Origin of the sequence: Pseudoalteromonas sp. Z9A4 (assembly GCF_011378845.1) — a bacterium.
Lineage (GTDB): Bacteria > Pseudomonadota > Gammaproteobacteria > Enterobacterales > Alteromonadaceae > Pseudoalteromonas > Pseudoalteromonas arctica.
In genome coordinates this window covers 1-57,671 of record NZ_WTLA01000022.1, presented here as the reverse complement: position 1 = coordinate 57,671, position 57,671 = coordinate 1, and the positions used below count along the sequence as shown (strand labels likewise).

Below are 57,671 nucleotides of genomic sequence, written 5' to 3'. Positions count from 1 at the left end.
AAATACACGTATAAGCGATCCAAAAGGAGGCTGTGTAATGTGGCTAGATTTAGGAGGCGAATACGATAGTCAAAAATTATTTTTACTTGCTCTTGAGGTTGGTATTAGTATTACCCCTGGGCTTATTTTTTCAGCCTCTAATAAGTATAAAAGCTGCGTAAGGTTAAGTTATGGTGTGCCGTGGAGCGAGCAGATAGAGCAAGCAATTATTACTCTGGGTAAGCTCACTTTATTAGCTAAAAAGTAAGTTTGGGAAACACAAAAAAGCAGCATTTAAGTAAACTTAAGTGCTGCCAAAGGGATGTTAAATAACGTTTGCTGTACTAATTGAGTTTAAAGCTAAATAATTGGTAACCTTTAAGCTCTGGCACTTGCATTACTAATTGCTCTTCTTGTTTTGCAATATCAGCAAAGTTTTCACATAAAGAGTTAGCTCTCTCTTCAAGTGCGCTTGCATGTAGCTCTACTTTTTCTTCTATTTGTGCACCCATATTTTCCATGCGTTGTTCAAAGGCATCCATATCGCCGCCTGAACCAAGTAACTCAGAACCTAAAGCCACTAAAATACTGCCCATTGATTGCATTACTGCTGATTCAACCGCTGTTTCTATCTGCTGCTCAAATTGTTGTTCAAAGTTTTCGCCAAATTGATTAAAACTTTGTTGGCCCATTACAAATGTACCTTGCTGGTAAAATGTATTTTCTACCTCAATTTTAATGTCGTCCATAAGCTCAGACATATTATCAAGACCGTCAATATTAAATGCATTGCCTACTTCTTCTAATGCTACACCGGCAATTTTAACACCCTCTAACGCTATATTAGCTACTTCAGGTAATTGAGTGCGTAAGCTGTCAGAGTACTTATTCAGTGCTTCGCGTTGTGAGCTATTAAGCGCTACAAGCTCGCCATTTACGGTTAAGTCACCATGGGCATTAAATTGCATAGTTTTATTATTGGCAGTAAAAATTTCTAATTCGTTTGGTTTAATACGTACATCGTTTTTAAATTCGACGTTACATTCATCGTTACTAAATGAAATTGCAGAATCGTTGTCGTTATGAGCCATAGCGGCTGGCGTACAAATTAATGCGCTAACTAATAGTAATTTTTTCATGTTTGTTCTCTACTTTTTGTTGATGACGATTAATTAATAACAAGTTTGATGCCAGTTTTATTTTTTCATAAAAAACAATTGATTAAGTGTTTTTCTTTATTTTTTAGCAAGTCAAAATAATTAATAAATAGCTATTTTTTAGTCAAATTGGCTAACTAATAAAAATTAATAAATTTTATTTATCGATACGATAAAAAACTCTCACTTTCCTCAATTCAAATTTAGCGCTATTTATTCACATTACTGACATGAAGACTATTTACAGTAGTCGCGTGGCTTTATTTTGATGTTAATTTGCAGAGCACTTTGGCATTAAACATTTTTAATTTTACCGGCTATTGCGATAATAAAATCCTTGGTTGGTCTCAAACACTTTATGGAGTGGGTTGTGGGTAAGACATTTAGTTACGATGCGCTAGATGACGATTTTGTTGAAGACGAGTACGAAATGCTCGGACGTAATCAACACGATAAGAACAAGCAAAAGGTTAAAAAGAAGTTGGAAGACTACCTTGAGCAAAAACGCTTGCGTAAAAATCTAGGCGAAGACGATTTAAGCGATTACACCGATTAAATTTCACTAGTATAAATAAAATACCAATTAATATTGAGAGTTTAAATGTGCAGTTATGCGTATGTTTAAGTTTCAATAGTATTGGCAATAAAGAGGCCTTGCGCCTCTTTATTACTTTTCAAAGCGTACTTTTAGCCTGTGCTAATGCTTTTTGAATTGTAAGTTCTAGCTTTTCGGGTTTAGTAAAAGGTGCATAACGTTTAATTTGTGTACCATCTGCGGCAATTAAAAATTTAGTAAAATTCCACTTTATTTTACGTGTTAAAAAACCAGGTAAAGCCGATTTTAAATAACGAAATACAGGATGTGCATGCTCACCGTTTACATCTACTTTGGCCGCCATTAAAAAGCTCACACCAAAATTAATTAAGCACCCTTGCTCTATTTGTGTTGCGTCTCCGGGTTCTTGTTGACCAAATTGATTGCACGGAAATCCCAGAATAACTAAACCTTGGCTGGCATACTTATTGTGCAAAGCTTGCAGCGACTCGTATTGGTAGGTAAATCCACATTTACTTGCGGTATTAACAATAAGCACAACCTTCCCTTCAAAATCATTAAAGTTGATCGGTTGACCCTGTAAGCTTGTTGCGCTTAATTGATGAAATTCGTGCATATTGGCGTCTTTTTTATTGTTGTTAGCCGCATTTTAACCTGAGTGCAGTATTTCATAAAGTATAAAGATCGCACTAATTTAAAATTAGAAATAGCCCCATACCGGCAAGCGTAGTGTAATAAATATTATGTGTTTTGTAGGCAACAATAATGGCGACTATTGCTGCGCTTAAATAAGGGTTTTGCCAGTTTAAGTTAATGCCATCTTCATTCAAAAACACGATAGGCACCCAAATTGCTGTAAGCACTGCCGGTGCACTAAAGCTTAAAAATTGCTGCATTTTAGGGCCTACTTTAAACGGCAAAGCACGGTGTAAAAATAAATAACGCGTAAAAAATGTAATGCATGCCATGAGTAAAATAGTCGTCATCATGGCGTTACTTCCTTTTTAGTGGTTAGTCTTGCTGTGCTGTAACCTGCGGCCATTGCCAGCAGCGCTGAGCAAACAAGCCATAACTCAAATCCTGTGCTTTTTAAAAGCGTTGCGCTAATGCCTGCTACAATTACCGTAACGAGTGAGGCCAAATTTTTAATGCCCGGAATAACCAAAGCTATAAACGTGGCAGCAATGGCAAAGTCGAGCCCTAAATTAGTTAAGTCGGGCAGCATTGTGCCTGCTACAATGCCAATTAACGTCCAAATATTCCATGCAATATAAAAGCTAAAACCAGCGCTCAATGCGTATATTAAACGTGTTTTTGTTCTGTATGCTTTTCTATGGTGAGAAAACGCAAACAGCTCGTCGGTTAAAACAAAGCTCACCGGTAAGCGCCAACGCATAGGTTGATCAATGACCTTATGACGCACAGCTAAACCGTATAAAAAGTGCCGAGAGCTAATAATAAATGTTGTGAATAAAATTGTGAGCAATGGTGTGTTGCCCGCCATAAGTTCAATCGCAACAAGCTGTGCAGAGCCTGCAAAGACTAATAACGACATTGCTTGGGTTTCTAGTGCACTAAAGCCATTTTGAATCGCTAAAGAACCACATAAAATACCCCAAGGAACAACGGCTAAACACAGAGGTAGCATATCTAAAAAGCCTTTTAAAATAGCTTTTTTAACTGGTTGCATGATATTTACTCGCACGGCTTGTAGAATGGCTCATAAGGATACCTTAATATTATGATGTTAAAGTAGTTAACGAATTAGATAATACTGTTTTTTTAAGGATAGGCGCAATGACGACGTTAAAAGTGTGGGATGGGTTTATTAGATGCTTTCATTGGTTTTTGGTTGTAAGTATTGCAGTGCTTTATTTTAGTATTGAAGAGGGCATGATTGAGCTTCATTTTGTTGCTGGCTTTTTTACTTTAGCACTTATAGTAACACGTTTAATTTGGGGTGTTATTGGTAGTAAAACCGCGAGATTAAGTGGGTTACTGCACTCTCCTAGAGCTATTTTAAAGGCGCTAAAAACACCAAGCGAATCGTTAGGCCATTCAGCACCCGGTAGCTGTATGGTGATAGTGTTTTTTATATTGATCATAACGCAACTTGTAAGTGGCTTAATGAGCAGTGATGGTATTTTAACTGACGGGCCGCTTGCTCAATATGTGTCTAGCGATACGATTGATTTTGCCAATTGGCTACATGAGCTGAATTTTGACATTTTACTTTATGCTATTGGCTTGCATGTATTAGCTATTATTGTTTATAGAATAAAAGGCAAACCGCTGGTTAAGGCGATGATCACAGGCTTAAAAGAGTTAAAAGCGGATGACTCTGAGGCTAAAGTAACAAAAGCGTCTTGGCCTGCGTGGTTAATATTTATATCTTTATTGGTGTTGCTGGTATTTACGTGGGCGAAAGAACCTTTAACTTATTTATTTAGTTAAAAACACATTAAACCAACCTTAAAGGGTTGGTTTTTGTTTTTGGTTACATTCTTTTGTTTGATTGTTATGCGAGGCCGAATTATAATCGCCGCATTGCTGGCAAACTAGCCGAAAGGTTAGGATGCAAAGTTTCCAAAAGCTATGGTAGCGGGACTACTGCATAACGTGTTGTTATGTATCACTTGCCCTCAGTGTATTTTTTGTGTATCCATAGTGTATGGATAAGATTTTGTAACTCTTAAGGTGTTGCCGTGTTTATGCATACGTCGTTGGCCTGTGGAAAGTGGTCAACAATAGGTTGCTTAAATCATCATACCCAATTGTTTATTGGCGATGTGGTGAGTGTAACCTTTTATGACATGCAAGGAGAGCTAGCTAGTTTATCATTTGATTACAAAATCACCTCGCTTGAACAAGGTGAACCTCACGCATGGCCACGTTTAGTTGCCGAGCATATTAACGTGCATGTACCCCTTGTTAGCGCAGGTAAAATGACCGAACAAGGTTTAATTGTTGCCTATAGAAACAATGAAGTTTTTGCTTTGCAAAGCAGTGGTATATGTAAAGCGCATGTCGATTTTCATTGTATTGCAAAATGCGATGAGCGTGTTGTTAATAACCTTGATACTTATGATTACGTGTACCCTGAAAATTGTGAAAACTATAATGCGGGTACAAAGGTATTGCAGCCAAAAACAGGGCATGTTTATCAATGTAGGCCTTGGCCATTTAATGAGTTTTGCCGCGCGAGTGACGATAAAAAGTTTATGTTCGAGCCCGGTGTAGGACAAAGTTGGGCTATGGCTTGGCAGCAAATATAAAGCTCAAGTGAATTATCTTCCCAAAGGTATAGCGGTTTTAGTAATGAAGCGTTTACCGTTTTAGCCCATCCAACTATTGGATGGGCTTTTTTATTTTTATGATAAACTGCAAATCACATTATTTTTTTAATTGGTTTTGTTGTGTCTCGTCCTGACTACTCTTTAAGTTTATTACCTAATTTCCCGATTGCTAAACTGCAAGCCCATACATTAAGTACCCACAATAAAATACGTACCGATAATTACTATTGGATGCGCGATGACGATCGCCAAGATGAGCAAGTACTTGCGCATTTACATGCTGAAAATGCGTACTGCGATGAACAGTTAGCTGCTATGAAGCCACTACAAAATACACTTTTTGAAGAGTTAAAAGCACGCATTGTAAAAGATGATAATTCGGTACCCGTTAAAGACGGGAAATACTGGTATCACTCAGAAGTTCGTGGTGATGATGAATACTCGCGTCATTATAGAAGTACAAGCATAAAGGCTGATAATAAAGAGCTTTTACTTGATGTGAATGTATTAGCTGAAGGATTTGAGTTTTTTGAGCTAGGAGAGGTCGCACTAAGCCCATGCGAGCAGCTTATGGCTTACTCTGAAGATACTGAAGGTCGTCGTATTTATAATGTTCGCTTTAAAAGCTTAACGACCGGTGAAATGCTACCTGATGTACTTGAAAATACAGAAGGGCAGGTTGTTTGGGCTAACGACAATAAAACTGTTTTTTATGTAAAAAAAGATTTAAAAACGCTACTAGGATACCAAGTATTTAGGCATGAGCTTGGCAGCGAGCAAAGCCAAGATGTAATGGTTTACGAAGAGCAAGACAGCAGCTTTTTTATGGGGCTTGGTAAAAGTCGCGACGAAGGCTTAATTATTATTGATTTAGCATCGACAGAGACCAACGATACATGGGTGCTTGATGCTAATAAGCCCACTGACGAATTTAAAGCATTAATGCCGCGTGAAGATGGCCACGAGTTTGACGTAGATAAGCTAGGTGACACATTTTATATTGTGACTAACTGGCAAGCTAAAAACTTTAGATTAATGACAGCAACAAACGAAACGATTGCTGATAAAACACAATGGTTTGAGCATACAGCTCACAGAGAAAATGTACTGCTTGAAGGTGTAGAGTTATTTAATGACTTTTTGGTATTGAGTGAACGCGAGCAAGGGCAAGCTCGATTCGTAGTTGTTAATAGGCAAGGGAATCGTATGGCACTTGAGTTTGCCGATCCTTGTTATTATGCTGCAATAGCAATGAACCCAGAGCCAGACACACGGACTGCGCGTATTTATTACTCAAGTTTAACAACACCAGGCTCTTTATATGATGTTGATTTAGCAACTGGCGAAAAAACACTGCTTAAACAGCAAAAAGTACTAGGTAGTTTTAATGCCGATGACTATCAGTCAGAGCGATTAATGGTAACTGCTCGCGACGGAGTTAAAGTACCTGTATCTGTTGTTTATCGAAAAGACAGCTTTAAAAAAGATAGCACAAATCCGTTATTTCAATACGGCTATGGCGCCTATGGTTATACGATTGATCCTAGCTTTTCTAGTTCGTCACTGAGCTTACTCGATCGTGGCTTTGTTTATGTTATTGCGCATGTTCGGGGCTCTGAAATGCTAGGCCGCGAATGGTATGAGCAAGGTAAAAAAGAGCATAAACAAAATAGCTTTAGTGACTTTATTGATGTGACAAAAGCGCTTGTTGATCAAGGTTATTGTGATAGCAATAAGGTGTTTGCCTCAGGCGGCAGTGCCGGTGGCCTATTAATGGGGGCGGTTGTAAACCAGGCACCAGAGTTATATTGCGGTGTTGGCTGTCATGTACCATTTTTAGACGTATTAACCACAATGCTTGATGAAAGTATTCCACTCACAACAAATGAATACGATGAATGGGGTAATCCAAATGAGCCTCAATTTTATGATGTGATAGAAGCTTACTCGCCTTATGACAATATTAGCGCACAAAACTACCCGAACATACTCGTTACTACTGGTCTTCATGACTCACAAGTGCAGTATTGGGAGCCTATGAAGTGGGTTGCAAAAATGCGTGAACTTAAAACAGACAGTAATATTTTAGTATTTAAAACCGATATGGATGCAGGTCATGGCGGTGCATCAGGTCGTTTTAAAAGCTTAGAAGAAAAAGCCCTCGAAATGGCCTTTTTTATTGCGCTGTTAAATTAACTGCAAAATCGGAAAATTGTATTACTCTATATATAGAAGTTGATATATATAAGGTAATTTATGTTTGGAGCACATGGCGAATTTCAGATTTGTTCACAACCCCCTCATATGTATTTAAAATTGAAGGGGAGCTTTAACAATGAAGGTATAACATCATTAACTAATGGTGTTATTCAAGAATTGAGCACTCACCCTGAAAATACAATTAAGTTTGTGATTGTTAACTTAAAAGAGTTTGAACTGTTAACTTTAGATAGTCTTGATTCGTTAGAGGCCTATTTTGCGGGTGTAAAAGAACTTGGCTATCAACGAGTTGACTATATAAACATTAATATCATAGCTAAAAACATGTTTGAAAAAGTATGGAAAAATAGCGATGTAGAAGTTAATTTTTATAAAGATACCGAAAGCTATTTATTAGTGCATCCAAGTGATAGTTATATAAAACAGAACTGGTAATTAATATGAGTATTATAAACCGCTACTGAAGAGGGCTTATAATACTCTCTAAACACCCTTTATAGCGCCTTGAAAGGTTTAAGCACATATCGTTTTTAAGTCTGACTTTATAATCGCCACTGTCAGTAGGCATCAGTTCGCAGATAGCTTGTTTTCTTACCAGCGTTGAGCGATGAATACGAATAAACCCTTCTGGCTCTAGCTGCTGTTCAATATTTTTCATGGTTTCGCGGTGTAATACCGGTGTACTACCTTGTGTAAAATGTAGCTCTACATAATTGCCAGCACCATTAATCCAAATAATATCTTTTATATCAATTAGCCTTACCTTACCTACATCTTTAACTACGATATGTGATGATGGTTTTTCGGTTTGTGTGCTTTGTTGATATTTACGCTCGGCCGCGCTTGCAATCGGGCAAAGGTGAATCAGTTTATCAAAGCATTTATCAATACGTGGTGCAGTTGAATCTACTATTAAAAAATCAACAGCGCCAACTTCAAAAGCAAAACTCGCAAAATGACCCGACTGGGCAATAATGACTAACTTAAGCTTTTTAGCGAGCTCCGTTAAATGCACTATTTGCATAGGGTCAGCCAGATTAGTTAGTTCGTAAAACAGTACGTTGTATTGATCTGTATCTATCTGATCTAACCTGTTTGCCTGAATAAAAGATTGAGATTCAAAGTGTCGGTGCTCTTGCACGCGCTTTGTTAAAAATGTTGCAAACTTAGTGTTACTAACAAAAGTTAATGCATGAAAAGAAGCGACCATTATTTTATATCTCTTGCTGTATATAATAATAAAGACCGTGCTTAGCGGAAAAACTGTTATGAAAAGTACAATATATTTATAAAATAATTGTGACGTACTAATTCATCCCATCAAACTAGCTATTCATACCAAAGATTACGCCTAATAAATAATGCCCGTAGAGGGTTTAAATAAATCCCCTTACTGTAATCCGCGAAGTAACTATTTAGTTACAAAAATAACAATTCAGGGGAATTATATGACATTAACTAACAAAGGTAGCGCGCGATTATTTAAAAAATCGTCGTTAACAGTTGCGCTAAGTAGCGCAATACTTGCAAGCTTTTCATTTCAAGGTGTGGCTGCAGAAGATGACGAAATTACTAAAATAGAACGTGTACAAGTTACAGGTTCTCGTATTCGTTCAGCTGAGGCAATGTCATCAGCGCCTATTCAAGTTGTAGATAGCACAGCAATCGACGCATCTGGTTCTTTAAATATTCAAGATTTACTACTAGATAATCCAGCATTTGGTTCACCGGCAATCAGTCGTACTAACTCAAACTTTAGTACCGCTAGTGCAGGTGTTGCGACTGTAGATTTACGTAATTTAGGTTCTAACCGTACATTGGTATTAGTTAACGGTCGTCGTTATGTATCGGGTGTACCTGGTAGCTCTGCTGTCGATTTAAATACTATTCCGAGTCAATTTATTGAACGTGTTGAAATTATGACAGGTGGTGCTTCATCTGTTTATGGCTCTGACGCTGTTGCTGGTGTAGTTAACTTTGTACTAAAAGATGACTTTGAAGGCGTTGAATTTGATGGTCAGTACGGTGAATCGAGTGAAGGTGATGATGAATCGCGTCAATTCAATTTTACCTCAGGCTTATCAAGCTCAGATGGTAAAGGGCACGCTATGTTTCACCTTGGTTACTCTGATCAAGGCGCTGTTTTCTCACGTGATCGTGACCGCTCGGCAGTAGATCAATTTTCAGGTATTTTCTTTGAAGATGATCCAGTAGCAAATCCAGGTTCTGTATTTGATGCAGTAAGCCCATTTTTATCTTCGTTTCCACCACAGGGTCGTTTTAACGCTGGGGATGAGACATTTACGTTTAATGATGCAAACAATCTACAAAACTCATTTAGTTCTAATGGCGGCGACGGCGTAGCAGCAAATGGTTTTAACCGAAGTGGTGTGCGTACTATCGCGATACCTACAGAGCGTTACTTATTTGCCTCAAACGGTAGCTATGAGCTAAGCGATAAGCACAGCTTTTTTTATGAAGGTACTTACGCTGCAACAACAACCGTTTCTGAATTAGAACCATTTCCTTTTGCCTCTGACGACATTTATGCCAATGGCCGTGTTCCAATTGAATTTAATGTAAACGGTGAGCTCTTACGTAACGCGTTTGTTCCTGACGGTATTTATAACGCAGCAACTGATACCGATGGTGATGGCGCACGAGATATCTTTTTTGCTAAGCGTTTAAGTGATGTAGGTAACCGTGGCGCACGTGCAGAGCGTGATACGTTCCGTTTAGCGCTTGGTTTTCAAGGTGAAATAGCCGATGGTTGGTTTTACGATACTTACTATGTTTATGGTAAAACAAAAGAACAGCAAGTTTCAGGTGGTTTAGTTAATGTACAAAGTTTCCGCCAAGGTTTAGAAGCAGTTGTTGATAGCCAAGATTTAGATGGCGATGGCATTACTAATGAAGCTATTTGTATAGATGCGACAGCTCGTGGCTTTAACTGTGCGCCAGTGGACATTTACGGTTTTAATTCGTTATCACAAGGCGCTATTGATTTTGTAAGTGCACCTAGCTCACTTGCTACATCAGTTGAGCAAAAAATTGTAGGTGGTAATATTTCAGGTGATATATTTGAATTGCCAGCGGGTATTGTTGGTATTGCGGCTGGTTTTGAATACCGCGAAGAGTTTTCACGCAGTGAGTTTGATGCCTTACAACAAGCTGGCTTAAACGCAGGTAACGCAATCCCAGCGACTGAAGGTGAATTTGATGTAACTGAGTTTTATGTTGAAGCAAATATTCCAGTGCTTGATTCTGTAACAATGAATGCAGCAGTTCGTTTATCTGATTATTCAACAGTAGGTAATACCGAAAGTTGGAATGTGGGTGTCGATTGGGAAATCATGGACAGTTTACGTTTACGTGCCACTCGTGCTCGCTCAACACGTGCTCCAAATATCGATGAATTGTTTTCTCCACCTTCGCAAACTTTCCCAAGTGGTTTAAACGATCCATGTTTAGGTGTTACTAATAGTGGCGGTGGTGCTGCTGGTGATGCTTGTCGTACAGATGGTGGTGTTACAACCAATATTGCTTCAAATGGTGAGTTCACGCTTAACCAGTCTGACTTACAAGGCATTAGTGGCTTTAACCGTGGTAACCAAGACTTAAAAGAAGAGGTTGGTGACTCTGTAACCGTAGGCTTGGTATTTACACCAGAAAACCTAATATCAGGACTAGACATTACGCTTGATTACTTTGATATCGAAATTACAGATGCAATCGTATCAACACCTCGCCAGTTTATTCTTGACCAATGTTATGGCGGCGGCGATACAAGTTTTTGTGACTTCGTAACTCGTCGTAGTGCGCCATCAGGCAATAACAGCGCTGGTTCACTAGAATTTATCGACAGCGGTGTATCTAATAGTGGTGGTTTAGGTACAGAAGGTGTTGATTTAACACTAACGTACTCAACTGACATTGGCCCTGGTGCGTTTAGAACTCGCCTTGCTTATACTTACCTAATCGATGGTTATAGCATTCCACTTCCAGGCGCTGATAAAGATGAGTTTGCTGGAGAAATTGGTGCCTCAGAGCATAAAGCTAACTGGAACTTTGGTTATAAACTTAACGACTTTGATTTTAACTGGAGCTTAACTTACATTGGATCTGCAGACTTTGATGACCAATTCTTAAGTGGCTTTGGTATTGCTCCAGGTGGAATAGGCATAGGTTCGGTAACGTATCATGATGTTCAAGCAAGTTACCATATAAGCGATTCAACAGAGCTTTATGCTGGTGCAAGTAACTTATTTGATAAAGAGCCACCGCGCATTTTATCGGGTGTAAGTGGTTCAAGCACGGGTACTGAAACAGATGCAGGTACGTACGACCCAATTGGTCAATCATTCTACATCGGTTTTAGAAGTAAGTTCTAACCAATAGTAGCGATATTAATATCGTTACTTAATTACTTACTCAATTAATTACGTTCACAAAGCCTCAGTATCGCTGGGGCTTTTTTATTGGAAAAATAATAAGAGCAGTAATACTTATACATTGTTTATCCCAATATATGAGCATTGTGCCCACTTAAACCAAAAACAACGCCACTGGTAACAGGGGCGTTGTTTAGTATTGGGAGGAGACTAATATAGTAACCGAATCGCTTGATTATTTAACGATTTATCCCTATTTGTGGCCCTCTTCATTGAGGGCTTTTTTTTGCTTAATTTTAGTCTAAGTAAGCTTTTAACATCCAAACAAGTTTTTCTTGCTCCGAGATGTAATCGCTCATTAGTGAAGCAGTACCTTCATCGTCTGCATCACCAGCTTGGCTTAATATCTCACGCTGCATTTCAATTAATGTACTGTAACCAGCAAGTAGGTTCTCTACGGCTGTAACGCCATCACTAATACCTTTAGCTTCTTTAATTTTACTTACTTCAAGGTAATCAGAAAATGCATGTAGTGGTGCGCCATCTAACGTTAAAATACGTTCTGCAACTTCATCTACTTTTAGAAGTAGTAAGTTATAAATTTCTTCAAACTTAACGTGTAGTTCAAAAAAGTTACGGCCTTTAATATTCCAGTGAAAGCCACGCGCGTTCATGTATTGAATCTGGTAGCTACTCAATAATGTATTGAGTGACTTTATAATGTCTTCGCTTTTTGCGCTGTTTAGACCAATTGCGTTTACATGTGACATAACTTGCTCCTGAATAACCGTTTGTTTGTGAACTTGTGATAAGTATTACTAATTTCGATAAATTAGTAAAATCGTTTAAATGTATCTAGTTAATAGTTTTAACCTATTAGCTGTTTTTGATACCTATATTCACTTTAGACTATTAATAGAAGTGGGTCTGATTAATAAAAATACTACCCCTCAAAAGTAAATAAACCTCAAAAGTATATAAATCATGATCTAAAACAAACTTTATTCAAGGTAATAACTTAGCTATTTTTTTATTGATGCAGGTCAAAAATCATCCAGCCTAACGGCGCATAATAATGTTGTCGAAATAATTAGGAGAGATAACATGCATGCAAAAACAGCGAAACAAAATAAAGCAGAGTTAATAGTGGTAGGAATTGCAGTCATCGCATTTGTACTTGGGTTAGTAGCGCACTTAGCGGGTGCAAGCTTTGCGAACTCAGATTTTTTTGGCTACATTGCGGCGCCGATTCCGCTTATATTGGCAGTGGTATTTTTAATTAGTTATAAAATAGCAGCCAATGCTGAGGATTAATCTTTCTCGTTTAAGCACTTTAAAATGTAATCGAGTACTTGGCGCGAGTAAATCATACTGGTATGGCTTAAATGAAACACTTTATGTTCGGCCATACCTTTAAGTTTGGTTTCATCTAGTAATACAGTGCCATCTGACTGGCTACCTTTAACTATTAAGGGCATAAGCCCAATAGGTAAATCGCCCGCAATACTGTAAAGCTTAGCTTTAAAAGGCCAATTACCATTTTTAGTGAGTAAAAATTCAACACTATTTTTTAAAAATGATTCAAACCCTTTTTGCTTCATCTTTTGCGCAATATGACTGCCTTTGTGTGGAGTACCCAGTGTAATTACCTTCGTAACATTCTGGCTAGCAGGAGAGTTTGCCTCTAGGTAAGCACGTGCAATAAGCCCTCCCATTGAGTGGCATACAAGCGCTGCAGGTTCGTTAGAAATACACTCATCAATTTGTGCAAATATGGTATCGCGGTGAGGGTCGAGCGTATTATAGGTAATGTTTAATACCGTCATCCCCGATTCTTCAAGTCGTGAACAAAGTGGGCGCATAACAAAGCCAGACATATACAAGCCATGTAAAACAATAACGTGTTTAACTTTCATATGCTCCCTAATACCAATTTTATTAAAAACATGATCATTCTAGCGTATTAAATAATCCGCTACCTGCGTTAAAAATTATTTATATAGAATAACTATATGTCATAATTTTCGCCTTGTTATCGACTTATTTCCTTGTCGCTATAATAGATAACTAATTTAATGCAATTGGTATAACCTATCTTAGTTACATCAATTGCTGTGGTTTTATCTCAATGTTTGTTGTATCGGTATTTACCCATACTTCACCATCTTGAATGGTAATGGCGAGCTTAATTCCACGATCAACCAAAGCAGCAAGTGCTTGTGTTGCTGCATAATCAAGGCTAAAAATACTTAGATTTTTAAATTCATACAATTTAGGTTGGTGTTTTTGCCACCAAATTGCTTGATTGTTTTCACCATAAGTATATAGCACCACTTTTTTAGATTTATTACAGGCTTTTTTAAGGCGTTTTTCATCTGGTAAGCCAAGTTCAATCCATAGTTCTATTTCTTCACTATAGCTTACATGCCAAAGTTCAGGTTCATCATCAGCGCTTAATCCTTTAGTAAATTCTAAACCATCACAGCTATTTAGCGCAAAAGCGAGTAAGCGAATCATCAACCGCTGATCTGTTTCTGAAGGGTGTTGAGCCAAGGTTAAATTAAAATCTTGATAAACGTGGCGGTCCATATCGCTAAGCGATAACTGCACTTTCATAATGGTGGATTTAAGAGCCATAACAACTAATCTGAAAAAATTTGCGTCAGTATAGCGCAATTAAATGAATTGCCAGTTAAAATAGCGGTTAATTATACGTTAGGAGTTAAAAATGGCTATCCAGTGGTTCCCTGGGCATATGAATAAAGCCCGCAATGAAATTAAAGAAATAATGCCACAAATGGATGTGATCATTGAAGTGCTTGATGCGCGCATTCCCTACAGTAGTGAAAACCCGATGGTGGCAACCTTGCGTGAAGGTAAGCCGGTCATCAAAATTTTGAACAAAGCTGATTTAGCTGATCCTAAAATGACTCAAATCTGGAAAGATTATTTTGAGCAAGAAAATGGTGTTAAAGCGATTTCTTTTGGACATGATAAAGCAGCTGAAGTAAGTCGTATAAATGAGCTTTGTAAAAAGTTAGTGCCGCATAAAGTGGGTGCCGATAAGCAGATTAAAGCCATGATAATGGGTATTCCTAACGTGGGTAAATCTACGTTAATTAATGTACTGGCTGGACGTATAGTTGCAAAAACAGGTAATGAACCTGCGGTAACCAAAGCACAACAACGCATTAAGCTTGAAGACGGTATTATGCTTTACGATACGCCAGGTATGCTTTGGCCAAAAGTAGAGAATGAAAACTCAGGTTATCGTTTAGGCGCTACCGGTGCCATTCGTGATACGGCGCTTGAGTATGAAGAAGTAGCAAGTTACACAGCTGAGTACTTATTGCGTGCATACCCTGAGCTTTTAAAAGCGCGTTATAAAATAGACGAATTACCAGAAAGTGATTGGGAATTTGTTGAAATGGCGGGTAAAAAACGCGGCTGTATTCGTGGTGGTAATCAAATAGACACATATAAAATGTCTGAAATACTAATCAACGAATTACGCGACGGTATTATTGGCCGTATTACTATGGAAACTCCGCAAATGCGTGAGGAAGAAGAAGTAATGGTTGCTGGTTTACGCGCCGCTGCAGAAGCTAAAAAAGCAGCTAAAGAAGAAGAAAAGCTTCAACGCCGAGCGCGAGCTCGTAAAAACCGTCGTTAATATTTAACCAGAATTCAGGTTATTTAATTAAAGAGATTTAGTTTTACTAAATTACAGACATAAAAAAAGCCCGTAAGGGCTTTTTTAGTTTCATATCTACCGTCACCGATATGAGCAATGTAGCAAGTAAAATAGTAGGGCGGTTACTCATCATCAACATCAAGGGGCGTTGCGGTTCATAACAAGTAACCATAGCTGTTTACGTGCGCCACACGTTGTTTCAGGGTCGAGAAACAAATCAATTCATTCCTTAACAAGTGGTATGCAATCCGTCTTGTTGATATTGATTATCAGTTAGATCTAACTATCTGTCAACACCTAAATGCAAATAGTTCTTATTATCCCCTTGTTTGTTTTGTAAGCTAATGTTAAATATAAAAAAAGAACAATAACTTAAACTATTTAATTAACCAGCAGAACTTTAATTTGCTCCACCTAAATTTCATTTATTAGAACTAATTGATTAATGCAGGAGAGGTTTTCGTTTGTATTTAAGCCTAGAGCTATGTTCTTGGGAAAGTTGAGCGAGCTTTAATTTGAATGCCCAATGATATTTGGACATAAAAACCCCGCAGTAATTGGTATGTCCAACTATTGTGGGTCACTTAAGTTAGGCTTTTAGTAAAGGCATTAATGTTATCTGGCCTTGGTGCGCGTCAGCAATGTTTTTCTGATGCAAATGAAGTAACGCAGTCAATGGTTGATACGTTATTTGGTTCAAAGCAGCAAACCAACACGTTTGTTCGCTTACCTAAAGGGGTCGATCAACTTACCCTAAAAAAAATATATGATGCTTTTGTAGAGCACGCAACTACCGCATTTACCGCTCAGAAAATGGGCGATTTGGTTGGTGTTAGTCGCTCTACAGCACGCCGTTACTTGGAGTATTTGCTTGAATCAGGTAAGTTAACAGCGGATCAAAGTTATGGCAGTATTGGCCGCCCTGAACGTTGCTATAAAATAGCGAAGTAACTTTGTGTACCTGATGCTAAAATATTAAATATCATTTATTTCAATGCCTTATGTTTTTTTATTATGTTTGATATTTATTAGATTCTGACAATAAAAAAAAATATGTTGAATTGATTGCATTTTAAGCGGCTTGCATGGTGATGTTCGCTTTAAGTGATGTTATACTCCTGCGGAATAATTTATCGACTTTATTAAGAGCAAAATTAATGGCAGATTTATCGAAGTACAGAAACATTGGTATTTTCGCGCACGTTGATGCGGGTAAGACCACGACTACTGAGCGTATCCTAAAGCTTACTGGTCAAATCCATAAAACTGGTGAGGTTCATGATGGTGAATCTACTACTGACTTCATGGAACAAGAAGCTGAGCGCGGTATTACTATTCAGTCTGCGGCTGTAAGCTGTTTCTGGAAAGATCACCGTTTTAACGTTATCGATACTCCTGGACACGTTGACTTCACAGTTGAAGTTTACCGTTCACTTAAAGTACTAGATGGCGGCATCGGTGTGTTCTGTGGTTCTGGTGGTGTTGAACCACAATCAGAAACTAACTGGCGTTATGCTAATGATTCAGAAGTTGCACGTATTATCTTCGTAAATAAATTAGACCGTATGGGTGCTGATTTTTACCGTGTAACTGAGCAAGTACGTAAAGTACTTGGCGCAACTCCACTAATCATGACTTTACCAATTGGTATTGAAGATGAGTTTGTTGGTGTTGTAGATGTTTTAACTAAAAAAGCATACGTTTGGGATGACACTGGTCTTCCTGAAAACTACGAAATCACAGACGTTCCTGCAGACATGGTAGATAAAACTGACGAGTATTATGAAATGCTTGTTGAAACTGCCCTTGAGCAAGACGATGCACTACTTGAAGCTTACATGGAAGGTGAAGCACCTTCTTTAGAAGACATCAAACGTTGTATCCGTAAAGGTACTCGTGACCTTGCTTTCTTCCCTACATACTGTGGTTCTGCGTTTAAGAACAAAGGTATGCAGCTTATTCTTGACGCTGTTGTTGATTACTTACCATGTCCTACAGACGTTGATCCTCAACCTCTTATGGATGAAGAAGGTAACGAAAATGGCGAGTTCGCAGTAGTATCTACTGACGAACCTTTCAAAGCGTTAGCATTCAAAATAATGGATGACCGTTTTGGTGCATTAACATTCGTACGTATTTACTCAGGTAAACTAAACAAGGGTGACACTATCCTTAACTCGTTTACTGGTAAAACTGAGCGTGTTGGCCGTATGGTTGAGATGCAAGCAGATGACCGTAACGAATTAACTAGCGCACAAGCTGGTGACATCATTGCTATCGTAGGCATGAAAAACGTGCAAACTGGTCACACATTATGTGATCCTAAGCACCCAGTAACACTTGAGCCAATGGTATTCCCAACTCCAGTAATCTCGATTGCTGTACAGCCTAAAGATAAAGGCGGTAATGAGAAAATGGGTGTTGCTATCGGTAAAATGGTTGCAGAAGATCCATCTTTCCAAGTTGAGACTGATGAAGATTCAGGCGAGACTATCCTTAAAGGTATGGGTGAGCTTCACTTAGATATCAAAGTAGATATCCTTAAGCGTACTTACGGCGTAGACCTTATTGTTGGTCAACCACAAGTTGCTTACCGTGAAACTATCACTAAAGAAATTGAAGATAGCTACACGCATAAGAAACAATCTGGTGGTTCTGGTCAGTTCGGTAAAATTGATTACCGTATCAAACCAGGCGAAGTTGCTTCAGGCTTCACGTTTAAATCATCAGTAGTTGGTGGTAACGTACCTAAAGAATTCTGGCCAGCAGTAGAGAAAGGCTTTAAATCAATGATGGGTACTGGTGTTCTAGCTGGCTTCCCTGTACTTGACGTTGAAATTGAACTTTTTGACGGTGGTTTCCATGCCGTGGATTCATCTGCAATCGCGTTCGAAATCGCTGCTAAAGGCGCTTTCCGTCAATCGATCCCTAAAGCGGGCGCACAACTTCTTGAGCCAATCATGAATGTTGACGTGTTCACTCCAGAAGATCACGTTGGTGACGTAATCGGTGACCTTAACCGTCGTCGTGGTATGATGAAAGACCAAGAAGCTGGTTTAACAGGCAGCCGTATTAAAGCTGACGTACCGTTATCAGAAATGTTCGGTTACATCGGTACACTACGTACAATGACATCTGGTCGTGGTCAGTTCTCTATGGAGTTCTCACACTACGCTGCATGTCCGCAAAACGTTGCTGATACAGTAATCGCTGCAGAAAAAGAGAAAAAAGCTGCTAAGTAATTAGCTCTTTAACTCTTTAGAAAACCCGCACATGTTGCGGGTTTTTTATTGCCTATAATTTGGTTTTATTTTTGTAGTTGTTTACGACTACTCTTTATTATTAAGTAGTCTTATATTATCAATTAGTAAAAAGGGATTAGAGGGTACTTTAATTGATTAATTAGATAAGGAAGTCTCCGCATCAGAGACGTTCGCATATTAATTTTATATAAGATGTAATGATTATTAAATCTACTAAATTAGCACCAAACTGGTGGCTATAATTCACAAAATATATTTTAGCATTCAGCTTAATATTTTTAATTCATATTATATTTTCTGTGAACCTAAAAATCGTTTTTCTCACTGTAATGCCAGCTTTACTTATTATTCCTTTCAATATTCTTCATCTTCGTTTTTTACATTGTCATAAAGCAGGCATTTGTTATACGCGTTTATGCACAAAGCGTTACATCAATAGCGAGGAAATTGGTTGCGTATCATTTAGTTCATTTTTTCTTTTCACCATTTTTAATGGTGGAGTTAGATAATGGTAAAACGTTCCATTTTTATGACTGGCATCTTGATGATGAAACGCAATCAGTTATTTCTAAAATGTACTGCAATAAGGTAGCTAACAAAATTGAAAATATTAGCGATAAATACAATGCTTGATCTTTAATTTAGATAGCAAAAAGGAACGATTAATCGCTCCTTTTTTATTTTTGTATTTTATAACGCGCTAATTAAACTTTTTTATAGCCTTAGCTTTTAGCGCTTTCATCTTTAGCCTGCGTGGCTTCTTAAAAGACTGGATAGGCATTGTTACCAACTGCTCTTGTGGTAGTGCCGGTATTGTTTGTGGATAAGCACCTTCCTTTGGTACCGAAATTTCTTTTAGGTGTATTTTAAGTGCTTCTAGAGTTGAGTCGTTATCAACTTCACTAGGGCAAATAAATATACCCAACTTTCTTAGTTGTACACCGAATTTAATACTACTGGTATAACGGATAATCGGAGCACCTAACACTAAGCCTAATAATATAGGCGATAGCCACCAGAAGAATACTGGCGTGAAGTAGTAAGCAGTACAACCCCATGCAATAGCCACAATAGTTGAGAATAGCGTATAACCAAAAGCTTCCTTCCACGGAACCATACGACCTTCACGCGGTTGTGCATCCCATTTTACTTTTTTACCTAAAAACACACAAAGTACAAAGTAAGCATGAAATACCATCATTAATGGAGCAACAATAATAGCAAATACGGTTTCAATGATTGAACCTAGTATTAGCTTAATTGAACCACCAAAGCGTTTGTTTCTATGTATTAGGGTTACTATTATACCCATCAGTTTAGGCATTAATAAAATAACAATAGTTAAATACAATAGTGAATCAATAAGATCTGTCTTAGCTATTTGCCATGTAGGGAATAATTGATAAACACGGTTAAAGTACACATCACTATTTAATGCGCGAGTCACTGCATCAATTGTACTTAACGCTAACATTGAGAGCCAAATTAGCGATGAAATATAGGCTGTGGCACCTAATAGAAAGTGCAGCTTACTCATTAATTTTAATTTGGATGAAGATAGTAAACCTAAGTGCTGAATATTACCTTGCACCCAGCGTCTATCGCGTACAGCGTAGTCTAGAATGTTACTTGGTACTTCTTCATAGCTACCTTCAATATCTGATAGCAACAATACATCCCAACCAGCACTGTGAAGCAGTGAAGCTTCTACAAAGTCATGACTTAAAATTTCGCCGCCAAAAGGTGCATTACCTTTCAGTGTTGGCAAGCCACAGCACGTTATAAATGCTTCAACTCTAATAATTGCATTATGACCCCAGTAGTTTGCTTTATCAGTTTGCCAAAAAGCTGAGCCAGTAGCGAGCATTGGGCTATATAGCACTGATGCAAACTGTAAAAAACGGCCAAAAAAGGTATCTTGACGAACAGGGATCGGAATAGTTTGGATCAGGCCTGCTTGTGGGTTGTTGAGCATACTTGTAGTAAGCTCTAACATACATTTCCCGGTCATTACGCTATCTGCATCAAGCACAATCATATGGTCGTACTGGCTGCCCCAGCGCTCACAAAAGTCGGTTAGGTTACCTACTTTACGGTGTTTGTTATCTTCGCGACGACGGTAAAAAACGTGTTTTGCTGTATCACCTAAACGTTCACACAATGCATGCCATGCACTTAGCTCGTTTTTAGCTATTTCTGGGTCTTGCGTGTCGCTTAATAGATAAAAATCGAAGTTTGCAAGTTGACCTGTTTCTTTTAACGATTGCAGACTAACTTCAAAGCCCGCGATAACACGGTGGGTGTCTTCGTTGTAAATAGGCATTACAACGGCGGTTTTTTGGGCGTTAATTGCCTCACTATTGAACTCAATTGGTTTAATACGCTTCAGCGTAAGTGGGTCAATTCGAAACAACTGTAATACAAAGCCGATTGTTCCACTACAAAAGGCCGTTACAATCCAGGCAAAAGTGATTGAGAATAATACTAAAAGAGCATACTCAAGTAATGTCATACCGTTTGAGCTTAAAATCTCAAACATAATAGATATGCCGTAGCCAGATGTGCCAAGCGCTGCAATAGCAAATAGCCAAACTCTTAATGTTTTGAATGGCATTGGAGTGCCCTTACCTTTATTACTTGATGTCATTTGGGTACCAAACATAACTCCATACCTCGCTAATTTCTTTGTCACGCAATTTTAACGATAAACGCATATCAACGGGTTGATCGTCCTGTGGTGCAATTTTAAAGGCTACACGCCATCCTCGTGAATCAGGCAGTTTTTGCACATTCACGTCGGTTACTTCGCCTGTTGTAAGTTGAATATCGGCATCTAGCTTTAACTGTTCAGAGAGTTGATTTATTTCTGACCCAGTAAAATCAACAGTAAATTGGCGATGGCTTTTTGGTGGTGGATTGTCCTCACCTGGTAAAGCAGCGCTACCGATCCTTGTGCGCAGTACACGCGCTTTCTCATGCTGAGTTAAAGCTGCATTAAAGGTCGTCATTTTGTAGCTTAGCTTTAATGAATCACCGGCTTTCATTGGCTTTTCTGGTACCCAGTAGCTTACGATATTGTCGTTAGTTTCCGTATCAGTCGGTATTTCTACAAGTTCTACACGACCATTTCCCCATTCACCTTGTGGTTCAATCCATAGACTAGGGCGGTTGTGGTAGTGCGCTTCTGTGTCTAGATAGTTATTAAAGTCTCGATCTCGTTGAGCTAACCCAAAACCTTTTGGGTTATTGTACGAAAATGAAGTAACACTCAGCTGTGATGGATTGTTAAGAGGGCGCCATACCCATTTATTATCAGCAGACTGAGTCAATAAGCCATCCGAATCATGAACTTCAGGGCGGTAGTCATCAAAAAACTTAGTACTGTTTTCACCGTGATAAAACATACTCGTCAATGGTGCTACACCTAGCTTTTTAATATCCTTACGTGCAAATATCTGCATATCAACATCAACTAGCATGTTAGTTGTAGGATCAACGTTAAACTTATAGGCACCAGAGATTGATGGGCTATCCAATAATGCAAAAATAGTAATTTGTGTTTGGTCAACTTTTGGTTTAACTAACCAAAACTCTTTGAACACAGGAAATTCTTCACCTGAATTTTCAGCAGTATCAATGGCAAGACCTCTAGCTGATAGGCCATAGACTTGCTGGGGGCCAACAACTCTAAAGTACGATGCCCCCTGAAATACCATTACTTCGTCTTTATACTCGTTAGTATTCAATGGGTAATGTAAGCGAAATCCTGCATGGCCTAGTTGAGTACCTGCAACACTTTTAGCTATTTCTTCTTGTAGTGGTGCGGCAGTGCCATCGTATTGGTAAAAGTCAGTGCTGAAAGGCAAGCGGCTACGTTTAGAGTCGCTATCAACGGTGTTTATTGTTACAGGTGTTTTATATAAAAAACCAGGATGGAATAATTGCAGCTCGTAAAGGCCCTCATCTTTCCACACTGCCTTGTCTTTTTTAAATCGAATTGCCCTATAATCTTGATAATCAATATTATTTAATGCTTCAAGCTCAATATTTTTAGGGGTCACGTATTCTTCACTTGCTAACTTTTTAGCGCGAGCGCTAATTACGTCAAATAAGCTACTTTGTGGAATTGCTACATCAACTGTTGCAGCAATCGCTGGGTTGCTATTGCCCCAAGCCGAAAAAATAATAAGTAGACCCAGTAATGGTGCTGACTTTTTTTGCCATTTAGGCAGATTATGGGTTAATTGTTTCATTTTCATTCCTTTATAAAAACACGACTTATTTTTACGTTTAGGGTAAATATTAATTTTTGTAAGTACCTTTAAAATACCTAAAGCAAAATACGAACCCTTATAAAAATTCATATTTTTCAATAGGTAAAATCTATATGCGTAACCGACAGAGGCTTTTTGTGTAACATTCACTCAAATGTATGTAGTTATTACTGATTAATTACTAAAAAATTTATAGATCCTATGAACATATTACGGGAGGTTTAATGAAGCTTGTCTGAATTACATTTGTATAAAAATAAAAAAAGCCGCAAATGCGGCTTTTAAATACTCATATTAATTATTTCTTTTTAAATCTGCGCACGATTGATAATGGCGCTAAAAGAAGTGATAACCAAAATAATGAACCTGAATCGTTACCATCATCCCTCGTTTCAGTAACATTGATTGTAACCGTTACCGATTCAGACATGTTGCCTACACTGTCTTTTGCTTGCACTGATAGTGTTATTATACTTTCAATGTCTGCATCAAGTTCACCGGCTACGATAAGTTGACCTTGTTCATTGATTGAAATTGCTTCACTCCCTGATACAATAAATTCAACCACTGGTGATACATCTGCATTTGGATCACTAAATACTAACTGACCTATTACAGTATCAATTGAGCTGCTTTCATCAATTGAAAATACTTGATCTGCGACAATGACCGGTGTCTGCTCTTGCGGTGTTAGCATACCTTCAGATTTAATATCGATGATTACAGGGTCATGATCTGATGCGCGGTAGGCACTTTCAGAATAAAGACTAGACTGCTGAGCATCACTCTTAAATTCAACGTTGTAATCAAGTAAAATTGGCTCGTCAGCATTTATGTGCCAATCTTGCGCTGAGACAACTTTACTAAGCAACGAGTCGCTTGCCACAGCATGATCTAAACTGCCTGCTCGGCCAGAAAAGCTATAAGAATAGCCCAGTGTATTACCATCAAGTTCTGCAACTACATTTTTATATCCTTTGTCTGCAAATGCACGTATTGGATCTTCCATTGCGTAAGCATTCATGTCTCCAACTAAAATAGTGTCTTCGTCGTCAACACCGGTTGGTTTGCTGTCTAGCCAATCGGCATAGGCAGTGGCACCTTGTGTGCGTATTTCATTCCAGCAAGCTTGACCATCGTTCTGATCTTCATTTGCACCACTTGCACTGCCACAACCGCCTTTAGATTTTAAATGAGCTACGGCAACAGTGAACACTTCGTCGCTCTCAATTGATTTGAAGCTTTGCGCTATAGGAGTACGGTTGCTAAAATCAAATGGGGCTTGCGTTGTAATTGCAGCAGTACCCACTTCTTCTACTTTATTAGCACGGTAGATCAATGCAGTGGTAATTGCATCAGTACCTATTTGATCAAGATTAAAATCAACAAATGCATACTGGTTTGCTGTGTCTGCTTCGTTTAGTGCATTTACTAAGCTGGCAATTGCGCTAAATTCACCAAAGCCATCGTTTTCTATTTCCATCAAACCAACAACGTCAGCTTGCATTGCGCTAATTGCACTTACTATTTTAGCTTCTTGGCGGATAAATTCGGCTTCTGTGTCTGCACCGCGATCGGTAGGGAATCCACCTCCTTGACCATCACCATTAAAGTAATTAAGTACGTTAAAGCTTGCTACACGCAAGTCGGCCGAGGCATTTAGTTCAGGTGCGTCTTCGCGTGCATTTGTAGCAATAAACTGAGGTACTGCTGTTGGGTGAATGCGGTAAAGGCCAAAGCTATAAGCAAGAGCACCAGTTACTGTATTTATTGTGTCGCCAGTACGTAGGGTGTTCTCTGCTGATAATCCTGGAGTTGGGTATGCGGTAGGATCTGAGTTTTGTACTGTAGAGCCATCGTCTAGCAGAATCTTTTTAAGTAAGTTTTCTGTTTCGACTGCATTAGCTGCATCGCCAGGCAGTGCAACTTGGGTGCCTTGGTATAGTCGTTCTGTTGCTAATTCAACCTCACCATAGCGACCAAGACCAAAGTTATCGGTGACTACCAATTGTTGCTCTAGTGTTACTAACATACCTTCAAAGCTTTCTAAGTCCGTTAACTCAGCTACAGGCAGTGTTATTTTTGTCGCAGCTACAGTTAAATCCGTATTACAAACGGCCACTTGGGTGACGTTATCAATTTGTGTTGAATCAAAATACTCTGCTACATTACCTTGTACACGTACATGGTCGCCAACGCTTACGTCGGTATCTGCAAAATAAACAAAAATCCCTTCAGAAGTTAATGGGTTTTCATCTATATCAACAGCAAGAGAGCTAACAAAAAAGCCTTTTAATTGATCATCACCCTGAAAGTCAGCCGTTACAATCCCTTCAAGTTCAACAGGTGTATCGACAAGTGGGCTCGTTGCACCATCACCTTGAATTGCATTAATTAAAGTTTTTTGCGTATCACACACAAGTGGTACAAGAGGTGCAGGTGCTGGCTCAACAGGAACGCTGCTACCAAAAACACCTAAACCGCTAAAATCATCTTGGTCGAATTGAACCCACTCTTCACTTGGGTTAAAAGTAGCATCAGGTGTTGTGCGTCCAACAAGGATGGTTTCTTTACGACGAAGTGTTTTATTTTGCGTTTGCACTCCACCTTCAGACCAAAAAGAACCAGGATCAACACCACGTTGGCCAAAGCTATCTACAACAGTCGTACCTTGGGTTAACACTAGGGCATCATCACCATTAAAATTGGTTACACCACTTTCTTCATCGGCTTTTGCTTTGAGTTCGTCAACCGAGCTTGAGTTTATAATTACGTACGTGCTATTAGCAGCAAGAGGACCCGTTAAGTCGATTGAGCTAGTTGCTGTAGTGCTACCATTTGAATATAAGGTTAGCGTATAGGTATCGAGTGAGATTTCACTCGCAGAGGTGTTATAAAGTTCTACTGCTTTATTATTGCTTCCACCTTCAACATACTCAGATATGATTAAACTTGCTGAAGCTGGTGCACTGAGACTTGCTATAACAAGTGCGAGTGGTGTTATTTTTGTTTTAAACATTTTTTTATTATTCCCGTGTATTAATCCCAAAATGGGACAACAGTTTAGAGAATAAATGTGACGTAAATAATACAAAAACGTAAACGAATGTAAATAAAAGGCGGTTTAACCGCCTTTTAATAAAAAATTACTTTTTAGCTAGATATTTTGCGGCTTGTTTAGCAAAGTAGGTTAATATTCCATCAGCTCCTGCACGCTTAAATGCAAGTAGAGATTCCATTATGGTGGCCTCTTCGCTCAACCAGCCGTTATCAATAGCTGCTTTGTGCATAGCATACTCGCCACTTACCTGATATGCGAAAGTAGGCACACCAAATTCGTCTTTCACACGACGTACAACATCTAAATAAGGCATGCCAGGTTTAACCATAACCATATCAGCGCCTTCTTGTAAGTCTAAGGCTACTTCACGTATTGCTTCATTAGAGTTTGCAGGATCCATTTGGTAGGTTTTTTTATCAGCACCTTTTAAGTTACCAGCAGAACCTACCGCATCTCTAAATGGGCCGTAGTAGCTAGATGCATATTTAGCGGAGTAGGCCATGATGCGAGTATGAATAAACCCATCAGCTTCAAGTGCTTCACGAATAGCGCTAATACGACCATCCATCATATCAGAAGGGGCAACAACATCTGCACCGGCTTGAGCATGAGAGAGTGCCTGCTTAACTAAAATCTCAGTAGTGATATCGTTAATAACATAACCAGTGTCATCAATAATACCGTCTTGACCATGCGTAGTGAATGGATCAAGCGCTACATCAGTAATTACACCCAACTCTGGAAAGGCTTCTTTTACCGCTCTTACGGTACGCTGTGCTAAACCATCATCGTTATATGCTTCTTCGGCAAATAATGATTTTTTATCTCCAGGTGTTACCGGGAAAATAGCTATCGCAGGTATTCCAAGTTCAACCAACTCTTTTGCTTCAATGAGTAGCAAATCTATTGATAGGCGCTCAATACCAGGCATTGATTCAATTGCCTCGCGACGATTTTTACCATCAAGTACAAATATAGGGTAAATTAAATCGTTCACGCTAAGTTGGTTTTCGGCCATTAAGCGGCGAGAGAAGTCGCTACGGCGCATTCTGCGCATCCGAGTGTACGGAAAAAGATCTAATCCTGATTGGGCCATATTAATATGCTCCTACTGCGGTAAGGGAAAAGTGATTACTTGATTACGCCCATGCTGCTTTGCGTAATAAAGTGCTTTGTCGGCGCACTCAGTAAATATCTGAGGATTGCTAACGTCATCAGCAATACTGGTGTATATGCCAGCGCTAATTGTAAATTGAATATCATTATTGGCAACCGTTACTGTACTGACTGAGATAGCTGAGCGTATTTTTTCAGCTATGTCTTGTGCACCTTTATTTGGGGTATTAGGTAATAGCACTACAAATTCTTCACCGCCATAACGGGCAACTTCGTCGAGTGGTCGCTTTAAATGATTTTTTATTAGGTCAGATACAGTTTTAATAACTTGATCGCCAATTATGTGTCCGTACGTATCGTTAATGCTTTTGAACCGGTCTATATCAAGCATAACAATGCTAAGTGGTGTTTGTTCCCGACGAGAGCGACGAAGTTCCATTACGAGTCTTTTATCAAAAAAACGTCTGTTTTTTATTCCGGTTAAAGCGTCTTCGGTATTAAGTAACTCAAGTGAACGGTTTTTTTCTTCAAGCTCTCTGAGCGTAACTTGCAATTCAAAGGTGCGTTCGTCCACTTGTGACTCTAGTTCTTGGTGTGTTTTTTCTTGTAACTTTAAGCGCTCTTTAAGTAGCGTATCTTGAGCTGCATTTTCAGCAATCAAGGCTTGCTGAGAAGTTACTTCTTCATCTCGCTGTAAAATAAATAACTTCATCACGCTATAACATAAACAAAATGTGCAGCTAAAAAAGCATGTAAATACAAATGCTAATATACTTAGGCTAAAAGTATATAGCCCCATTACTGCAACAGTAAAATAAAGTATCATCACCAAGAAAAAAACCAATACGAGTAATAGTGCTTTATTGGGTTTAGAGGGTGCTAAACGTACGCATAAAAGCGTAGTTACAATATAAAAGCCTAAAATGATAGGGGTGGCGATTAAGCAAAATAGTGTAACTATGTGGTTTGGAAGTAGCCAAATAAATAATAACGAAATGGCTAAAGCGTTCACTAAAAATTTTTGAATCGTCAGTAAAAATGAGGGCCTTGGATAACAAATTTGCTTTTGCAAAGGTAAAAACATTAAAGTAATAAGCATAAGTAATATAGGGATCATAACTTGCTGTAACGCTGGCAAATTAGGGTGAATATATCTTAAGCCAAACCCACAAAGGTAGGCTAATACACAACCCAACGTGAGGGTTATTAAACCAGCATAAATAAAATAGCGTTTACGTGAAAAACCATATAAAACTAAGCAACTGACACCTAAAGAAAATACAAAACCAATCAACAATCCATAGAGTAAATTAAGTTTACCTTTATGTGCCAAATAAGCCTCTGGTTGCCACAGCGTTAAAGGGACTCGCAAGCCGGAGCTATTCGTCACTCTCATAATAATACTCGTTTCGCTATTTGCAGGGCTGATCAGTTTAACTAATAAAGATTCACTCTTAATCGTACGTTTATAAAGAGCGTAAGCATCACCAATTTGAGCGTGAGAAAGTAATTCTGAGTTATGTAACTGATATACTTGAACGTCGTTTAGCAGAGGATTGTTTAATGACAATAGTTGCTCGGTATTATAACTAAGCGTGTTTTTTATTCTAAACTTTATCCATACAGGACGCTGCTCTAGCCCTAGATTAAGAGGTTCATCTGTGTTTTTTTGCCACTGTATATGGCTACTTTGTTGTGCATCTAATAGCGAAGTCGGTTCAAAAGAGTAATACAGGTTATTGATGTTTTGGGAGTTGAAATCGTGTTTTATTATTACCGGGTTTGCGAAAGAGCAAAAAGTGCAAAGGAATACTAATAGGCTTAAAAATGCCTTTGCATAGGCCATTAACGATCTTCTAAACCAAAAACACGGTGAAAGTTTTCTGTAGTTTTACGGGCCACAACTTCTTCATCTATTTGATAAAGTTGTGCAACCGTTTGACAGATATAAGGAAGCAGTGCAGGTTCATTTTTACGTGATTTAGGTTTTGGCTTAACTGTTCGTGGAATTAAAAATGGAGCATCAGTTTCTATTAATAATCGATCTAGAGGAATACTAGGCACTAGCTGTTGTAGCTCTTTACCACGTCTTTCATCACACACCCAACCCGTTATACCAATATAAAGACCTAAATCTAAATAGTGTTTTAGAGCTGGTGAATTACCGGTAAAGCAGTGAAGTACACCGCGAATATTAAATTCTTTTAGAATACTTAGCATGTCGTCACTTGCATCTCGTTCATGTAAGTAAACAGGTAAATCTAATTTTTGAGCAAGTACTAACTGGCGTCTAAAAACACTACGTTGTACATCGCGAGGCGAAAAGTCACGGTTATAATCAAGGCCACATTCACCTATCGCTATGACCTGCTTATTATTTGCAAGGGTAGTTAATTGTGCTTCTAGTTCATTAGTCACTGATTTTGCATCGTGCGGGTGGATACCCGCCGTAGAATATTGAAGATGTTCTATTGCAAGTTCAAGTGATTGCTGACTGCTTGCAATATCACAGCCTATAATAAGCATATTTGTAACGCCCGCCTCACTGGCACGGGTAATTACGTCACGATGATGGTCGTCAAATTGATGATTAGATAAGTTAACTCCAGCATCAATTAACGTATATGACATTATTTAGTACGTTTAACGCGAATAGAGCGGTTTTTACCATCTTTCTTCAATAGAAAAGAGCTGAATGCACCGCGGCTAATTACAATTGTATCGTTTTCTTTTAAACGCATGCTATCAGAGCCGATTTGACGCCATTGTTGGCCGTTATCTAGCGAAATAATTAACTCGCCATAAGCAGCCTCATCAATTGATGTAACCATGGCTTTTATTTCAGTTTCTTTCTCTACTTGTGATTCTTTGTGCTCTAAGCCAAAATCGTCAGCTTTTGCCTTTGCTTGAATTGGTGCAGCAGCTACGACTTGAGGTACATTGTTAGTAGTTGGTGGGGTAAGCGTTTTTGTTACTGTTGGCTTTGTTAGTGATTTACCTGCAATTGTATTGTCATAGCAAAGCAACCGGTTAAAGTCGTTCTCAATAAAGCTACATGCTTGTAACGCTTGAGTATTAAATTCTGTTTGCGCAGCAAAAGTCGGTGCGCTTAGTAAAACCAATAGTGGGAGTAGTTGTTTTTTCATTTTATTCCTCAGATTCTTTTTGTGGTTTGGCGGTATAAAATTTTGCTAAAATTAAACCTAGTTCAAACAGAAGAAGCATCGGAAATGCTAATAATGTTTGTGATAATACATCAGGCGGTGTTAAAAACATCGCGACTACAAAAACACCCACCACGATATAAGGGCGCTTCTCTTTTAAGCTTTTTGTTGTAGTTGCCCCACTCCAACATAGCAGCATAATTGCCACTGGAATTTCGAAAGCGACACCAAATGCAAAAAACAGTTTTAATACAAATCCTAAATAGCTACTTATGTCGGGCGCAAGGGTCATCATTTCGGGGCCGGTACTTGTAAAAAAACCCAAAATAATTGGCAGAACTACAAAATAACAAAAGGCTATACCGCCATAAAATAATATTATACTTGAGGCAAGAATAGGCATAAGCATTTTCTTTTCGTGCTGATATAAACCTGGTGCTATAAATCCCCAAACCTGATGCAATATCCACGGGATCGACGCAAATAAAGCGACAAATAAAGTAAGTTTGAAAGGTGCAAAAAAGGGGGCCGTTACATCGGTCGCAATCATGGTTGCAGTGCTTGGCAAATGCGAAACTAACGGTTGTGCAACAAAGGCATAAATATCATTCGCAAAATATACTATGGCAATGAAAATAACAAAAATGCTTAATAGTGCTTTTATTAGCCGATCACGCAACTCAATTAAATGAGCTACAAACCCCGATTTTACTTCCTCAGCCATTATTTTTTATACCATGTAGTAAGTTGACCACAAAGTGAGAGATAAATTTCACTTTTTTTCATCAAGTTGTTGGTTATTTGATGTATCAGGTTGTTTTTTCTTGTAGCTGTGAGTAACTGACTCAGCTGCTTTTTGTAGCTCTGTTAACGAGCTTTGTAGCTCGGGGCTTAAATCTTTTAGTTCTTGTTGTTCTGCTTTTTTAAGGTTTTCGTGAAGTTCATGAATACGCAGTTCTTCACTTACTTCGGCTTTTACCGAGTTAGCAAGTGATTTAGCGGTTTTAACCCATTTACTCACTGTTCTAATAGCAACAGGTAAGCGCTCAGGGCCGAGCACCACTAAGCCAACAATAAAAATAACAACAAGCTCCCACATCCCCATACTAATTAAACCTTATTGCTATCTTTGCTTTTTTCAGTATTGGTTGAGTCGTCAACGGTGCTTTTTTCTGATTGTTGAATTTGCTCTGATTTTTCTTGCTCACTCGCTTGATCATCCGACATTGCTTTTTTGAAGCCTTTAACAGCGCCTCCAATATCACCACCCATACCGCGTAGTTTTTTTGTGCCGAAAAGTAAAACTATGATCGCCAAAACAATTAATAATTGCCAAATACTAATACCACCAAAACCCATGGTTTTCTCCAATATGTAAAATGGTTAAATGTCTATCTTAAATACTAATTATACGCCCAATAGCGTAAATAGCACTCAGTTTATGCGCTGCGCCATGCCGCTATAAAGCTAATAGCCGATAAGCTTATTGCAATACTTGCAGCTATTAAATCGTGTTGTAAATAACAAAGTGTTGCCATAATCATTGTAGCACTACCAAATAAACTCAATATTAAAGGTTTATGAGATACCTTTTGTTCTTGAGGTTGAATGTGTGGTGTACGCTTTAAATTTTGATAAATTAGATCAGGTAACTCAGGCATTTTTTCAGCCCAAAATGGCAAGTTAGCATACATTTGCTTCAGTACTGATAGCGGTCCAACTTGTTGCTTTACCCAGTCTTCTAAAAAGGGCTTAGCTGTTTTCCATAAGTCGAGTTGCGGGTAAAGCTGACGCCCTAATCCTTCAACGTATAATAAAGTTTTTTGTAGTAGTACTAATTGCGGCTGTACCTGCATGTTAAAACGACGTGCAGTATTAAATAGATTTACGAGCACGTGACCAAATGAAATTTCAGCTAAGGGTTTATTAAATATAGGCTCGCAAACCGTGCGAATCGCAAATTCAAATTCTTCAATGCTAGTATCTGGTGGTACCCAACCTGAATCAACGTGTAGCTGTGCAACTTGGCGATAATCACGATTAAAAAAGGCGATAAAGTTTTCAGCTAAATAGCGTTTATCTTCTTTGCTTAACGTACCAACTATACCGCAATCAATACCGATATACATTGGGTTTTCAGGGTGCTCGCGAGAGACGAATATATTGCCTGGGTGCATATCCGCATGAAAAAAGCTGTCTCTAAACACCTGCGTAAAAAACACTTCTACGCCGCGCTCAGCCAATAACTTCATATTGGTGTTTTGTGCCATAAGCGCATCTTTATCAGAGACGGGTATGCCGTAAATACGCTCCATTACTAGGACATTACTACGGCTATAATCACTGTAAACTGAAGGGATATACAATGAATCAGAGCCCTCAAAATTGCGCTTAAGCTGAATGCCATTGGCACCTTCGCGCATTAAGTCGAGCTCGTCTAAGAGTGTTTTTTTGTATTCTTTGACTACTTCAACGGGGCGCAGGCGTTTTGATTCGTTATGGACTTTTGCAAGTACCTTTGCGAGCTTTTCCATCAGCGCTAAATCGGCATTAATTTGATCGTAAATATTGGGTCTAATAACCTTAATTACGACATCTTGCTCAATGCTTTGCTCATCAATAAGCTTTGCTGTATGTACTTGCGCTATGGATGCAGAAGCCAGTGGAGTTTGTGAAAACTCACTAAACAATTCACTTATATCGTTAATTTCGAGCGCTTTTTCTATGATTTTTTGTGCAAGTGCGCCTTCAAATGGCTGAACTTGATCTTGTAAAAACGCAAGCTCTAAAGCGATATCATGAGGGAGTAAGTCACGACGGGTAGAGAGCATTTGGCCAAATTTGATCCAAACAGGACCAAGCTCTTGCAATGCTAAACGTAAACGTAGCCCCGCAGGTTTTTCTTTGTGCTGATTACGCAACCAAAACAAACTGCCACGAGCTACCTTACCAAACCAAGGTATCTTATGTTTTGGAATTAGTTCGTCTAGCCCATAGCTAAGTAACGTTTTGGTGATGTTATACAAACGTGCAGTCGACACAAAAAATCCTTAGCGGGTGTTTGAAGGTAAAAAAGAGTTTAACAGAGCATCTATACGCTGCTCAACAGCAGCTACTTGACCTTTGAGTTCTCTATTTTTTTGTTTAAATTGCTCAAGTTCTAATGGATGAATAGTAATTGCGAGCTCATCTTGGCATAAACTTGTAAGCATTGTACTTATTTTAGTATTGGTTTTGCTGCTCTTTTGTTTTAGTTTTTTTAAGTGCAGATATAACTGCTGAGCGGGGGTATCGCCAATGTATCTAGAGAGCTGTTCAGGCCAATCAATATCAATGCCTGAAAATGCATTGCTATAAGTTTGCGCAATATTTAAATCGCCTTGTAAGTCGAGCTTATCTTGGCGAATTAACTGGGTAAGCATAGCTGGGTTTTTAAGTGCTAAAAGCGTGTCTATGTCTGCGCTGATCATACAATCTGCGTTTTCATTATTTTGAGCACTGTATAAGTGTAATTGCTCAGCGCTATAAACAAGTTGGATGCTTTGTTGCCAATCTCTTACTTCAACCACTAAGCGCTGATGTTTAACTGCGCTTAGCTTTTGGGATAATTGTGGGTCAAGGCTAAGTGCTTGATTTAGTACACGCTCAATAAGCGAAAGTACAAAATTAGGCAACATAAAAAATTCAGATGGCATTGCATCATTATTTTTTGTTATTTTCTCAAGCGCCATAGCTGCTAGCCTTAATATTTAAAACCACGATGCAGCGCAACAATTCCGCCTGTTAGGTTTTGGTATGTTGTTTGCTCAAAGCCTGCATCTTCCATCATCGCTTTTAGCGTGTCTTGATCTGGATGCATACGAATAGATTCAGCTAAATACTTATACGATTCACTGTCGTTAGCAACTAGCTTACCCATTGTAGGCAATAAATTAAATGAGTAAAAATCGTAAGCTTTACTAAGTACGTCATGCTCTGGTTTTGAAAACTCTAAAACAAGTAAACGACCACCTGGCTTTAAAATGCGGTACATAGAGCGCAGAGCTTTGTCTTTATCGGTAACATTACGTAAACCAAAGGCAATAGTGATCACATCAAAACTATTATCTGGGAATGGCAGCATTTCAGCATTCATTTGTACGTAGTCGATATTGCCCACTAACCCAAGATTATGTAGTTTTTCACGACCAACCTTAAGCATAGATGAGTTTATATCACCTAAGACAACTTGACCCGTTTCGCCAACTAATTGACTAAACTTTGCCGTTAAGTCGCCAGTGCCACCGGCTAAATCGAGTACATGATGGCCTTTACGAACACCTGAGCTTGCAATAGTTTGACGTTTCCATAAACGATGCACACCAAAAGACATTAAATCATTCATTACATCGTATTTTGCAGCTACTGAGTGAAATACATCAGCAACCATAGAAGCTTTATCGTTCTCGGCTACTGTTTTATAACCAAAATGCGTGGTCTTTTGTTCGGTTTCGTTCATGATTAATCTCTATCGTGACAAGAGAGGTTAGTGTACTTTATTGTACGCAGTAGGTGCAATTTGAATATGATTTATCAGGTAATTTATTGCCCAGCAGTGTAGCTACTTTGCCCTAATGAATGTGCTTTAAAAGCTGCATGAGATGCTTTTTTTGCTAACTGATTAAAATCATCTTCTTGCTGATGCTGAGCAATTCCTAGTGATAAGCCAATAATAGGTAGTTTAATGCCTGTTTTTGAACTAACAAAGCGAAGCTTTTCGACTCCATTTCGGACTTTCTCAGCAATAACATTGGCTGTTTCTGGGTCTATGTCAGCGAGTAAGACGGTAAATTGATCTTTAGCTGTACGGCCAGGTAAACCACTTTGAAAAACATATTTTTGTACTTGTTTGGCTACTTTATTCAAAATGACTTCACCAATAATATCACCGTGATTTTCAGTAAAGTGATCAAGGTTATCTATTTGAATCGCTATGGCGCAGATAGATTTTTGTTGATTTTTCCATACTTGGGTTTGTTGTGTTAAGTAATGGCGCTTATAAAGCCCTGTTTGGCTATCAACAATATATTGTTTTCGAAGTTGTGTTAGCTGCTTTTGTGTTTTTTCGTGTAGCTGTTTAGCTTTACTTAATTCTTGCTTAAATTGTCTGTGTTGGTTTAGTAATTCAGTGGTTTGGTTATTGAGAGTATTTAATGCTTGTTGGCTTTGTTCTATATTATTTTCATCAAGGGTATGTACACACTCGTTGATTTTCCCAGCAAAACGGACTATCTGTTTTTCAGTTATTTGAGCGTTGTGTGAGAGTGAATTTATAACACCATCAACATTTTTAATCATGCTAACTTGCGCTGTGTGACCGGTATTTAAAAACTCAGAATGTAGTTGTTCAATTAGAATACTATCTATATTGTCTTCAACAGCGATAGCGCGGTCTAAAGCTTTATTCAGCTTAAGATTAATTTGGCTGGTATAAGTATAAATAACTTGATAATTGAGCGGTGTAGGAGGAAGTGCATAGCGCTCTAAAAAAACACACACTTTGGTCATTTTTTCTTGTGCAATAGCCATGGAATCATGGAACATCATTTTAAATACCAACTAAGTACGAATAAGTGCAAATTTGAAATATCTCATTCCATGAGTCGGTTATGCATCCAAGCTTTTTATTATTTTTTATACAGTAATCATTATTCGGGCTATTTAAAAGCAAAAACGATAGTTAGGGAACTTAAATTTTATTTTAGCAGCCTAATTGTTGTTTTTCTCATCAATTAGGCTGGTTTTTACCTCTATTACCGTATGTAGCATTATTTCAGTATGCTAGTTTGTCTCATTTACTTGCTATTTATGTAGCCTACGATAGTTTTATGCAATCAATTGCGTTATCAAGTTAAATAATAATGAATCTTTTTTTACCGAAAATACTTCGCCAACCTCTTTTTGGCATAACAGTTTTATGCTCACTAAGTGCATGTCAAATAACGACACCCAATGCGAATGAGCAATTTACTCAAGTTGCACAATCTATTGTTGAATATAGAGAAAGCATTAGTCCTTATAGTAGTTCGAAAGGGATTGATGGTTATCTATTAGCAAATTTATCACCAGAATTTTTAGCGCAGCAATATAAAAATAAAACGCAATTATTAGCTAATTTAGATGCCCTAGACGCAGCCCAGCTTAGTGACGAAAATCAAATTAACTTAAGTATTATTCGTGCTCAGGTACAAAATAGCGTGGACGAGTATGTGTTTAACGCACATTACATGCCGCTTACATCAGAATATGGTTTTCATTCAGGGTTGTCGAATATCATCAACAGCTCTCAATACAAAGAAGAGCAAGATTTCGAGACATATCTCGCACGTTTGTCGCAAATACCGCGATTTTTTGAACAGAACATACATTGGATGAAAAAAGGGCTCGAAACGGGCCTCACCCAACCAAAAGCTGTATTAAATGGGTACGAAGACTCTATAAGTACATATATTGTTGATGATGTAACTCAATCAGAATTTTATAAACCGTTTTTAACTAATAGTGCAAGCTTAAGCGAGAGTGATTTTTATGCACTTCAACAACAAGCCAAAACAGTTTTAAAAAATAAAGTAATACCAGCATATAAAGGCTACCTAAGGTTTTTCACTGAGCAGTATCAATCGGGTGCTCGCACAAGTATTGGTATTTCAGAAACTCCTAACGGTAAAGCTTTTTATAAAAACCGTGCTAAGTACTACACCACTACCGACATGACACCTAAAGAGATTCACGAACTTGGCTTAAAAGAAGTTGCACGAATTCGTAGTGAAATGGAAGACGTGATAGCAGAAGTAGGTTTTAAAGGCACGTTTGCCGAATTTATCCACTTTTTACGCACTGACCCACAATTTTACGCCACAACACCAGAGCAACTTTTAAAAGAAGCATCTTATATTGCTAAAAAAATGGATGCACAACTGCCTAAGTTATTTCATACCTTACCACGCAAACCTTATGGTGTAGCACCTGTACCGGCCAGTATTGCACCTAAATACACAACCGGTCGATATTCAGGCTCTAATCGAGATGATGAAGCAGGGTATTATTGGGTAAATACTTACGCTTTAGATAAGCGCCCTTTGTATGTTTTAGAAGCATTAACGCTGCACGAAGCAGTGCCTGGCCATCATTTACAAATATCACTTAATGCAGAGCTTGAAAATCTGCCGAGCTATCGTCGTGATGCTTACCTCTCGGCATTTGGTGAAGGTTGGGGGCTTTACTCTGAGTATTTAGGTTTAGAAGTAGGCTTTTACCAAGACCCATATAGCCGTTTTGGTCGTTTAACGTATGAAATGTGGCGAGCAGCGCGTTTAGTTGTTGATACGGGTATGCATATGTATGGCTGGAGCAGAGAGCGCGCCATGAACTTTATGAGCGAAAACACAGCGCTTTCGTTGCATAACGTTAAAACAGAAACTGACCGTTATATATCGTGGCCTGCTCAGGCATTGTCATACAAAATAGGTGAGCTTACTATTAAGCGTTTACGCATTGAGGCAGAGCAAGCGCTAGGAAAAAGCTTTGATATTCGTGAATTTCATCATCAAATATTACGCCATGGTTCAGTGCCTTTATCGGTACTTGAAACGCAAGTGCGTTTATATATAAAAGCAGAGTTAGCTAAACAACAGAATTAGATATAAGGCAGTTAAAGCCTTGAACAAATAAAAGTGTTATGTCATTTTGGTGGTATAGCACTTTTTTATTTTAAAAACAGTCATCAAGGGGCCTTGGGTGAGTAATTTTATAATGTTTAGTATTGATGTATTTGCAAGTATGTTTATTGTTGTTTTAGGGTTATTGGTTTTAATCGTTGTCGTTTTTTATATTCGAGATGTAACACAAACCAAGCATGCAATTAGACGTAATTACCCTGTTATTGGTCGCTTTCGATATTTTTTTGAACGCCAAGGTGAGTTTTTTAGACAGTACTTTTTTGCTCAAGATAGAGAAGAAATGCCGTTTAACCGCGCTGAGCGTAGTTGGGTTTATCGTGCAGCAAAAGATGTTGACCGTACGGCTGCATTCGGCTCCACGCAAAGCTTAGAAGTAACAGGTACGGTTATGTTTATGAACTGTGCATTTCCTACTTTAGATGAAGAAGCGCTCGACCCGAGTAATGTTACTTTGGGTCCATACTGTAAAACACCTTACACAACCAACTCGTTATTCAATGTATCTGGTATGAGTTTTGGCGCGCTTTCAAAGCCAGCTGTACGAGCTCTGTCTAAAGGCGCTAAATTGGCAGGTTGTTGGATGAACACCGGTGAAGGGGGATTGAGTCCTTATCACTTAGAAGGTGGTGCCGATTTAGTGTTTCAGATTGGTACAGCTAAATATGGTGCACGAGACGAGCATGGAAATTTAAGTACCGAAAAGCTAAAAGAAATTGCGGCACATGAACAAGTAAAAATGTTTGAGCTTAAAATGAGCCAAGGTGCTAAACCAGGTAAAGGCGGTATGTTACCAGGGCGCAAAGTTAACGCCGAAATTGCTAAAATTAGGGGAATTCCCGAAGGGCAAGATTCTATTAGTCCCAATGGTCATCCTGAAATTAAAAACCCAGCCGATATTCTCGATATGATTGCCACTGTGCGTAACGCGACAGGTAAGCCTACAGGCTTTAAGGCGGTAATTGGTGCTTACGGATGGTTAGAAACGTTGTTCGCTGAAATAAACCATCGTGGTATAGAGTCCGCGCCTGACTTTATTACCATAGATAGTGCTGATGGTGGTACGGGCGCTGCACCACAACCGCTTATGGACTCAGTGGGTTTACCACTTCGTGAAAGTTTACCGCTTGTGGTTAACATGCTTGAAAAACATGGGCTGCGAGATCGTATTAAAATAATCGCCTCAGGTAAATTAATTGTCCCTTCAAAGGTGGCTTGGGCGTTAGCGCTGGGTGCTGATTTTGTTGTATCGGCTCGAGGGCATATGTTTGCACTGGGCTGTATTCAGGCAATGCAATGTAATAAAGATACCTGTCCGACCGGGATCACTACGCATAACGAGCGTTTGCAACGCGGCTTAAATGTAGCTGATAAAGCGCAACGAGTAGCTAACTATAATAAATACATTCATTACGGAGCTGGGCTAATAGCCCATTCTTGTGGTGTGACTAGTGCACGCGAATTAAAACGTGAACATGTACGTATAGTGCAAGAAAGTGGTTTATCAGAACCGCTCGATAAAATTTACGAAAACTACAAGTAAGTTTTTAACTAACTAAAAAAGGCGCTAATAGCGCCTTTTTTTAGTTTAATTGGCTTATTAATAAACTAAAAAATGCTTCTTTGTTGTCGCATGTTTGGGCATTTAAAATAAGTTGCTCGCCTAGTGCTAATGTTTGTTTTTGCACTATAAGACGCGCCTTCTCATCACCAATACTATCTATATCGGTTACATGTGCGAGTCCTATGGTACGCCTAATTAACTCAGCACCACAGTAACCAATGGCGTCTTGCAATACGCCTTTTATAAAGTATTCACCGTAGCCTGTAACCTTTAGCGCATTATCAGTAGTGTGCTCATTTATAAGCGTAAGCCAATGTTGTTCAAATAAGGTATAGCATTCAACAAGGGTGCTTAATAAGTGGGTTTGATAATTACGACGAGCCAAAAAATCTTTAATATGCCCGTATTGTGCGCAGTAATTTAAAAGTAAATTACCAATAAAAGAGCCAATATCGAACCCAGCAGGACCAAAAAAACCAAACTCAGGATCGATCATCTTTGTATTATTACAATCAACAAAAATACTGCCGCTATGCATATCACCATGGAGTAATGTTTGCGGGTTAGATAAAAAATTAGCTTTTAATTTTGCTATTTCTAACTTTAATGCGCTGTTTTTTTGTATTGCATCAACTTCGCTTTGTAGTTGCTCTGGGTAGTTATTGCGTTCGTGCTCAATGTACGGATCGCTAAAAAATAAGTCTTCAGTGATTTGGCAAAGCTCAGGGTTAGTAAATTGGCTAACGAGCGCTTTTTTAGTTTGTGCGGTTAAATAAAAATCTGAATTATAAAAACCAGTATGGCTTAAGTAGGTAGCTACGTGCTGCGCTAATTTAGGAAATTGCTCAGCATTATTTTGTGCAGTTCGCAGTATTTGTAAATTACCTAAATCTTCTAAAATAGTCAGTGCTTGCATTTCACTATAATGTAAAACCCTAGCAGTATAAGTTGGGCAAATAGCGCCATGATTAAGCAAAACTTGTGCTTCTATACGAGCTCTATCAAGCGTTAATGGCCACGACTCACCCACGCAACGAGCGTAAGGCAGAGCTTGCTTTAAAATAACACTATTGTTTTGCTCATCAGTAATTCTAAATACTAAATTAAGATTGCCATCACCAAACTCATATGCCGATAAGGCTTGTCCGGGAGCAAAAAAATTACATTGTTTAGATTCAATTAATGTCGATACATAATCGATAGCGCGCTGTGCATTAAAAGCAACATAGTTAGTCATGGTTTAAATCTCAAAAATCAGCTTTTAAGCATTCTATACCTTTAAATGTTTAGATGTCTATAAGTCCAACTTGAGAGTTATTCAAAGTGGTGTAAAATAACGTTACGCATTTTTAATACCTTAAGCATTATGCAAAATTTAATCGCAAGCAGTTTAAAATATGAAAACGGGTCGCTTAGTGTGCTCGACCAATATTTACTACCTCACCAGCAGGTATGGCATCAATGCCATGATGTAGAAACCATGAAAGAGCTGATCATTAGTTTAAAAGTACGTGGAGCTCCACTTATTGGTTTAAGCGCGAGCTTGTTAGTGGCGTATTTAGCTGAGCAAGGGGTAGTTAAAGGTGAGCTTGAAAAAGCAATCAATGAGCTAGAAGCCACTCGCCCAACGGCGGTTAATTTAATGCATTGTATGGCGGCATTGCGTAAAGCTTTAACGCAAAGCGATTATGTTGCCGGTATTGTTACCACAGCCGAGCGGTTGTTTATTGAAGATATTGAGCTGTGTGAGCGAATGGCAAGCCGTGGCGCCGAACTTATAAATAGTGGCGACAACATATTAACTCATTGCAATACAGGGGCGCTTGCAACCGCTGGTATTGGTACTGCACTAGGTGTTATCTATAAAGCGCAGCAAAAGCATGGCAACATACATGTGTGGGTTGATGAAACACGACCATTATTACAAGGCGGTCGCTTAACTGCCTTTGAGCTTGAGCGCTGGAAAATACCTTACACTCTAATTTGCGATAATATGGCGGCAAGTTTAATAGCTGCAGGTAAGGTGGATAAAATAGTGGTAGGGGCTGATCGTATTGCTGCCAATGGTGATTTTGCTAATAAAGTGGGCACTTATAATTTAGCCGTACTTGCATATTTTCATAACATTCCATTTTATGTGGTCGCGCCTATTACCACGCTTGATACCAACACCGCGTGTGGTGATGATATAGAAATAGAGCAACGTAATCCTCAAGAAGTGCGCGGAGTTAGCGGTAGCTTTGGCGAGGCTTTATGGGCGCCCACTAATGCTAATGTATATAACCCAGCATTTGATATAACGCCGGCAAAACTGGTTACAGGATGGGTGTTAGACACTGGTGTGTACAACCAAAATCAGGTTGAAAATGGCGAACTTTTAAAGCTTAAGTAACTTCGCGATATTTTTGGTCCACGTTATGTTTATTAGTGTGGACCAAGGTTTTGAATGACTAACTTACGATAATAGCGGAAATTGCTCTGCAATAGACGAGTCAGTACTTTTTGCTACCCAGCCCTCTGTATTGTTAAATAAGCGAATGGCAGTAAACTCAGGAGCGCTTCCCATATCAAACCAATGCGGGGTAAGTTCAGGCACTGAAATTAAATCGCCTTGTTGGCAAAGTACCTGATAAACCTTATTGTCTAAATGTAGGCAAAATAGCCCTTGGCCTTTTACAAAAAAACGTACTTCGTCTTCACTATGAGTATGTTCAAAGAAAAACTTTTTGCGCAGCTCTGATGCGCCAAGATTACCTTTAGCTAGAGATATAACGTCTACTGTTTGATAGCCATTTTTGATTTTTAACCGATCTATATCGTTTTTGTACGCACTAATAATTTGCTCATGGGTGGTGTGCTCATTAATATCTGCATTTGCTTGCCACTGTTCAAAACGTACGTTTACTTTAGCTAGTTGCTTTGCAATATCATCAGCATTTGATGTGCTTACAAGTGCTTTGTTTGCATCGTTGTCGGCATATATTGTTAATTGGCTCATACTAATTGCTCCAATTTAAATTGGCTAAAGTCATTAATATAAGGGTGTGCTTTAGTGCTTGCTTGCCCATCACGAATTAAATGTAGTGTTTTTAAGCCCGCAGCCTGCGCGGCATCAAGCTCGCCGGCTACATCACTTAAAAAGAGTATTTCTGCTGCTTTAAACGGTAACAGATCAACAATAGTGTTATAGGCTATTTGCTCTTGTTTTGCGCCAACTTTGGTGTCAAAAAAGTCAGTAAACAAGCTGCGAATGTCGCCATAATCACTGTATTTAAAAAGTAGCTGCTGCGCTTTTACCGACCCTGATGAGTACACATATAAAGTAATATCGTTGTTGTGTTGAGCTTGTAAAAAATCAAATGCATCTGGGTATAAATGACCTTTAAAATCGCCGTGTTCATACCCTGTTTGCCAAATTAAGCCTTGTAACTGCTTAAGTGGAGTGATTTTTTTATCTTCATCAATCCAGGTAAGTAAAGTGCTAATGACTTCTTCTATATCGGCGTTTGGCTTTTCGATAAAGGCTTTTACGGCACTAATTTGCTCGGCTACATCTGGCTTATTAGCATTGGCACGTACAAAGGTAGGTAACTGTTTTGCCGCGTAAGGAAACAACACCTCTTTAACAAACGAGATGCGGGTTATTGTGCCTTCGATGTCGGTTAAAATAGCTTTAATCATTTAGTTACTCCCGCTTGAATACCTATTATTTTTAGGCGCTCTAGTTCGCAGCTAAATAAAAATTCTAAGGCTTCTAGGTGGCGGCGAACTTCATCAATATTGCGCCCTACTGCATATAAGCCATGACCACGTATCAGTACGCCGTGCTCTATCGGCGTATGTAAGTGATGGTCACTGACCAGCAGGCTTAATCGGTCAATATCTTGATCGTTATCGAAAATAGGAATGCTCAGCGTTTCTAAATGCGAAGTAAAGCCGCTCAGTGCTTTTTGCATTTCATAGCCTGTTAAATCAAGCTGATGCCTTTGGGTAATTTGCGACAGTACGGTGGCGGCTACAGAGTGAGTATGCAAAACACACTGTGCATCAGGTATAAGCTGATACAAACTTAGGTGTAATTGTGTTTCTGCCGATGGCTTTACAGATCCAGCTAGGCGCTCGCCTTGGTGATCTAATTGCAAAAAATGCTCTTGCGTAAGTAAGCCTTTATCGTGCCCACTTGCCGTAACAACAAAGCCAGTGCTAGTACGAGCTGAAAAATTTCCACCTGTTGCGGGTACCCAGCCTTTTTGGCTAACCCATTTTCCGGCTTCAATAAGTTGTGAAATAGCGGTATTGTTTTGCATACATTCCTCACTAATGAGCGTAAAGTTAATTATTTTTAGACGGCTATACCTCTGTTTTAAGCAATGATAGCATCGCTTTAAGCGCAAAACCATCATTAAGGGCATCACGTGTTTGAAAGTAAATTACCAAATTTAGGCGTTAGTATATTTAGCCAAATGAGTGGGTTGGCTAATGAGTTTTCGGCAATTAATCTCTCTCAAGGCTTTCCTGAGTTTGATGCTCCTGATCTTTTAAAAACGCAGTTAAATTATTATGTGCAGCAGGGCGTTAATCAATATTCACCTTCAAGTGGTGTACCACGATTACAGCAACAAATTGCTGATTTAGCAAAGCGCAAATATGCAGCTGATATAAACGCGGCTGATCAAGTTACTGTTACCTCGGGTGCAACAGAGGCATTGTTTGTGGCTATTCAAACAATTGTGCGCCCCAGTGATGAAGTGATTGTATTTGACCCTGCATATGACTCTTACCAACCGGCAATTGAACTCGCTGGTGGAAAGTCAGTACACATTGCTTTAAGTGCGCCAAACTACACTATTGATTGGCAAGTAGTAAGCCAAGCAATTACTAAAAATACCCGTGCAATTATTATTAATACGCCTCATAACCCAAGCGGTAAAATATTACAGCCACACGATATAAAAGAGCTTAAAGAGTTAGTTGGTACTCACAATTTGTATGTAATAAGCGATGAGGTATATGAGCACATTACGTTTGATCAGCAACCGCATTTAAGCGTATTACGCGATGATGAATTATTTGCCAAAAGCTTTGTTATATCGAGTTTTGGTAAAACGTTTCATAGCACGGGCTGGAAAATGGGTTACTGTATTGCACCTGCCGATTTAGCTGTCGAATTTAGAAAAATTCATCAGTACGTTACGTTTTCAAGTTTTACCCCTGCACAGCATGCGCTTGCCGATATGCTCGAGCAGCAAGGCGAGCATATAGATGAGCTAAGTGGGTTTTATCAGCAAAAACGTGACTTATTAGCGAGTCATTTAAGTAATAGCCGTTTTAAAATTTTGCCTAGCCAGGGCACTTACTTTTTATTGTTAGATTACAATGATGTATCGGATTTAAACGATGTTGATTTTTGCCACTGGTTAGTTGAGCAAGCAGGTGTTGCGGCTATTCCGTTAAGTGTGTTTTATCAAAAGTCCCCAACCGACAAAGTAATTCGTTTATGCTTTGCTAAAAAGGACAACACTCTCATAGAGGCTGCGCAAATATTATGTCAACTTTAACCATTACAGCATTGCAAAGCTCGCTTCATTGGCTTGATAAAGATGCTAATTTAGCCATGTTTAATAAACAACTTGAAGCAATTACGCATCAGCCCGATCTTATTTTACTGCCCGAAACATTCTCGACTGGCTTTGCTATTAATTTAGATTGTGCAGAGCCAGAAAACGGTAAAGTACTGACTTGGTTAAAGGCGCAGGCTCATAAACATAATGCGGTTATTGCCGGTTCGGTACTTGTTGCACAAGGTAGTAAAAAAGCGAATCGGTTTTATTGGGTAAAGCCCGGTGGAGAGGTGAGCTATTACGATAAGCGCCATTTATTTCGCTTAGGCAGTGAGGGCGATTACGTTGTAGCTGGGCAAGAGCGCAAAGTTTTTGAAATCAACGGCTTTAAACTATTACCACAGGTATGTTACGACCTGCGCTTTCCGGTATTTCAACGTAATAATAATGACTACGATGTAATGATAAACGTAGCAAATTGGCCTGCTGTACGCCGCCATATTTGGGATACGTTACTTATGGCGCGTGCAATGGAAAACCTGTGTTACGTAGTAGGCGTTAATCGTGTGGGTGACGACGGTAATGGTGCCTTGCACAATGGCGGTACAGCGGTATACGACTTTAAAGGCGATGCATTAACTAAAGCGCAAGATGACACCGAGCAGCTAGTTACGATAACACTTGAAAAAGCACCACTGGATGAGTTTAAAGCAGTGTTTCCTGCCTATTTAGATGCAGACCCTTTTACATTAATATAGACACGTTAATTTAGCGCAGAGCCAATAAAGTGTTAAAATAGTCGCTGATATTTTTGTTGGCGGCTAATATACATTATGAACACTTTAATCACTCCTGTAATTTTAGCTGGTGGCATAGGCTCTCGCTTGTGGCCGCTTTCTCGCCAAGCAATGCCTAAACAATTTTTATCACTACTAAATGAAAACACGTCATTGCTACAAAGTACGTTGGCGCGTGTTTCTAATGAGTTGTTTGATAATGCTATTTTAGTGTGTAATGAGCAGCACCGATTTATTGCCGCCGAGCAGGCTGAAAGCTCAATTCCTACTGCATTATTACTCGAACCCAAAGGTAAAAATACCGCTCCTGCCATCGCATTAGCCGCCCACTATGCACTGCAAAATGGGATTACCGGCCCGCTATTAGTGATGCCTGCCGATCATCATATTGAAAACTTTGGTGTATTAACGGCTAAGCTCCCAGAAGCTGTAAAACTTGCTGAGCAAGGAAAGCTAGTGACGTTTTCGATTACTCCTACAGAACCGCATACTGGCTATGGCTATATAAAACAAGGCGCGGCTATTGCCGGTACGGGTTGTTACGATGTTGCACAATTTAAAGAAAAGCCTGACTTAGATACAGCGAACCGTTATTTAGCTCAAGGAGGTTATAGCTGGAATAGCGGCATGTTTTTATTTACCCCCACAGCCTATTTAAAAGAGCTCGATCGTTTTGCGCCAAAAATAGCAACGAGTGTTGCTGCAGCGGCGCAATTTACTAAAGATTTAGGGTTTACCCGCCCAAGCAACAGTGCGCTTGAACACTGCCCAAGCGATTCAATTGATTACGCCATTTTAGAGCGCAGTAATAACGTAGTCGTTATGCCTGTTGATTTAAAATGGAGTGATGTAGGTAGTTTTTCATCTCTTGATGCGCTTACAAAAAAAGATGAAAACGGAAATAGCTTAAATGCTAATTATATGGCTCAAAAAAGCACTAATAACTTAGTTATTAACGAGGCTGAACACACTATTGCCACGCTTGGAGTAAGCAATTTAGCAATTATTCATACTCATGATGCCACGTTAATTGCAAACCAAAATGAGCTAGATTCTTTGCCTTTGTTGCTTAAGCAAATTGCTACAACACAGGCTGATAAACTTAACCATCATCAAGTGGTTTTTCGCCCATGGGGAAGTTACCGTACTTTGGTTGAAGGCACTGGCTTTAAAGTTAAGAAAATTACTGTTAACAGCGGTGCTAAGCTTTCGACGCAGCGCCATCAGCATCGTGCTGAACATTGGGTTGTGGTTTCGGGTATTGCAGATGTGTGTATTGATGAGCAAGCGTATACGCTAACGCACGACCAATCGTGTTATATCGCGGCTAAGCAAATTCATAGTTTGGCTAATAATCAAAAAGAGCCGTTAATTGTCATTGAAGTGCAAACCGGTACTGTACTTGATGAAAGCGATATAGAGCGATTTGATGATAAATATGGAAGGGGTTAAAAATCAAATTCATGCCAAAAAGGACGTTTCAATATTAATGAGTAAAGTAATTTATAAAATCACACCTGACGTGAATCATTATCGAGTCATATTTCCTGATGATGAAACTTTATGTGAATCTGAGTTATGGAAACCTAATACTTCTACAAAAGAGTCTACACTGATAAATTTTAGTGCCCATTATAATAATGAAAAAGAGACGCCTATAGGTGATATGACAGCAATAAATTTACAGGGTCTTGCTATAAGGGATCATGTAGCAAATGAATTGGTAGAGATTTTTGAAGATTCGGGAGAGTTACTGCCTTTCTATGTAGGTGATGATAATTGGTACTTTTATAATGTCACTCGAAAAATAGAGGGTATATTAAATGTTGAGAAGAGTACTTTTATGCTGCCAAGTTTAAATATCGGATTACAAAAAGCGGTGTTCAAAAAAGAAAAACTACCAAAGCATAGCTGCATATTTAAAATGCCAGAAGACCGATTTGAAGGCACTTACGTTTTTGACTCTCGTGTAAATGATAAAGATATTACTTTAAACCTATTTTGTGCCTTGCAAGCACATGGCTTTACTGGGCTTAGCTTTGAAGAGGTTGCGAGGTTTGATTAACCTAAAGTAAAATTTAAAAAACTTTAACGCTTTTTTAATTTCACTCTAACTGCCCACGCACAAACTTTAAATATTGCTCTAAGCTGCGTTGCCACAGATCTAACGCTTCATCAAGCATGTCGTTATGTGGCTTTTTATCGAGTAAACGGCGCTCTATTTTTTTAAGCTCAATACCATAGCGATTAAAACCCAGTTGCAGAGCGGTACTTGCTTGGCGATGTAAAAGCTTAATGCATTGCTCTGGTTGTTGATCAATAAGCTTTTGACAGCGAATTAGCTTGTTACGCGCCGAAAGCACAAACTCATTATAAATCGACGACACTTCATCTTCACTAAACGAGCTGGTGAGTGTTTCGGCCGCTGTTTTGTCATACAAGGTATCAATAAGCTCTACTGCAATACTCGCAGTTTGATTAGATTGAGAGTCGCTAAGTGCTTGGCGAAGCTTTTCGTGCTTAATAGGCTTGCCTACAATGTCTTTTATTCCTAATTCTAAATACTCTTTTACTTCGTCAGGGCTAAGGCTTGCAGTAAATGCGAGTACTGGAGTTCGTTGATTTTTATGATCAATGCGTTTTAGACGTTTAAGTACTTCTTGGCCTGTTAAATCAGGTAGGTTCATATCAAGCAAAACAACATCAAAGTGGTGGGCTTGCATGAGCTCTATGGCGCTTTTGCCATCTTTTGCGAGCTTGATTTTGTGTTCATCGTCTGCCATAAATTCAATAGCAATTTTTTGATTTAAATCTAAATCTTCAACCAGTAGTACATCAAGACCTGTTAAGTAATCTTTAGTTTGATGGCGCTGCTCTACAAGGCTTAATTCACCTAAAGTAAAAGTAACGGTAAAGCTAAATACACTACCAGTACCAAGCTGGCTGGCTATTTCGAGTCGGCTACTGAGCTTTTCAAGCAGGCGACTGGTAATAGCTAAACCTAGGCCGGTTCCGCCTTTCTCTTTTCCTGCACTACTTTGTACATAAGGTTCTGTTAAGTAGGCTATCTCATCATTTTCTATACCTGGACCTGAATCTTTTACACTAATTTTTATAGTGTGCTCAAGTTGCTTTTCTAATACTAAATCAACCTGAATTTTAACGGTTCCGTGGTCTGTAAACTTAATGGCATTACCCACTAAATTAATAATTATTTGCCTAAGTTTTTGCTGGTCGCAGTAATAACATGCTTGCTCAGGAATATTGCATATTAGTTCAAACTTGAGTTGCTTTTGCTCGGCGAGAGGGCTTAATAATAAGCATAAATTATTAAGCCATGTTTTAAACTCTATATCCTCTTCGTAAAGCGCTTCGTCACTTTGATCTAGGCTCGCGTAATCAAGGACCTTATCTACCAATAAATTAAGTGATTCGGCAGAATTTATAATCGCTTCGCAATAGGCTTTGTTGCGAGTATCACTTGTTTGGTTCATAACAAGTTGGGCGCTGCCTAAAATACCGTTTAGTGGGGTGCGAATTTCGTGGCTTATAGTTGATAAAAAGAGTCCGCGTATTTCTAAATCTTTTTGTGCTTTATCTGCTAATTTATTGAGGTGCTGCTCTCTGCGCTCATTACATAATAACGCCATACCTGCGGCATAAAACATGGGTGCAATTACGCCATTTAAAAATAACAAAGAGCTAAACCAGCCGTTTACTAAAAGATTTTTTTGTTCAATGTTGTCCATAAATAACGAGCGGCCAACAAAGCTTAAAGCAACAAGCGTTAAAATGGTTATGTATACAATGCTGCCATTAGGATAGGATTTACGTGCGCATTTGATAAATATAAATAGTAAAAAACCAGCTTCTGCTATGTGTTGTATATCGGATGCAATCACTCTTTCGTGTAAAGATGGGTCAAAAAAGGTGTAATAGCCAAGCATTACAGTGCAAAAAGCGGTCACTGAGCAGAGTAATTTAAAACCAATACCGCGATAATTTAAAAACTGACTAAGTGAAAGGCAGTGCACTATTGATGCGGCAAACATCATGCTACTGGCAGCGCTAATAATCACTAAATTATGTGTATCACCAACAAGAGTAAAGCCAATAACAGAGCCTAACAGTAATATGGGATAGAAAATGTATAGCAGCGTGCCCGATATTTGTTTGTTTGTTCGCCATGTCAAAAAGTTAAGTAAGGTCATTACGACCATGATGGCGATGCTGGCAAAATAAAGAGTGAAGGAGTCGAGCATTAATATTCCAGCAAAGTAGCTATTAAGCTAAGGTTATCAAAAGTATACACTTATACCAATTATCAAAACAGATCACTTAGGCAAGCAAATTGGTATTAAATAAGTGTGTAACACATACAAAAACAGACACCTAAGTGTCTGTTTTTAATTTTAAACTAAATATTTGATTAACGAATTTCATCAGGGATATTTTGTTGTGCCCAAGATAGGAGTTCAATACGGTTACGACATTTAGTTTTTCTAAATGCGCTGTATAAATGTGTTTTAACTGTGTGTGGACTGATACTTAAATCTTCTGCGATTTCTTTATTTTTCGAACCTTTACTCATTAGTGAGATTATTGCTTTTTCTCGCTTAGTAAGTTTAACAGGCTCAATATCACCCTCGGTTAGTTTATGCAGCGCATCTTTATTAAATTGCAGCATACGATTTAATGCATTACACATAATATCGCGACGATACCAAAGTTGATCTTCAAGCAGTAAGCGAATACCTTTCATTAATACGTCGGCGTTATCTGTTGTGTAAAACACGCCACGAATACCACTTAACAATGCACGATTAGCAAGTTCAGGGTTTTCATCCAGATTAAATAATATGATATCGCATTTAATACGAAGGTTTACTAGTTGTTCTTTTAGTTTCCCCCATGCATCTTTACTTGATGTTTCAATAAACAAAAGTCGAGTCCCTTCAGGTATATCTAAAATATTAGTACCTGTGGTTACGTCAAGGCCTTGCGTTTTTAACAAAGGTTCTAAAACGTTAATACCGATAGTGTTAATTGGCTCTTGATCTAATAACAAAAAGGCTGAGCTGCTCATGTTTTTATACTCTTTTATAAAGCTGACTGATTAAGTTTACCACGACTTCCGCAACTTTTGTATTAGAAAATCACTGATGTACTCAATAACAAATACGATTTTACGATTATTTAAACATAAAATGTTGCAAACAAGTAACTATTTCTTATTTATAACGATGAAAACCCATAGTATTTATAACTAACTAATTGAGTAGATAATTTAATAAAAGTTTTAGCTAATTTACTTTTTTTTATTTTGATAAGGTGGCCATCCCATCTCTTTACCGGCAAGCATGTGTAAATGTATGTGATAAACCGTCTGCCCACCATGCTCATTACAATTCATAACTACGCGGTATCCGTCATCAGCAAAATTATGCTGTTTAGCTAATTTAGCCGCAACAACATATAAGTTGCCTACTAAGTGTGAGTTTTCAGGGTTTATATCATTTATAGTGGCAATTGCTTTTTTTGGGATAATTAACACATGAAATGGCGCTTGTGGGTTTATATCTTTAAATGCGAGAGTATTTTCATCTTCATAAACGATATCGGCCGGAATTTCACGATTGATTATTTTGGTAAAAATAGTTTCTTGGCTCATAGTGTGTTCCTAATTAAGTGTTATGAAATTTAAGCTCACTAATGACAAACTTTCAAAGCAGTGTCAAACTGAAATCAAATAAAGGAGTTAATATGCTTAAACCAATTTTAATAAGTAGTGCCGTTGCATTACTAGTTAGTTTTTCGGCTAATGCTGAAAATATTCACTTTCCAGAAGAAATTGTACCACTGCAAGTGGGCGATAAAATGCTAGAAAGCTCTTTGTTTAGCCGTATTGATGATGTAGAGCTTGCACCAGGCACTTATCAGCTTAGGCTAAAGTACACCGATTTATATGAAGATGATTATGACACGCATGAAGTTGTGGAGTCTGAGCCATTTTGGGTTGATGTAACCATTGATGCGGGTAAAGATTATACCTTAGTGTTTAATCGCGCTGCGAATGCAGTATCTGCAAAAGTATTTGCAGAAGCCCCTCAAGTGAGCTTAAAAGCTAAAAATAGCGCTGTTGCTAAGCCTTTAAGTGTTATTTCTAACACGCAGCTAGCAAGTAATAAACCGGTAATGAAAAATACAGTGCCAGCAGGGCCTTCACGTCCAAGCCGACCAATAAAGCCAATAGCACCAGTTACAGGTAAGGGCATGCCAAGTGCGCCACAAATGCTTGATTTTTGGTGGCAGCAAGCCACAACGGCAGAGCGTAAAGCTTTTTTAGAAAAAGTGAAAAATTAAAGTACAGACAAACAAAAGGGCCAAATATGGCCCTTTTTAGTTTCTAGTTAACACTATTTATTCAAATAATGCGTCAATAGTACCTTGCGCAAGAGGGTGATACCCAGGGCGTGCTTTTAAGTACACGCTTTGTGCCCAGTCTTTTTTACCGTTAGTGATAAGTGATTTATATAACGGCACAATTAACTTACGACGGCCAATACCTGATAAGTGCTTATTAAGCGCAGGATAAATTGGTTGATAACCATTACCTACTGCTAGCATAAACCAAGCAAACGCACGTTCAGCGTTAGTTGATTGCGTTAGGTTAAATTCACTATCAAGCTCGCTCATTTTCTCTATGCTTAAATCGCGTGGTAAGTTATTTAAAAAGTGTAGCCACTCATGCACAGACCAATCAGCCGTTGGTAGTTGAGCTGCTGTTGTGTCGCCTTTCAACCATGCTGCTGTTGCAGTATCTACTTTATCAAATGCATCAGACGTAGGGTTTGGCGCATCACTTGGTAAGCCTGGCTCAAAAATCCATTCGTTTACTTTATCCATACTTACAACACCAGGGTACTTCTCAATTAAGTTAGCTTTTAAGTAAGTAACAAATTGCGCGGTAGTAAGTGATTTAAACGAAAACTCTTTAAAGTACGCTTTTACAAACGGGTCAAACTTATCGCGGCCATATTTGTTTTCTAGATAGATTAAAAATAACTGACCTTTAGTGTAAGGCACTGAGCTAAACGCATCGTCCGGGTCGCGGCCATTAAGCTTTAAATTAAGGCGTGTATCTGGTGCATCAATTGTTTTAATTTGTGCGCGTAAAGACGCTGAATCAAGTGCTTGTTCCATAACCGCACGGTCACGACCAAATACTTCTTCCATAATGCGGTTTTCAACATACGAGGTAAAACCTTCGTTTAACCATAAATCTTCCCACGTTGCGTTAGTTACTAAGTTACCTGACCAAGAGTGAGCAAGCTCATGGGCAATAAGGTTAACTAAGCTTTTATCACCGGCAACAACCGTTGGAGTTATAAATGATAAGCGTGGGTTTTCCATGCCACCAAACGGAAAACTTGGCGGTAGCATTAATAAGTCGTAGCGACCCCATGCATATTCGCCGTACATAGCGTTTGTTTTGTCGATCATGGCTTGGGTGTCGTCAAATTCAGCAACTGAGGCATCTAAAATTGTAGGCTCAGCAAATATGCCAGTTTGGTGCGACATTGCTTTAAATTCTAAGTTACCTGCGCCAATAGCAATTAGGTAAGGTGAAATTGCTTGTGGCATATCAAAAATGTAGTCACCATCTTTATAAAGCGCATCTTTGTTGTCGGCACTCATTACAGCACGTATATCTTTTGGTGTATGAATTCGTGCAGAGTAAGTTACACGCATTGCGGGTGTATCTTGCACTGGGATCCAACTACGTGCATGAATTGCTTGCGATTGGCTGTACATAAATGGATGCGTTTTACTTGCCGTTTGCTCTGGTGTTAACCATTGCAGGCCAGATGCTTCTGGACGACTGTTGTAGTAAATACGAACTAATTCAGCTTGGTTTTTAAACACAATAGTAAGCTTTGAACCTTTAACGTCATCTCGCTTAGCTAAATCAAAAGTCGCCTTTTTCCAGTTACCACTTTGATCTTTGTACATTACTTTATCAATGTCTAAGTCGCGGGTATCAAGTACGAGAGTTCTACTTTTGCTGTTGTTCCACTGAAGAGTATGCTCAACAAAACCTTCTAACTGCTTGTCGGCAAAGTCGACATCTAAATCAAGGTTTAAGTGAGTAGTAACAACATCGTCAAGGTTAGCATACGAGTTTTGGTCAATCGCATTAGCCATTGCTTGCGAACACATACCCGCCATAGCGAGGCTTAAAAAAAGAGGTTTAATTTTCATCATTACTCTGAACACAAATAAAAAAGTGCTGGTTTTATATCACGATTGACACGGTGGGTTGAGTGATTTTTACAATCTAGTGCCACATTTGCGACGATGAGGTAAACTATTGCGATTAGTTACCGGTATTTTTAGAGAGCTTTGTGGCGCATTCATTACACTCCTTACATACATTCGCATTAAACAGCCAATGCCAAAATTTTGTTGAAATTACTCAGCTTGAGCAACTTAAAACGCAAAGTTTTAGTGCACCGTTTTGTTTGCTAGGCGAGGGCAGTAATACCGTATTTTTAAATGACTACATGGGTACGGTTATAAAAATAGCCTTAAAAGGCATTAAAATTACCGAGCGTGAGAGCGACACACTAATAAGTATTGCTGCAGGCGAAAACTGGCATCAACTAGTCAGTTATTTATTAGAGAAAAATATACCCGGGCTTGAAAATCTAGCACTTATACCGGGCACTGTTGGCGCATCACCGGTACAAAATATTGGTGCTTATGGCGTTGAGATAGCTAAATTTGTTGAGTTGGTAGAGTACTTTGATATAACCACTAAAGCTGTGCATTCATTGAATAACGAGCAATGTGAATTTGCTTACAGAGACTCAATATTTAAAAATGCTCTCAAAAATAAAGCGGTGATCACGCAAGTGCATTTAGCGCTCCCAAAAAAATGGCAACCAGTATTAAGTTATGGCCCTTTGCAGCAGCTAGATATTATTACTCCGCAAGCAGTATTCGATCAGGTTATAAAAACGCGTAATAGCAAATTACCTAACCCATATACACTTGCCAATGCGGGTAGCTTTTTTAAAAACCCTATAATAACCAACCAGCAGTTAGCTGAGCTATTAAAGCAATTTGTAGATTTACCTCATTACGAATATGGACAAAGCCATCACAAGGTCGCAGCAGGTTGGTTAATCGATAAAAGTGGTTTAAAAGGGCACCGCGAGGCAGGTATAGAAGTGCATCAACAACAAGCACTAGTACTTGTTAATCACGGAAATAGTGAAGGTGGTGACCTAATAAAAATGATTAAACACATTCAGCAAGTTGTTTATACGCGTTACAACATTATGTTAGAGCACGAAGTACGTTTAATAGATGCGCGCAGCGAATGCCATATTAACGCGGAGCCTGAGCAATGAAAGCACCTGATGGAAACAAACTCGCTATTTTAAATGCACTTAACCAAGGGGGCTTTGTATCTGGCCAAGCCTTGGGTGAAAAGCTAGGAATTAGCCGAGCTGCGGTGAGTAAACATATCAAAACGTTACAAGAAATGGGCTTAGATATTTTTAAAGTGACTGGCAAAGGCTACTGTTTGAATAGTCAGGTGGGCCTTTTAAATAAAACACAAATTGATCAGCACTACAAAGCGCTAGGTGCTAATACTGCCGATGTAGAAGTACACCCTATTATTGATTCGACCAACAGCGAGCTTATGCGCCGTATACAGGCTAAAACAGCGCTTGAGTCTGGCACTGTTATTGTTGCCGAAATGCAGCAAGCAGGGCGCGGCCGACGCGGCCGTGTTTGGCAATCCCCATTTGGCGCTAATCTGTATTACAGTTACTTTTGGCGTTTAGATGACGGGCTTCAAGCTGCAATGGGTGTATCAATTGCGGTAGGCCTTGCTGTTTATGATGCAATTAAAGCGTTATACCAAATTGACGTAGAGCTTAAATGGCCTAACGATATTTATATAAATAAACAAAAACTTGCAGGTGTATTGGTTGAATTAGATGGGCAACCGCAAGGACCTTGTCAGTTAGTGATTGGTATAGGTATTAATTTACAAATGCCTGAGAGTTTTAGCCAACATATAGACCAAGCGTGGACCGACTTAAATCAACATACTCAAAAGCTTGATAAAAACCAGCTGGTGGCGTCACTTACTTATCATTTAGAGCAGCGTTTAGTGCAGTATCGTCAAACTGGCTTACAAGATATGTATGAGCAATGGAATTCGCTTAATGCGTTTGCTGGCGATTATGTTGAGCTAAATACAGGACACCGAAGCTGGCGTGGAATATGCGAAGGTATTGACCCACAAGGTGGAATACGAATTCGCCAAGATGGTGAAGTAAAAAGTTATTACGGTGGGGAAGTCTCCCTCAGAAAGGCGCAAGTATGAGATTACTGATCGACGTAGGAAATACATCACTAAAAGCTGTGCTGTGGCATAACGAGCAAGCACAACCAGCAGATATAAATAACTTACCTTGGTTACAAATAACCGAAGTGATTTATGCGTGCGTAGGGCGCAGTGATTTACTAAACGATATTCTCGCGCAAGCGGCTAGCAATAATATTATTTGTTTTGAAGCCAAGGTAACCAAAACGCTTGGAGATCTTGTATGCGCTTACGAGCATGTGGGTAACTTAGGCATAGACAGGTGGCTTGCGCTTATTGCAGGCTTTACGTTATATCCAAACACAGTATGTATTGTTGTTGATGCGGGTACTGCGACAACAATTGATGTGCTCAATAGTGAAGGCCTACATTTAGGTGGCTGGATTTTACCCGGGCTTGATTTAATGACCTCATCGCTTACACAAAACACCCAACGTGTTTTTGATGACGGTAAAACACCGTTTACTAATGAATTGGGTAAAAACACGCCAAATGGTTTAAAAAACGGTGCCTTAGTGGCAACCATCGGGGCAATTGAGCAAGCTAAGCTGAATTTAACTGCTCAAAAAACAGAACAAGCAACACAAATTATTTTTGCTGGTGGCTATGGCTCACTATTGCAGCAGCAATTTGCAGGAAGTATTTTTGATTCATTGCTCGTAATGAAGGGATTGAATTATTGGTACGAATTAACCGAAACAGTATAAAAAAGTGCAAAAAAACGCGTTTTCGCGTGAATATTGAGCATTTAAACTAAAAATTTACACTTTTTTTAATTTTATTGTTGCATCCCAATAAACCTTACTCTAATATCTCGCCCCGTACTAAAGCAGTGCCGACTTAGCTCAGCTGGTAGAGCAACTGACTTGTAATCAGTAGGTCAACCGTTCGACTCGGTTAGTCGGCACCACTTTCCTTTTACCGGAAGTGAATTAGTAGAGAATTATCGTGGAGGGGTTCCCGAGCGGCCAAAGGGATCAGACTGTAAATCTGACGGCTCAGCCTTCGCTGGTTCGAATCCAGCTCCCTCCACCACTTTATTCTTGACGGTTAGAGGTAGTTTAAGAACAGATTTTTATGCGGGCATCGTATAATGGCTATTACCTCAGCCTTCCAAGCTGATGATGCGGGTTCGATTCCCGCTGCCCGCTCCAGTTCTTGTGTTGCTGATATAGCTCAGTTGGTAGAGCGCACCCTTGGTAAGGGTGAGGTCGGCAGTTCGACTCTGCCTATCAGCACCAGTCCTAAGAATCTCCTTGATTACTTCCTTTATCTGTCAGAAAATACTATTTGAAAAAATTAACTTAATCTACCTCTGGTGGATTATTTTCATATGTAATTTAGATACACAAAACTGATAGGTTCCGTCATGGCAAAAGAAAAGTTTGAACGCGTAAAACCGCACGTAAACGTTGGTACAATCGGCCACGTTGACCACGGTAAAACTACACTAACTGC

52 protein-coding genes, 4 tRNA genes, 1 pseudogene and 1 riboswitch (1 of these 58 running past the window's edge) are annotated in these 57,671 nt (G+C 38.9%); of the genes and pseudogenes, 27 read left to right on the top strand and 30 right to left on the bottom strand.

Annotated elements, in window-relative coordinates; translation table 11 throughout:
- Positions 1 to 247, top strand: partial view of a PLP-dependent aminotransferase family protein gene (locus GQR54_RS14905; RefSeq protein ID WP_166378625.1) — the end only. It extends 1,196 nt beyond the left edge of the window; only the last 247 of its 1,443 coding nucleotides appear in the window; its start codon lies beyond the left edge, outside the window; the stop codon is at positions 245 to 247.
- Between the two features lie 76 nt (positions 248 to 323).
- Here GQR54_RS14905 and GQR54_RS14900 read toward each other — a convergent pair whose 3' ends face one another.
- The gene (locus tag GQR54_RS14900) at positions 324 to 1,118 is read right to left on the bottom strand and encodes a YggN family protein (RefSeq protein WP_166378623.1); all 795 of its coding nucleotides are present in this window, start codon (positions 1,116 to 1,118) and stop codon (positions 324 to 326) included.
- A 388-nt stretch (positions 1,119 to 1,506) separates the two neighbouring features.
- Between GQR54_RS14900 and GQR54_RS14895 the strand changes: the two genes are divergently transcribed.
- Positions 1,507 to 1,692 carry a hypothetical protein gene (locus tag GQR54_RS14895; protein ID WP_007579801.1) on the top strand — a complete coding sequence of 62 codons (186 nt, stop codon included), beginning with the start codon at positions 1,507 to 1,509 and terminating at the stop codon, positions 1,690 to 1,692.
- A 118-nt stretch (positions 1,693 to 1,810) separates the two neighbouring features.
- On the opposite strand, the gene GQR54_RS14890 is transcribed toward GQR54_RS14895, so the two are convergent.
- The 3 genes from GQR54_RS14890 to GQR54_RS14880 all read right to left on the bottom strand — a co-directional run bounded on the left by GQR54_RS14890 (position 1,811) and on the right by GQR54_RS14880 (position 3,382).
- Positions 1,811 to 2,308 (bottom strand): glutathione peroxidase, encoded by a 498-nt coding sequence (locus GQR54_RS14890; RefSeq protein ID WP_166378621.1) that lies wholly within the window; start codon positions 2,306 to 2,308, stop codon positions 1,811 to 1,813.
- A gap of 73 nt (positions 2,309 to 2,381) precedes the next feature.
- Complete coding sequence (locus GQR54_RS14885) at positions 2,382 to 2,681, bottom strand: AzlD domain-containing protein (RefSeq protein ID WP_004335020.1); 300 nt, start codon at positions 2,679 to 2,681, stop codon at positions 2,382 to 2,384.
- A complete protein-coding gene (locus GQR54_RS14880; RefSeq protein ID WP_024589490.1) occupies positions 2,678 to 3,382 on the bottom strand; it encodes an AzlC family ABC transporter permease in 705 nt (234 codons plus the stop codon). The genes GQR54_RS14885 and GQR54_RS14880 overlap by 4 nt, the downstream gene beginning before the upstream one ends.
- 107 nt (positions 3,383 to 3,489) lie before the next feature.
- Between GQR54_RS14880 and GQR54_RS14875 the strand changes: the two genes are divergently transcribed.
- The 4 genes from GQR54_RS14875 (at position 3,490) to GQR54_RS14860 (ending at position 7,643) form a co-directional block, all read left to right on the top strand.
- Entirely contained in the window at positions 3,490 to 4,146 is a 657-nt protein-coding gene (locus GQR54_RS14875) for a cytochrome b/b6 domain-containing protein (protein ID WP_166378619.1), read from the top strand.
- An 88-nt stretch (positions 4,147 to 4,234) separates the two neighbouring features.
- Positions 4,235 to 4,307: riboswitch (cyclic di-GMP riboswitch) on the top strand.
- 96 nt (positions 4,308 to 4,403) lie between these two features.
- Positions 4,404 to 4,967 carry a chitin-binding protein gene (locus tag GQR54_RS14870; RefSeq protein WP_166378617.1) on the top strand — a complete coding sequence of 188 codons (564 nt, stop codon included), beginning with the start codon at positions 4,404 to 4,406 and terminating at the stop codon, positions 4,965 to 4,967.
- 141 nt (positions 4,968 to 5,108) lie between these two features.
- Positions 5,109 to 7,184 (top strand): S9 family peptidase, encoded by a 2,076-nt coding sequence (locus tag GQR54_RS14865; RefSeq protein WP_166378615.1) that lies wholly within the window; start codon positions 5,109 to 5,111, stop codon positions 7,182 to 7,184.
- A 60-nt stretch (positions 7,185 to 7,244) separates the two neighbouring features.
- Positions 7,245 to 7,643, top strand: coding sequence for a hypothetical protein (locus GQR54_RS14860; RefSeq protein WP_010554850.1), 399 nt, complete (start codon positions 7,245 to 7,247; stop codon positions 7,641 to 7,643).
- Between the two features lie 22 nt (positions 7,644 to 7,665).
- On the opposite strand, the gene GQR54_RS14855 is transcribed toward GQR54_RS14860, so the two are convergent.
- The gene (locus GQR54_RS14855) at positions 7,666 to 8,418 is read right to left on the bottom strand and encodes a response regulator transcription factor (protein ID WP_165741075.1); all 753 of its coding nucleotides are present in this window, start codon (positions 8,416 to 8,418) and stop codon (positions 7,666 to 7,668) included.
- 238 nt (positions 8,419 to 8,656) lie between these two features.
- On the opposite strand from GQR54_RS14855, the gene GQR54_RS14850 reads away from it, so the two are divergent.
- Positions 8,657 to 11,599: a TonB-dependent receptor gene (locus tag GQR54_RS14850; RefSeq protein ID WP_166378613.1), complete on the top strand. Its 2,943-nt coding sequence runs from the start codon at positions 8,657 to 8,659 to the stop codon at positions 11,597 to 11,599.
- 296 nt (positions 11,600 to 11,895) lie between these two features.
- On the opposite strand, the gene GQR54_RS14845 is transcribed toward GQR54_RS14850, so the two are convergent.
- The gene (locus tag GQR54_RS14845) at positions 11,896 to 12,369 is read right to left on the bottom strand and encodes a Dps family protein (RefSeq protein ID WP_166378611.1); all 474 of its coding nucleotides are present in this window, start codon (positions 12,367 to 12,369) and stop codon (positions 11,896 to 11,898) included.
- Between the two features lie 334 nt (positions 12,370 to 12,703).
- On the opposite strand from GQR54_RS14845, the gene GQR54_RS14840 reads away from it, so the two are divergent.
- Positions 12,704 to 12,913, top strand: a complete 210-nt coding sequence (locus GQR54_RS14840; protein ID WP_007579816.1) for a hypothetical protein — start codon at positions 12,704 to 12,706, stop codon at positions 12,911 to 12,913.
- Here GQR54_RS14840 and GQR54_RS14835 read toward each other — a convergent pair.
- Complete coding sequence (locus tag GQR54_RS14835) at positions 12,910 to 13,515, bottom strand: alpha/beta fold hydrolase (protein WP_010554854.1); 606 nt, start codon at positions 13,513 to 13,515, stop codon at positions 12,910 to 12,912. The two genes, GQR54_RS14840 and GQR54_RS14835, sit on opposite strands and share 4 nt — an antisense overlap.
- Positions 13,516 to 13,699: 184 nt before the next feature.
- Positions 13,700 to 14,236: a YaeQ family protein gene (locus GQR54_RS14830; RefSeq protein WP_166378609.1), complete on the bottom strand. Its 537-nt coding sequence runs from the start codon at positions 14,234 to 14,236 to the stop codon at positions 13,700 to 13,702.
- Between the two features lie 91 nt (positions 14,237 to 14,327).
- Between GQR54_RS14830 and ylqF the strand changes: the two genes are divergently transcribed.
- The 3 genes and pseudogenes from ylqF (at position 14,328) to fusA (ending at position 18,535) form a co-directional block, all read left to right on the top strand.
- A complete protein-coding gene (gene ylqF / locus GQR54_RS14825) occupies positions 14,328 to 15,272 on the top strand; it encodes a ribosome biogenesis GTPase YlqF (protein ID WP_024589485.1) in 945 nt (314 codons plus the stop codon).
- Between the two features lie 651 nt (positions 15,273 to 15,923).
- Positions 15,924 to 16,244: pseudogene (locus GQR54_RS14820) on the top strand (HTH domain-containing protein); the annotation flags it as partial.
- Positions 16,245 to 16,450: 206 nt separating this feature from the next.
- A complete protein-coding gene (gene fusA, locus GQR54_RS14815; RefSeq protein WP_166378607.1) occupies positions 16,451 to 18,535 on the top strand; it encodes an elongation factor G in 2,085 nt (694 codons plus the stop codon).
- A gap of 721 nt (positions 18,536 to 19,256) precedes the next feature.
- Here the strand turns inward: fusA and mdoH are convergent.
- The 14 genes from mdoH to GQR54_RS14745 all read right to left on the bottom strand — a co-directional run bounded on the left by mdoH (position 19,257) and on the right by GQR54_RS14745 (position 35,739).
- A complete protein-coding gene (mdoH, locus tag GQR54_RS14810) occupies positions 19,257 to 21,218 on the bottom strand; it encodes a glucans biosynthesis glucosyltransferase MdoH (protein ID WP_166378605.1) in 1,962 nt (653 codons plus the stop codon).
- A complete protein-coding gene (locus GQR54_RS14805) occupies positions 21,190 to 22,809 on the bottom strand; it encodes a glucan biosynthesis protein G (RefSeq protein ID WP_166378603.1) in 1,620 nt (539 codons plus the stop codon). The genes mdoH and GQR54_RS14805 overlap by 29 nt, the downstream gene beginning before the upstream one ends.
- 319 nt (positions 22,810 to 23,128) lie before the next feature.
- Positions 23,129 to 25,849: an ExeM/NucH family extracellular endonuclease gene (locus GQR54_RS14800; protein ID WP_166378601.1), complete on the bottom strand. Its 2,721-nt coding sequence runs from the start codon at positions 25,847 to 25,849 to the stop codon at positions 23,129 to 23,131.
- A 127-nt stretch (positions 25,850 to 25,976) separates the two neighbouring features.
- Positions 25,977 to 26,987, bottom strand: a complete 1,011-nt coding sequence (gene hemB / locus GQR54_RS14795) for a porphobilinogen synthase (protein ID WP_166378599.1) — start codon at positions 26,985 to 26,987, stop codon at positions 25,977 to 25,979.
- 12 nt (positions 26,988 to 26,999) lie between these two features.
- A complete protein-coding gene (locus tag GQR54_RS14790; RefSeq protein WP_166378597.1) occupies positions 27,000 to 28,853 on the bottom strand; it encodes a diguanylate cyclase in 1,854 nt (617 codons plus the stop codon).
- Positions 28,853 to 29,638, bottom strand: a complete 786-nt coding sequence (locus GQR54_RS14785) for a TatD family hydrolase (protein WP_166378595.1) — start codon at positions 29,636 to 29,638, stop codon at positions 28,853 to 28,855. Before GQR54_RS14785 ends, GQR54_RS14790 begins: the two co-directional genes overlap by 1 nt.
- Positions 29,638 to 30,153, bottom strand: coding sequence for a hypothetical protein (locus GQR54_RS14780; RefSeq protein ID WP_166378593.1), 516 nt, complete (start codon positions 30,151 to 30,153; stop codon positions 29,638 to 29,640). Before GQR54_RS14780 ends, GQR54_RS14785 begins: the two co-directional genes overlap by 1 nt.
- Before the next feature lies 1 nt (position 30,154).
- Positions 30,155 to 30,895 (bottom strand): twin-arginine translocase subunit TatC, encoded by a 741-nt coding sequence (gene tatC, locus GQR54_RS14775; RefSeq protein WP_004334958.1) that lies wholly within the window; start codon positions 30,893 to 30,895, stop codon positions 30,155 to 30,157.
- 48 nt (positions 30,896 to 30,943) lie between these two features.
- Positions 30,944 to 31,276, bottom strand: coding sequence for a Sec-independent protein translocase protein TatB (tatB, locus tag GQR54_RS14770; protein ID WP_024599713.1), 333 nt, complete (start codon positions 31,274 to 31,276; stop codon positions 30,944 to 30,946).
- Between the two features lie 5 nt (positions 31,277 to 31,281).
- Entirely contained in the window at positions 31,282 to 31,530 is a 249-nt protein-coding gene (tatA, locus tag GQR54_RS14765; protein WP_149594401.1) for a Sec-independent protein translocase subunit TatA, read from the bottom strand.
- A gap of 80 nt (positions 31,531 to 31,610) precedes the next feature.
- Positions 31,611 to 33,212 (bottom strand): ubiquinone biosynthesis regulatory protein kinase UbiB, encoded by a 1,602-nt coding sequence (gene ubiB / locus GQR54_RS14760; RefSeq protein WP_166378591.1) that lies wholly within the window; start codon positions 33,210 to 33,212, stop codon positions 31,611 to 31,613.
- Between the two features lie 9 nt (positions 33,213 to 33,221).
- The gene (locus tag GQR54_RS14755) at positions 33,222 to 33,902 is read right to left on the bottom strand and encodes an SCP2 sterol-binding domain-containing protein (protein WP_166378589.1); all 681 of its coding nucleotides are present in this window, start codon (positions 33,900 to 33,902) and stop codon (positions 33,222 to 33,224) included.
- A gap of 11 nt (positions 33,903 to 33,913) precedes the next feature.
- Positions 33,914 to 34,669: a bifunctional demethylmenaquinone methyltransferase/2-methoxy-6-polyprenyl-1,4-benzoquinol methylase UbiE gene (gene ubiE / locus GQR54_RS14750; protein ID WP_024589468.1), complete on the bottom strand. Its 756-nt coding sequence runs from the start codon at positions 34,667 to 34,669 to the stop codon at positions 33,914 to 33,916.
- A gap of 83 nt (positions 34,670 to 34,752) precedes the next feature.
- On the bottom strand, positions 34,753 to 35,739 hold the full coding sequence (locus GQR54_RS14745) for a GGDEF domain-containing protein (protein WP_166378651.1): 987 nt from the start codon (positions 35,737 to 35,739) through the stop codon (positions 34,753 to 34,755).
- A gap of 332 nt (positions 35,740 to 36,071) precedes the next feature.
- Here GQR54_RS14745 and GQR54_RS14740 point away from each other — a divergent pair, with 332 nt between their 5' ends.
- A complete protein-coding gene (locus GQR54_RS14740; protein ID WP_166378587.1) occupies positions 36,072 to 37,850 on the top strand; it encodes a DUF885 domain-containing protein in 1,779 nt (592 codons plus the stop codon).
- A gap of 112 nt (positions 37,851 to 37,962) precedes the next feature.
- Complete coding sequence (locus GQR54_RS14735) at positions 37,963 to 39,429, top strand: FMN-binding glutamate synthase family protein (RefSeq protein WP_007579865.1); 1,467 nt, start codon at positions 37,963 to 37,965, stop codon at positions 39,427 to 39,429.
- A gap of 40 nt (positions 39,430 to 39,469) precedes the next feature.
- Here GQR54_RS14735 and mtnK read toward each other — a convergent pair whose 3' ends face one another.
- On the bottom strand, positions 39,470 to 40,687 hold the full coding sequence (gene mtnK, locus GQR54_RS14730) for an S-methyl-5-thioribose kinase (RefSeq protein WP_166378585.1): 1,218 nt from the start codon (positions 40,685 to 40,687) through the stop codon (positions 39,470 to 39,472).
- 129 nt (positions 40,688 to 40,816) lie between these two features.
- Here mtnK and mtnA point away from each other — a divergent pair, with 129 nt between their 5' ends.
- Complete coding sequence (mtnA, locus tag GQR54_RS14725; RefSeq protein WP_166378584.1) at positions 40,817 to 41,842, top strand: S-methyl-5-thioribose-1-phosphate isomerase; 1,026 nt, start codon at positions 40,817 to 40,819, stop codon at positions 41,840 to 41,842.
- Between the two features lie 63 nt (positions 41,843 to 41,905).
- On the opposite strand, the gene GQR54_RS14720 is transcribed toward mtnA, so the two are convergent.
- Genes GQR54_RS14720 through GQR54_RS14710 form a run of 3 tightly spaced genes read right to left on the bottom strand, consistent with a single transcriptional unit; the run spans position 41,906 to position 43,757 of the window.
- Positions 41,906 to 42,448 (bottom strand): acireductone dioxygenase, encoded by a 543-nt coding sequence (locus tag GQR54_RS14720; RefSeq protein WP_166378582.1) that lies wholly within the window; start codon positions 42,446 to 42,448, stop codon positions 41,906 to 41,908.
- Positions 42,445 to 43,131, bottom strand: coding sequence for an acireductone synthase (gene mtnC, locus GQR54_RS14715; protein WP_101217509.1), 687 nt, complete (start codon positions 43,129 to 43,131; stop codon positions 42,445 to 42,447). Before mtnC ends, GQR54_RS14720 begins: the two co-directional genes overlap by 4 nt.
- A complete protein-coding gene (locus GQR54_RS14710; protein WP_166378580.1) occupies positions 43,128 to 43,757 on the bottom strand; it encodes a methylthioribulose 1-phosphate dehydratase in 630 nt (209 codons plus the stop codon). The genes mtnC and GQR54_RS14710 overlap by 4 nt, the downstream gene beginning before the upstream one ends.
- Before the next feature lie 108 nt (positions 43,758 to 43,865).
- Between GQR54_RS14710 and GQR54_RS14705 the strand changes: the two genes are divergently transcribed.
- The 4 genes from GQR54_RS14705 (at position 43,866) to GQR54_RS14690 (ending at position 47,873) form a co-directional block, all read left to right on the top strand.
- On the top strand, positions 43,866 to 45,008 hold the full coding sequence (locus tag GQR54_RS14705; RefSeq protein WP_166378578.1) for a methionine aminotransferase: 1,143 nt from the start codon (positions 43,866 to 43,868) through the stop codon (positions 45,006 to 45,008).
- Positions 44,996 to 45,769 (top strand): amidohydrolase, encoded by a 774-nt coding sequence (locus tag GQR54_RS14700; RefSeq protein ID WP_010555461.1) that lies wholly within the window; start codon positions 44,996 to 44,998, stop codon positions 45,767 to 45,769. The genes GQR54_RS14705 and GQR54_RS14700 overlap by 13 nt, the downstream gene beginning before the upstream one ends.
- Positions 45,770 to 45,844: 75 nt before the next feature.
- Positions 45,845 to 47,260: a mannose-1-phosphate guanylyltransferase/mannose-6-phosphate isomerase gene (locus tag GQR54_RS14695; protein WP_166378576.1), complete on the top strand. Its 1,416-nt coding sequence runs from the start codon at positions 45,845 to 45,847 to the stop codon at positions 47,258 to 47,260.
- Entirely contained in the window at positions 47,238 to 47,873 is a 636-nt protein-coding gene (locus tag GQR54_RS14690) for a hypothetical protein (protein WP_231609380.1), read from the top strand. Before GQR54_RS14695 ends, GQR54_RS14690 begins: the two co-directional genes overlap by 23 nt.
- Before the next feature lie 40 nt (positions 47,874 to 47,913).
- On the opposite strand, the gene GQR54_RS14685 is transcribed toward GQR54_RS14690, so the two are convergent.
- The 3 genes from GQR54_RS14685 to GQR54_RS14675 all read right to left on the bottom strand — a co-directional run bounded on the left by GQR54_RS14685 (position 47,914) and on the right by GQR54_RS14675 (position 51,479).
- Positions 47,914 to 50,070, bottom strand: coding sequence for a response regulator (locus GQR54_RS14685; RefSeq protein ID WP_166378574.1), 2,157 nt, complete (start codon positions 50,068 to 50,070; stop codon positions 47,914 to 47,916).
- A gap of 167 nt (positions 50,071 to 50,237) precedes the next feature.
- Positions 50,238 to 50,894 carry a response regulator transcription factor gene (locus tag GQR54_RS14680; RefSeq protein WP_004334929.1) on the bottom strand — a complete coding sequence of 219 codons (657 nt, stop codon included), beginning with the start codon at positions 50,892 to 50,894 and terminating at the stop codon, positions 50,238 to 50,240.
- A 222-nt stretch (positions 50,895 to 51,116) separates the two neighbouring features.
- A complete protein-coding gene (locus GQR54_RS14675; protein ID WP_166378572.1) occupies positions 51,117 to 51,479 on the bottom strand; it encodes a histidine triad nucleotide-binding protein in 363 nt (120 codons plus the stop codon).
- Positions 51,480 to 51,571: 92 nt separating this feature from the next.
- On the opposite strand from GQR54_RS14675, the gene GQR54_RS14670 reads away from it, so the two are divergent.
- A complete protein-coding gene (locus GQR54_RS14670) occupies positions 51,572 to 52,171 on the top strand; it encodes a DUF2057 domain-containing protein (protein WP_166378570.1) in 600 nt (199 codons plus the stop codon).
- 57 nt (positions 52,172 to 52,228) lie between these two features.
- Here GQR54_RS14670 and GQR54_RS14665 read toward each other — a convergent pair whose 3' ends face one another.
- Complete coding sequence (locus tag GQR54_RS14665) at positions 52,229 to 54,070, bottom strand: M1 family metallopeptidase (RefSeq protein WP_165729507.1); 1,842 nt, start codon at positions 54,068 to 54,070, stop codon at positions 52,229 to 52,231.
- A 143-nt stretch (positions 54,071 to 54,213) separates the two neighbouring features.
- Here GQR54_RS14665 and murB point away from each other — a divergent pair, with 143 nt between their 5' ends.
- The 8 genes from murB to GQR54_RS14625 all read left to right on the top strand — a co-directional run.
- A complete protein-coding gene (gene murB, locus GQR54_RS14660) occupies positions 54,214 to 55,224 on the top strand; it encodes a UDP-N-acetylmuramate dehydrogenase (RefSeq protein ID WP_166378568.1) in 1,011 nt (336 codons plus the stop codon).
- Entirely contained in the window at positions 55,221 to 56,213 is a 993-nt protein-coding gene (gene birA / locus GQR54_RS14655; protein ID WP_007579893.1) for a bifunctional biotin--[acetyl-CoA-carboxylase] ligase/biotin operon repressor BirA, read from the top strand. The genes murB and birA overlap by 4 nt, the downstream gene beginning before the upstream one ends.
- On the top strand, positions 56,210 to 56,920 hold the full coding sequence (locus GQR54_RS14650) for a type III pantothenate kinase (RefSeq protein WP_166378566.1): 711 nt from the start codon (positions 56,210 to 56,212) through the stop codon (positions 56,918 to 56,920). Before birA ends, GQR54_RS14650 begins: the two co-directional genes overlap by 4 nt.
- A 127-nt stretch (positions 56,921 to 57,047) precedes the next feature.
- Positions 57,048 to 57,123, top strand: a tRNA-Thr gene (locus tag GQR54_RS14645).
- Positions 57,124 to 57,163: 40 nt separating this feature from the next.
- Positions 57,164 to 57,248, top strand: a tRNA-Tyr gene (locus tag GQR54_RS14640).
- Positions 57,249 to 57,292: 44 nt separating this feature from the next.
- A tRNA-Gly gene (locus GQR54_RS14635) sits at positions 57,293 to 57,367 on the top strand.
- An 11-nt stretch (positions 57,368 to 57,378) separates the two neighbouring features.
- Positions 57,379 to 57,454 (top strand) — tRNA-Thr (locus GQR54_RS14630).
- A gap of 128 nt (positions 57,455 to 57,582) precedes the next feature.
- Positions 57,583 to 57,671: GTP-binding protein (locus GQR54_RS14625; protein WP_233997923.1), on the top strand; the 89-nt coding region annotated here is incomplete at its 3' end.

Bases quoted from the DNA above. Each gene is read 5' to 3' on its own strand.
- GQR54_RS14900 (WP_166378623.1), bottom strand. From the start codon at position 1,118: ATGAAAAAATTACTATTAGTTAGCGCATTAATTTGTACGCCAGCCGCT.
- GQR54_RS14890 (WP_166378621.1), bottom strand. From the start codon at position 2,308: ATGCACGAATTTCATCAATTAAGCGCAACAAGCTTACAGGGTCAACCG.
- GQR54_RS14885 (WP_004335020.1), bottom strand. From the start codon at position 2,681: ATGATGACGACTATTTTACTCATGGCATGCATTACATTTTTTACGCGT.
- GQR54_RS14880 (WP_024589490.1), bottom strand. From the start codon at position 3,382: ATGCAACCAGTTAAAAAAGCTATTTTAAAAGGCTTTTTAGATATGCTA.
- GQR54_RS14875 (WP_166378619.1), top strand. From the start codon at position 3,490: ATGACGACGTTAAAAGTGTGGGATGGGTTTATTAGATGCTTTCATTGG.
- GQR54_RS14870 (WP_166378617.1), top strand. From the start codon at position 4,404: ATGCATACGTCGTTGGCCTGTGGAAAGTGGTCAACAATAGGTTGCTTA.
- GQR54_RS14860 (WP_010554850.1), top strand. From the start codon at position 7,245: ATGTTTGGAGCACATGGCGAATTTCAGATTTGTTCACAACCCCCTCAT.
- GQR54_RS14855 (WP_165741075.1), bottom strand. From the start codon at position 8,418: ATGGTCGCTTCTTTTCATGCATTAACTTTTGTTAGTAACACTAAGTTT.
- GQR54_RS14850 (WP_166378613.1), top strand. From the start codon at position 8,657: ATGACATTAACTAACAAAGGTAGCGCGCGATTATTTAAAAAATCGTCG.
- GQR54_RS14845 (WP_166378611.1), bottom strand. From the start codon at position 12,369: ATGTCACATGTAAACGCAATTGGTCTAAACAGCGCAAAAAGCGAAGAC.
- GQR54_RS14840 (WP_007579816.1), top strand. From the start codon at position 12,704: ATGCATGCAAAAACAGCGAAACAAAATAAAGCAGAGTTAATAGTGGTA.
- GQR54_RS14835 (WP_010554854.1), bottom strand. From the start codon at position 13,515: ATGAAAGTTAAACACGTTATTGTTTTACATGGCTTGTATATGTCTGGC.
- GQR54_RS14830 (WP_166378609.1), bottom strand. From the start codon at position 14,236: ATGGCTCTTAAATCCACCATTATGAAAGTGCAGTTATCGCTTAGCGAT.
- ylqF (WP_024589485.1), top strand. From the start codon at position 14,328: ATGGCTATCCAGTGGTTCCCTGGGCATATGAATAAAGCCCGCAATGAA.
- fusA (WP_166378607.1), top strand. From the start codon at position 16,451: ATGGCAGATTTATCGAAGTACAGAAACATTGGTATTTTCGCGCACGTT.
- mdoH (WP_166378605.1), bottom strand. From the start codon at position 21,218: ATGTTTGGTACCCAAATGACATCAAGTAATAAAGGTAAGGGCACTCCA.
- GQR54_RS14805 (WP_166378603.1), bottom strand. From the start codon at position 22,809: ATGAAACAATTAACCCATAATCTGCCTAAATGGCAAAAAAAGTCAGCA.
- GQR54_RS14800 (WP_166378601.1), bottom strand. From the start codon at position 25,849: ATGTTTAAAACAAAAATAACACCACTCGCACTTGTTATAGCAAGTCTC.
- hemB (WP_166378599.1), bottom strand. From the start codon at position 26,987: ATGGCCCAATCAGGATTAGATCTTTTTCCGTACACTCGGATGCGCAGA.
- GQR54_RS14790 (WP_166378597.1), bottom strand. From the start codon at position 28,853: ATGGCCTATGCAAAGGCATTTTTAAGCCTATTAGTATTCCTTTGCACT.
- GQR54_RS14785 (WP_166378595.1), bottom strand. From the start codon at position 29,638: ATGTCATATACGTTAATTGATGCTGGAGTTAACTTATCTAATCATCAA.
- GQR54_RS14780 (WP_166378593.1), bottom strand. From the start codon at position 30,153: ATGAAAAAACAACTACTCCCACTATTGGTTTTACTAAGCGCACCGACT.
- tatC (WP_004334958.1), bottom strand. From the start codon at position 30,895: ATGGCTGAGGAAGTAAAATCGGGGTTTGTAGCTCATTTAATTGAGTTG.
- tatB (WP_024599713.1), bottom strand. From the start codon at position 31,276: ATGGGGATGTGGGAGCTTGTTGTTATTTTTATTGTTGGCTTAGTGGTG.
- tatA (WP_149594401.1), bottom strand. From the start codon at position 31,530: ATGGGTTTTGGTGGTATTAGTATTTGGCAATTATTAATTGTTTTGGCG.
- GQR54_RS14755 (WP_166378589.1), bottom strand. From the start codon at position 33,902: ATGGCGCTTGAGAAAATAACAAAAAATAATGATGCAATGCCATCTGAA.
- ubiE (WP_024589468.1), bottom strand. From the start codon at position 34,669: ATGAACGAAACCGAACAAAAGACCACGCATTTTGGTTATAAAACAGTA.
- GQR54_RS14745 (WP_166378651.1), bottom strand. From the start codon at position 35,739: ATGGCTATTGCACAAGAAAAAATGACCAAAGTGTGTGTTTTTTTAGAG.
- GQR54_RS14740 (WP_166378587.1), top strand. From the start codon at position 36,072: ATGAATCTTTTTTTACCGAAAATACTTCGCCAACCTCTTTTTGGCATA.
- GQR54_RS14735 (WP_007579865.1), top strand. From the start codon at position 37,963: ATGTTTAGTATTGATGTATTTGCAAGTATGTTTATTGTTGTTTTAGGG.
- mtnK (WP_166378585.1), bottom strand. From the start codon at position 40,687: ATGACTAACTATGTTGCTTTTAATGCACAGCGCGCTATCGATTATGTA.
- mtnA (WP_166378584.1), top strand. From the start codon at position 40,817: ATGCAAAATTTAATCGCAAGCAGTTTAAAATATGAAAACGGGTCGCTT.
- GQR54_RS14720 (WP_166378582.1), bottom strand. From the start codon at position 42,448: ATGAGCCAATTAACAATATATGCCGACAACGATGCAAACAAAGCACTT.
- mtnC (WP_101217509.1), bottom strand. From the start codon at position 43,131: ATGATTAAAGCTATTTTAACCGACATCGAAGGCACAATAACCCGCATC.
- GQR54_RS14710 (WP_166378580.1), bottom strand. From the start codon at position 43,757: ATGCAAAACAATACCGCTATTTCACAACTTATTGAAGCCGGAAAATGG.
- GQR54_RS14700 (WP_010555461.1), top strand. From the start codon at position 44,996: ATGTCAACTTTAACCATTACAGCATTGCAAAGCTCGCTTCATTGGCTT.
- GQR54_RS14695 (WP_166378576.1), top strand. From the start codon at position 45,845: ATGAACACTTTAATCACTCCTGTAATTTTAGCTGGTGGCATAGGCTCT.
- GQR54_RS14690 (WP_231609380.1), top strand. From the start codon at position 47,238: ATGATAAATATGGAAGGGGTTAAAAATCAAATTCATGCCAAAAAGGAC.
- GQR54_RS14685 (WP_166378574.1), bottom strand. From the start codon at position 50,070: ATGCTCGACTCCTTCACTCTTTATTTTGCCAGCATCGCCATCATGGTC.
- GQR54_RS14680 (WP_004334929.1), bottom strand. From the start codon at position 50,894: ATGAGCAGCTCAGCCTTTTTGTTATTAGATCAAGAGCCAATTAACACT.
- GQR54_RS14675 (WP_166378572.1), bottom strand. From the start codon at position 51,479: ATGAGCCAAGAAACTATTTTTACCAAAATAATCAATCGTGAAATTCCG.
- GQR54_RS14670 (WP_166378570.1), top strand. From the start codon at position 51,572: ATGCTTAAACCAATTTTAATAAGTAGTGCCGTTGCATTACTAGTTAGT.
- GQR54_RS14665 (WP_165729507.1), bottom strand. From the start codon at position 54,070: ATGAAAATTAAACCTCTTTTTTTAAGCCTCGCTATGGCGGGTATGTGT.
- birA (WP_007579893.1), top strand. From the start codon at position 55,221: ATGAAAGCACCTGATGGAAACAAACTCGCTATTTTAAATGCACTTAAC.
- GQR54_RS14650 (WP_166378566.1), top strand. From the start codon at position 56,210: ATGAGATTACTGATCGACGTAGGAAATACATCACTAAAAGCTGTGCTG.